At 71.0% G+C, this 57,671-nt stretch carries 51 protein-coding genes and 2 tRNA genes (2 of these 53 cut by a window edge); 26 read left to right on the top strand and 27 right to left on the bottom strand.

Annotated elements, in window-relative coordinates; translation table 11 throughout:
* Positions 1–269, bottom strand: the 5' end (the start) of a protein-coding gene (locus tag ACSMXX_RS16805; protein WP_473179521.1) for a LacI family DNA-binding transcriptional regulator. The gene continues 745 nt to the left of window position 1, outside the view; only the first 269 of its 1,014 coding nucleotides appear in the window; it begins with the start codon at positions 267–269; its stop codon lies off the left edge, out of view.
* Positions 270–633: 364 nt separating this feature from the next.
* Here ACSMXX_RS16805 and ACSMXX_RS16800 point away from each other — a divergent pair, with 364 nt between their 5' ends.
* The 4 genes from ACSMXX_RS16800 (at position 634) to arfA (ending at position 5,451) form a co-directional block, all read left to right on the top strand.
* Complete coding sequence (locus tag ACSMXX_RS16800; RefSeq protein WP_473179520.1) at positions 634–1,980, top strand: ABC transporter substrate-binding protein; 1,347 nt, start codon at positions 634–636, stop codon at positions 1,978–1,980.
* Positions 1,977–2,915, top strand: a complete 939-nt coding sequence (locus tag ACSMXX_RS16795; protein WP_473179519.1) for a carbohydrate ABC transporter permease — start codon at positions 1,977–1,979, stop codon at positions 2,913–2,915. Before ACSMXX_RS16800 ends, ACSMXX_RS16795 begins: the two co-directional genes overlap by 4 nt.
* A gap of 5 nt (positions 2,916–2,920) precedes the next feature.
* Complete coding sequence (locus ACSMXX_RS16790; protein ID WP_473179518.1) at positions 2,921–3,820, top strand: carbohydrate ABC transporter permease; 900 nt, start codon at positions 2,921–2,923, stop codon at positions 3,818–3,820.
* Between the two features lie 98 nt (positions 3,821–3,918).
* Positions 3,919–5,451, top strand: coding sequence for an arabinosylfuranosidase ArfA (arfA, locus tag ACSMXX_RS16785; protein ID WP_473179517.1), 1,533 nt, complete (start codon positions 3,919–3,921; stop codon positions 5,449–5,451).
* Between the two features lie 583 nt (positions 5,452–6,034).
* Here arfA and purL read toward each other — a convergent pair.
* Genes purL through purS form a run of 3 tightly spaced genes read right to left on the bottom strand, consistent with a single transcriptional unit; the run spans position 6,035 to position 9,302 of the window.
* Entirely contained in the window at positions 6,035–8,338 is a 2,304-nt protein-coding gene (purL, locus tag ACSMXX_RS16780) for a phosphoribosylformylglycinamidine synthase subunit PurL (RefSeq protein ID WP_473179516.1), read from the bottom strand.
* Complete coding sequence (gene purQ / locus ACSMXX_RS16775; RefSeq protein ID WP_473179515.1) at positions 8,335–9,021, bottom strand: phosphoribosylformylglycinamidine synthase subunit PurQ; 687 nt, start codon at positions 9,019–9,021, stop codon at positions 8,335–8,337. Before purQ ends, purL begins: the two co-directional genes overlap by 4 nt.
* Positions 9,018–9,302, bottom strand: a complete 285-nt coding sequence (gene purS / locus ACSMXX_RS16770) for a phosphoribosylformylglycinamidine synthase subunit PurS (protein ID WP_473179514.1) — start codon at positions 9,300–9,302, stop codon at positions 9,018–9,020. Before purS ends, purQ begins: the two co-directional genes overlap by 4 nt.
* Before the next feature lie 382 nt (positions 9,303–9,684).
* Here purS and ACSMXX_RS16765 point away from each other — a divergent pair, with 382 nt between their 5' ends.
* The 14 genes from ACSMXX_RS16765 (at position 9,685) to ACSMXX_RS16700 (ending at position 22,763) form a co-directional block, all read left to right on the top strand.
* Positions 9,685–10,002 carry a histone-like nucleoid-structuring protein Lsr2 gene (locus tag ACSMXX_RS16765; protein ID WP_473179513.1) on the top strand — a complete coding sequence of 106 codons (318 nt, stop codon included), beginning with the start codon at positions 9,685–9,687 and terminating at the stop codon, positions 10,000–10,002.
* A gap of 105 nt (positions 10,003–10,107) precedes the next feature.
* Positions 10,108–10,179: transfer RNA gene (locus ACSMXX_RS16760), tRNA-Gly, on the top strand.
* 82 nt (positions 10,180–10,261) lie between these two features.
* Positions 10,262–10,337, top strand: a tRNA-Gly gene (locus tag ACSMXX_RS16755).
* Between the two features lie 204 nt (positions 10,338–10,541).
* Complete coding sequence (locus ACSMXX_RS16750; RefSeq protein WP_473179512.1) at positions 10,542–11,510, top strand: ABC transporter ATP-binding protein; 969 nt, start codon at positions 10,542–10,544, stop codon at positions 11,508–11,510.
* Positions 11,507–12,319, top strand: coding sequence for an ABC transporter permease (locus tag ACSMXX_RS16745; protein ID WP_473179511.1), 813 nt, complete (start codon positions 11,507–11,509; stop codon positions 12,317–12,319). Before ACSMXX_RS16750 ends, ACSMXX_RS16745 begins: the two co-directional genes overlap by 4 nt.
* 21 nt (positions 12,320–12,340) lie before the next feature.
* On the top strand, positions 12,341–13,627 hold the full coding sequence (locus tag ACSMXX_RS16740; RefSeq protein WP_473179510.1) for a sensor histidine kinase: 1,287 nt from the start codon (positions 12,341–12,343) through the stop codon (positions 13,625–13,627).
* A gap of 59 nt (positions 13,628–13,686) precedes the next feature.
* Positions 13,687–14,301: a response regulator transcription factor gene (locus ACSMXX_RS16735; protein ID WP_473184814.1), complete on the top strand. Its 615-nt coding sequence runs from the start codon at positions 13,687–13,689 to the stop codon at positions 14,299–14,301.
* Between the two features lie 511 nt (positions 14,302–14,812).
* The gene (locus ACSMXX_RS16730; RefSeq protein WP_473179509.1) at positions 14,813–14,986 is read left to right on the top strand and encodes a hypothetical protein; all 174 of its coding nucleotides are present in this window, start codon (positions 14,813–14,815) and stop codon (positions 14,984–14,986) included.
* 103 nt (positions 14,987–15,089) lie between these two features.
* On the top strand, positions 15,090–15,269 hold the full coding sequence (locus tag ACSMXX_RS16725) for a hypothetical protein (RefSeq protein WP_473179508.1): 180 nt from the start codon (positions 15,090–15,092) through the stop codon (positions 15,267–15,269).
* Positions 15,270–15,583: 314 nt separating this feature from the next.
* Entirely contained in the window at positions 15,584–17,524 is a 1,941-nt protein-coding gene (locus ACSMXX_RS16720; RefSeq protein WP_473179507.1) for an alpha/beta fold hydrolase, read from the top strand.
* On the top strand, positions 17,521–18,195 hold the full coding sequence (locus tag ACSMXX_RS16715; RefSeq protein ID WP_473179506.1) for a hypothetical protein: 675 nt from the start codon (positions 17,521–17,523) through the stop codon (positions 18,193–18,195). Before ACSMXX_RS16720 ends, ACSMXX_RS16715 begins: the two co-directional genes overlap by 4 nt.
* Before the next feature lie 179 nt (positions 18,196–18,374).
* Positions 18,375–19,133, top strand: a complete 759-nt coding sequence (locus tag ACSMXX_RS16710; RefSeq protein WP_473179505.1) for a class I SAM-dependent methyltransferase — start codon at positions 18,375–18,377, stop codon at positions 19,131–19,133.
* A 7-nt stretch (positions 19,134–19,140) separates the two neighbouring features.
* Positions 19,141–21,300 carry an ABC transporter ATP-binding protein gene (locus ACSMXX_RS16705; RefSeq protein WP_473179504.1) on the top strand — a complete coding sequence of 720 codons (2,160 nt, stop codon included), beginning with the start codon at positions 19,141–19,143 and terminating at the stop codon, positions 21,298–21,300.
* Positions 21,297–22,763 carry a phytoene desaturase family protein gene (locus tag ACSMXX_RS16700; protein WP_473179503.1) on the top strand — a complete coding sequence of 489 codons (1,467 nt, stop codon included), beginning with the start codon at positions 21,297–21,299 and terminating at the stop codon, positions 22,761–22,763. Before ACSMXX_RS16705 ends, ACSMXX_RS16700 begins: the two co-directional genes overlap by 4 nt.
* 94 nt (positions 22,764–22,857) lie before the next feature.
* Here the strand turns inward: ACSMXX_RS16700 and ACSMXX_RS16695 are convergent, their stop codons facing one another.
* The 5 genes from ACSMXX_RS16695 to purD all read right to left on the bottom strand — a co-directional run bounded on the left by ACSMXX_RS16695 (position 22,858) and on the right by purD (position 30,068).
* Positions 22,858–23,853, bottom strand: coding sequence for a helix-turn-helix transcriptional regulator (locus ACSMXX_RS16695; protein WP_473179502.1), 996 nt, complete (start codon positions 23,851–23,853; stop codon positions 22,858–22,860).
* Positions 23,854–24,101: 248 nt separating this feature from the next.
* The gene (locus tag ACSMXX_RS16690; protein ID WP_473179501.1) at positions 24,102–25,055 is read right to left on the bottom strand and encodes a phosphoribosylaminoimidazolesuccinocarboxamide synthase; all 954 of its coding nucleotides are present in this window, start codon (positions 25,053–25,055) and stop codon (positions 24,102–24,104) included.
* 102 nt (positions 25,056–25,157) lie between these two features.
* Positions 25,158–26,639 (bottom strand): N,N-dimethylformamidase beta subunit family domain-containing protein, encoded by a 1,482-nt coding sequence (locus ACSMXX_RS16685; protein WP_473184813.1) that lies wholly within the window; start codon positions 26,637–26,639, stop codon positions 25,158–25,160.
* A gap of 216 nt (positions 26,640–26,855) precedes the next feature.
* Positions 26,856–28,481, bottom strand: coding sequence for a hypothetical protein (locus tag ACSMXX_RS16680; protein WP_473179500.1), 1,626 nt, complete (start codon positions 28,479–28,481; stop codon positions 26,856–26,858).
* A gap of 276 nt (positions 28,482–28,757) precedes the next feature.
* Entirely contained in the window at positions 28,758–30,068 is a 1,311-nt protein-coding gene (purD, locus tag ACSMXX_RS16675; RefSeq protein WP_473179499.1) for a phosphoribosylamine--glycine ligase, read from the bottom strand.
* A 198-nt stretch (positions 30,069–30,266) separates the two neighbouring features.
* On the opposite strand from purD, the gene ACSMXX_RS16670 reads away from it, so the two are divergent.
* Positions 30,267–30,971 carry an SLATT domain-containing protein gene (locus ACSMXX_RS16670; protein ID WP_473179498.1) on the top strand — a complete coding sequence of 235 codons (705 nt, stop codon included), beginning with the start codon at positions 30,267–30,269 and terminating at the stop codon, positions 30,969–30,971.
* Positions 30,972–31,003: 32 nt separating this feature from the next.
* Here ACSMXX_RS16670 and ACSMXX_RS16665 read toward each other — a convergent pair whose 3' ends face one another.
* The 4 genes from ACSMXX_RS16665 to ACSMXX_RS16650 form a co-directional block, all read right to left on the bottom strand.
* Positions 31,004–31,657: a hypothetical protein gene (locus tag ACSMXX_RS16665; protein ID WP_473179497.1), complete on the bottom strand. Its 654-nt coding sequence runs from the start codon at positions 31,655–31,657 to the stop codon at positions 31,004–31,006.
* An 81-nt stretch (positions 31,658–31,738) separates the two neighbouring features.
* Complete coding sequence (locus ACSMXX_RS16660) at positions 31,739–32,395, bottom strand: GntR family transcriptional regulator (RefSeq protein WP_473179496.1); 657 nt, start codon at positions 32,393–32,395, stop codon at positions 31,739–31,741.
* The gene (locus tag ACSMXX_RS16655; RefSeq protein WP_473179495.1) at positions 32,395–33,798 is read right to left on the bottom strand and encodes an aminotransferase class III-fold pyridoxal phosphate-dependent enzyme; all 1,404 of its coding nucleotides are present in this window, start codon (positions 33,796–33,798) and stop codon (positions 32,395–32,397) included. The genes ACSMXX_RS16660 and ACSMXX_RS16655 overlap by 1 nt, the downstream gene beginning before the upstream one ends.
* 157 nt (positions 33,799–33,955) lie before the next feature.
* Positions 33,956–34,651, bottom strand: coding sequence for a DUF4956 domain-containing protein (locus ACSMXX_RS16650; protein WP_473179494.1), 696 nt, complete (start codon positions 34,649–34,651; stop codon positions 33,956–33,958).
* A 223-nt stretch (positions 34,652–34,874) separates the two neighbouring features.
* Here ACSMXX_RS16650 and ACSMXX_RS16645 point away from each other — a divergent pair, with 223 nt between their 5' ends.
* Positions 34,875–36,731 (top strand): protein kinase domain-containing protein, encoded by a 1,857-nt coding sequence (locus ACSMXX_RS16645; protein ID WP_473179493.1) that lies wholly within the window; start codon positions 34,875–34,877, stop codon positions 36,729–36,731.
* A gap of 132 nt (positions 36,732–36,863) precedes the next feature.
* Positions 36,864–38,768 (top strand): serine/threonine-protein kinase, encoded by a 1,905-nt coding sequence (locus ACSMXX_RS16640; RefSeq protein ID WP_473179492.1) that lies wholly within the window; start codon positions 36,864–36,866, stop codon positions 38,766–38,768.
* A 30-nt stretch (positions 38,769–38,798) separates the two neighbouring features.
* On the opposite strand, the gene ACSMXX_RS16635 is transcribed toward ACSMXX_RS16640, so the two are convergent.
* Both ACSMXX_RS16635 and ACSMXX_RS16630 read right to left on the bottom strand, forming a co-directional pair.
* Positions 38,799–40,523, bottom strand: coding sequence for an ABC transporter permease (locus ACSMXX_RS16635; RefSeq protein WP_473179491.1), 1,725 nt, complete (start codon positions 40,521–40,523; stop codon positions 38,799–38,801).
* Entirely contained in the window at positions 40,520–41,449 is a 930-nt protein-coding gene (locus ACSMXX_RS16630) for an ABC transporter ATP-binding protein (protein WP_473179490.1), read from the bottom strand. The genes ACSMXX_RS16635 and ACSMXX_RS16630 overlap by 4 nt, the downstream gene beginning before the upstream one ends.
* 126 nt (positions 41,450–41,575) lie before the next feature.
* On the opposite strand from ACSMXX_RS16630, the gene ACSMXX_RS16625 reads away from it, so the two are divergent.
* The gene (locus tag ACSMXX_RS16625) at positions 41,576–42,229 is read left to right on the top strand and encodes a GbsR/MarR family transcriptional regulator (RefSeq protein ID WP_473179489.1); all 654 of its coding nucleotides are present in this window, start codon (positions 41,576–41,578) and stop codon (positions 42,227–42,229) included.
* Here the strand turns inward: ACSMXX_RS16625 and ACSMXX_RS16620 are convergent.
* Entirely contained in the window at positions 42,213–43,058 is an 846-nt protein-coding gene (locus ACSMXX_RS16620) for a diacylglycerol kinase (RefSeq protein WP_473179488.1), read from the bottom strand. The two genes, ACSMXX_RS16625 and ACSMXX_RS16620, sit on opposite strands and share 17 nt — an antisense overlap.
* 151 nt (positions 43,059–43,209) lie before the next feature.
* Here ACSMXX_RS16620 and ACSMXX_RS16615 point away from each other — a divergent pair, with 151 nt between their 5' ends.
* Both ACSMXX_RS16615 and ACSMXX_RS16610 read left to right on the top strand, forming a co-directional pair.
* Complete coding sequence (locus ACSMXX_RS16615) at positions 43,210–44,493, top strand: adenylosuccinate synthase (RefSeq protein WP_473179487.1); 1,284 nt, start codon at positions 43,210–43,212, stop codon at positions 44,491–44,493.
* Positions 44,494–44,631: 138 nt separating this feature from the next.
* Complete coding sequence (locus tag ACSMXX_RS16610) at positions 44,632–45,135, top strand: cupin domain-containing protein (protein WP_473179486.1); 504 nt, start codon at positions 44,632–44,634, stop codon at positions 45,133–45,135.
* Positions 45,136–45,244: 109 nt separating this feature from the next.
* Here the strand turns inward: ACSMXX_RS16610 and ACSMXX_RS16605 are convergent, their stop codons facing one another.
* From ACSMXX_RS16605 to ACSMXX_RS16555, 11 genes are all read right to left on the bottom strand, one after another.
* The gene (locus tag ACSMXX_RS16605; RefSeq protein ID WP_473184812.1) at positions 45,245–46,009 is read right to left on the bottom strand and encodes an alpha/beta hydrolase family protein; all 765 of its coding nucleotides are present in this window, start codon (positions 46,007–46,009) and stop codon (positions 45,245–45,247) included.
* A gap of 68 nt (positions 46,010–46,077) precedes the next feature.
* Positions 46,078–47,514, bottom strand: a complete 1,437-nt coding sequence (locus tag ACSMXX_RS16600) for a kynureninase (RefSeq protein ID WP_473179485.1) — start codon at positions 47,512–47,514, stop codon at positions 46,078–46,080.
* Positions 47,507–48,373, bottom strand: a complete 867-nt coding sequence (locus ACSMXX_RS16595) for a tryptophan 2,3-dioxygenase family protein (RefSeq protein WP_473179484.1) — start codon at positions 48,371–48,373, stop codon at positions 47,507–47,509. Before ACSMXX_RS16595 ends, ACSMXX_RS16600 begins: the two co-directional genes overlap by 8 nt.
* Positions 48,374–48,581: 208 nt before the next feature.
* Positions 48,582–48,995: a DUF3151 domain-containing protein gene (locus ACSMXX_RS16590; protein WP_473179483.1), complete on the bottom strand. Its 414-nt coding sequence runs from the start codon at positions 48,993–48,995 to the stop codon at positions 48,582–48,584.
* A gap of 176 nt (positions 48,996–49,171) precedes the next feature.
* Entirely contained in the window at positions 49,172–50,194 is a 1,023-nt protein-coding gene (gene fbaA / locus ACSMXX_RS16585) for a class II fructose-bisphosphate aldolase (RefSeq protein ID WP_473179482.1), read from the bottom strand.
* A 226-nt stretch (positions 50,195–50,420) separates the two neighbouring features.
* Positions 50,421–50,957, bottom strand: coding sequence for an orotate phosphoribosyltransferase (pyrE, locus tag ACSMXX_RS16580; RefSeq protein WP_473179481.1), 537 nt, complete (start codon positions 50,955–50,957; stop codon positions 50,421–50,423).
* Between the two features lie 33 nt (positions 50,958–50,990).
* The gene (locus ACSMXX_RS16575; protein WP_473179480.1) at positions 50,991–51,809 is read right to left on the bottom strand and encodes an aldose epimerase family protein; all 819 of its coding nucleotides are present in this window, start codon (positions 51,807–51,809) and stop codon (positions 50,991–50,993) included.
* 109 nt (positions 51,810–51,918) lie between these two features.
* The gene (locus tag ACSMXX_RS16570; protein WP_473179479.1) at positions 51,919–53,172 is read right to left on the bottom strand and encodes an SRPBCC family protein; all 1,254 of its coding nucleotides are present in this window, start codon (positions 53,170–53,172) and stop codon (positions 51,919–51,921) included.
* 121 nt (positions 53,173–53,293) lie between these two features.
* Positions 53,294–54,928, bottom strand: a complete 1,635-nt coding sequence (locus ACSMXX_RS16565; RefSeq protein ID WP_473179478.1) for a polyamine aminopropyltransferase — start codon at positions 54,926–54,928, stop codon at positions 53,294–53,296.
* A gap of 117 nt (positions 54,929–55,045) precedes the next feature.
* Complete coding sequence (locus ACSMXX_RS16560; protein ID WP_473179477.1) at positions 55,046–55,618, bottom strand: DUF2617 family protein; 573 nt, start codon at positions 55,616–55,618, stop codon at positions 55,046–55,048.
* A gap of 345 nt (positions 55,619–55,963) precedes the next feature.
* Positions 55,964–56,206 (bottom strand): hypothetical protein, encoded by a 243-nt coding sequence (locus ACSMXX_RS16555; protein WP_473179476.1) that lies wholly within the window; start codon positions 56,204–56,206, stop codon positions 55,964–55,966.
* 373 nt (positions 56,207–56,579) lie between these two features.
* Here ACSMXX_RS16555 and ACSMXX_RS16550 point away from each other — a divergent pair, with 373 nt between their 5' ends.
* Positions 56,580–57,071, top strand: coding sequence for a CHRD domain-containing protein (locus tag ACSMXX_RS16550; protein WP_473179475.1), 492 nt, complete (start codon positions 56,580–56,582; stop codon positions 57,069–57,071).
* A gap of 87 nt (positions 57,072–57,158) precedes the next feature.
* A protein-coding gene (locus tag ACSMXX_RS16545) for a pyridoxal phosphate-dependent aminotransferase (protein WP_473179474.1) crosses the window boundary here: on the top strand, positions 57,159–57,671 show its 5' portion. It continues 708 nt past the right edge of the window; 513 of the gene's 1,221 nt are visible here — the first part of the coding sequence; the start codon lies at positions 57,159–57,161; the stop codon falls past the right edge of the window.

Raw genomic sequence — 57,671 nt, 5'->3', positions numbered from 1 at the left:
TGCTCACGGGCCGCGTCGATGACGGCGGCGGCCAGCTCCGCGAAGTAGGGCTGGACGAGCTCCGGCACGGCGAGGGCGATGACGCCGCTTCGGCCCGTGCGCAGATGGCGGGCGGAGACGTGCGGCCGGTAGTCCAGCTCGTCGATGGCGCTGAGGACGCGGCGGCGGGTGGGCTCAGCGACGCGGACATTGCCCCGTACGACGTTGGAGACGGTCTTGATGGAGACGCCTGCCCGCTCCGCGACGTCCTTGAGTCTCGCCCCGGCCATTCCGCTCCCCTCGGGCCTGCTGTCCCGCACGCCCTGCTCCGGCCTGCCCCGTACCGCGCGGACGGAAAGTGCCGTCCGATGTGTTGACGTCAGATTACGCCCTGAGTACAACGTTGGAATAGCGATTCCGGCAAGCCTGCCGGGGGCGAAACCCGCTTTTCGTTGATCAAGCGTCCAGCCGACGCACGGCGCCGGGTAGAGCACAAGTGTGGCGTCGTGTTCGCACCGACGTCCTGGTCGTTGCCGTGCCCATGTTGATCCCGTAAGTCGCAGGCATTGCCGTGCCCGAACGGGATCGCTATCTTCCCAATCGAAATCCCGTACGCTGCACGATATTTCGAACAGATCCCGACGCTGAATGGGCGTGGTGCGTGTGCACGGCAACCTGCACGGCAGGAGGAGGTTCCTCGGCGCCGTCGGCTCCCTCGCGGCGGCCGGGGCGCTCAGCGGGTGCGGGAGCCCGGTCGGTCAGGCGTTCACAGGCTCCGCGGGCCCGCCGTCGCTGCTCAACTTCTGGCACCCCTTCACCGGCGGCGACGGCGCACAGCTGGACGCGATGCAGAGTGCGTACCGGAAAGGGAACCCCGGCGTCGACCTGAAGACGACCACGCTGGTGTGGGGCGCCCCGTACTACACCAAGCTCACCCTGGCGACCCTCGGCAACCGGCCGCCGCAGATCGCCATCACGCACGTGTCCAGGCTGCCCACGCTCGCCGCGTCCGGTCTGCTCCGGGAGATATCCGGCTCCGAGCTGGACGAACACGGCCTGACGCCCGACCGGTTCAAGAAGGCCGCGTTCCGCAGCGCCCACCACGAGGGCAGGCTCTACGCGCTGCCGCTCGACACGCACCCGTTCGTGCTCTACTACCGCACCGACGTCGCGAAGAAGGCCGGACTGCTCGACGACAAGGGCCGGCTGGCGGACGTCGACGGGCCGGAGAAGTTCCTCGACGCGCTGCGGGCCGCGAAGGAGGCCACCGGCGTCTGGGGCGGCTCCATCGCCACCGTCAAGGACCCGGCCACCTGCTGGCGGCTCTTCTGGTCCCTGTACCGGCAGTTGGGCGCCGACCTCGTCACCGACGGCGGCCGGAAGGTGGTCATGGACGTGGGCGCCGCCGAGGAGGCGCTCGCCTTCATCCACCGCATGGCCGCGGAGAAGCTCATCCCTCCCGGCGCGGACGGCGACGGCGGCGCGATCACACTGCTGACCTCCGGGAAGGCGGGCTTCCTGATGGACGGCGAGTGGCAACTGCTCGCCGTACAGGGAGCGGTGAAGGACAAGTTCGACATGCGCACCTTCCCGCGGATCTTCGACGACGCCCCGTACGCGTGCGCCGCCGACTCGCACGCCTTCATCCTGCCGAGCGCGCCCTCCGAGAAGGCCCAACGAGCGGACAAGGCACTGGAGTTCGCACGGTCGATGCTGGATGCGAGCCTGCTGTGGGCCAAGGGCGGCCACATCCCCGCCTGGCAGTCCACCGAACGCTCCGACGCCTACCACCGGCTGGAGCCACAGGCGCACTACAGGGACGCCGCCGACAGCGCGGCGTACGACCCGGCCGCCTGGTACTCCGGCGCGGACAGCAACCTCTACCGCCGCTTCAGCGACGTCGTGTCGTCCGTGGTGGGCGGCGACACCCGCCCCGGGCCGGGCGCGGCACGCATGCGCGCGGCGATCAAGGACCTGGCCGGAATGGAGGCACCCGTATGAGCACGGGGACGAGCGTGCACCTGGGGTCCGGGACCGGCGTGCCCACGACCGGCAGCAGGACCGGGACCACCCGCTGGACGGCCTCCGGGATGCTGCTCCCGTTCGGCGTCTTCTACGTGCTCTTTCTGCTCGGCCCCCTCCTCTACACGGCGGTCGCGGGCTTCTTCAACGACAGTCTCGTCAAGAGCGGTCCGGGCGAGTGGGTCGGGACGGCCAACTACGCGGAGGCGCTCGCCTCTTCGGAGTTCTGGTCCAGCCTCGGACACACCCTCTGGTTCACCGTGCTGACGACCGTGCCGCTGATAGTGCTGGCGCTGACGCTGGCCCTGATGACGGACCGCTTCTCGCGCGGGAAGTGGTTCTTCAGGCTGGCGTTCTTCGCCCCCTTCATGCTGCCGTCCTCGGTGATCTCGCTCCTCTTCATGTGGATCTACGCGGACCAGATCGGGCTGGCGCAGGGGGCCGTCAAGTGGTTCGGCGTGGACGCGGCGCCCTCATGGCTCGGCGACCCGGACTGGGCGATGATCTCGATCGCCGCCGCGACGGTCTGGTGGACGGTCGGCTTCAACTTCGTCATCTACCTGGCCGCGCTGCAGGAGATACCGCGCGACGTGCACGAGGCCGCGGCCATCGACGGCGCGGGCCCCTGGCAGCGGCTGCGCCTCGTCGTCATCCCGATGCTGGGGCGAGCGACCACGCTGGTGGCGGTGCTCCAACTCGTCGCGTCGCTCAAGGTCTTCGACCAGATCTACATGATGACCAACGGCGGCCCGGACGACGCCACCCGGCCTTCGCTGCTGTACATCTTCCAGACCGGATTCACGGACGGCCGTGCCGGATACGCCTCGACCGTGGCGCTGCTTCTCTTCGTCATCATCCTGCTGATCTCGCTCGTCTGGTTCGCGCTGATCCGGCGCACCGAGAAGGAGGGCTGAGCACGATGACGACGCTCACCCCGGCGGCACCTGACCGCACCGCTCAGCCGGCACCGTCCCCGTCGCGCCGGAGCACCGACTACACGGACTCCGAGCGGCTGTTCAACCGGGTCGTGCTGGGCGTGCTCGTCGCCCTGGCGCTGCTGTGGCTGGTCCCGATCGCGTGGGCAGTGGCCACGTCCGTACGGCCGCCCAACGACATCGCGACCGATCCGACCTCGTGGCTCTCGGACAATCCGACGCTCTCCTCGTACCAGGAGCTCCTCTCCGAGGGACGGATGCAGTACTGGTACGTGAACAGCCTGATCACCTCGTCGCTGACGACGCTGCTCGCGGTGTGCACCACGTCGCTGGCGGCGTTCGCGCTGTCGCGGCTGAACTTCCGCTACCGGCGGCCGGTCTTCCTCATCGTCCTCGCCGGCGTCATGATCCCGCCGCAGCTGCTGATGATTCCGCAGTTCCTGACGCTGCAGGCCACCGGGATGCTCAACACGTACTGGGCGGTCATCCTGCCCCAAGTGCCCAACGTCGTCTCGGTCTTCGTCTTCAAGCAGTTCTTCGACGGCATTCCCGTCGAACTGACGGACGCGGCGCGCGCGGACGGCGCGAGCTGGCTGCGGATCTACTGGCAGATCGTGATGCCGCTGTCCCGTCCCGCCATCTCCGCCGTGACGATCTTCGTCTTCGTGTGGTCGTGGAACAACTTCCTCTGGCCGCTGCTGGCCGTGACGGACCCGCAGATGATGACACTGCCCGTCGGCCTGAACTCCGTACAGGACGCCTTCGGACTGCCGCAGGCCCAGCTGATGGCGTCGGCGGTGCTGGGGGCGCTGCCGCTGCTCACCGTTTTCCTCTTCTTCCAGCGCCGGATCGTCGAGGGAATCGCCGGCACCGGCCTGAAGTAGCACCCGCCCCCCGGGGGGACGGGACGACCGTCGCGATGAGCACCAAGTCGCGACGAGCACCAATAGGACGAGCACCACGAGAGGGAGGCACCCCGCGTATGACCGGCCAGCCCGTCGGCACCGCCCGCTTCACCATCGACCCCGACTTCGCCCTCGGCACCGTGGACCCCCGCCTGTACGGGACCTTCGTCGAGCACATGGGCCGCTGCGTCTATACGGGCATCTACGAACCGGACCACGAGAGCGCCGACGAGCACGGCTTCCGCGGCGACGTCTCCCGGCTCGTACGCGAACTGGGCACGGGCCTCGTCCGCTATCCCGGGGGCAACTTCGTCTCCGGCTACCACTGGGAGGACGGCGTCGGCCCGGCCGCGGACCGCCCCCGCCGCCTCGACCTGGCCTGGCGCAGCATCGAGACGAACCAGGTCGGCACCGACGAGTTCCTCGGCTGGGCCGGCCGGCAGGGCGTCGAACCGATGATGGCCGTCAACCTCGGCACCCGCGGCATCGACGCCGCACGCGCCCTCGTCGAGTACTGCAACATCCCGGGCGGCACCGCCTGGTCGGACCTGCGCGTGAAACACGGCGTACGCGAGCCGCACGGCGTGCGGCTGTGGTGCCTCGGCAACGAGATGGACGGCCCTTGGCAGACCGGCCACACCACGGCCCGCGAGTACGGGCGCCTGGCGGCGGAGGCGGGCAAGGCCATGCACCAGGTCGACCCCTCCATCGAGCTTGTGGCGTGCGGCAGTTCGAACGCGCGGATGCCGACCTTCGGCGAGTGGGAGCGGCAGGTCCTGCACGAGACGTACGACGAAGCCGACTACCTCTCCCTGCACGCCTACTACGAGGAGACCGGCGGCGACCGCGCCAGCTTCCTCGCCAGCGGCGCCCAGATGGACGCCTACATCTCCGACGTCGTCTCCACCGCCGACCACGTGCGGGCGGTCCGCCGTTCGACGAAGCGGATGAAGCTCTCGTTCGACGAGTGGAACGTCTGGTACCAGTCCCGCTTCCCCGGCGAGCGCGCACTGCCGCTGGAAGAGAGGCCCCGGCTCATCGAGGACACCTACAGCGTCACGGACGCTGCCGTCGTCGGCTCGCTGCTGATGACGCTGCTGCGCCACGCCGACCGGGTAGCCGTCGCCTGCCTCGCACAGCTCGTCAACGTCATCGGCCCCATCCGCAGCGAGCCGGGGGGCCCGAGCTGGCGGCAGACCACCTTCCACCCCTTCGCGCTGACGGCACGGCACGCGCGGGGCACGGTGCTGCGTACGGAGGTGTCCGGGCCGGTGATCGAGACGCAGAAGCACGGGCCCGTACAGGCGCTCGACACGGTCAGCACGCTGGATCCGGAGACCGGGGAGCTGACGGTGCTGGCCGTCAACCGGCACCAGGAGCAGAGCCTCCGGCTCAGCGCCGCACTCCGCGGACTGGCCGCTCCGTACCGGGTGACCGAGCATCTGCTGATCGCCGACCCCGACCCGGACGCGGCCAACACGGAGGCCGAACCGGACCGCGTCACGCCACGGCCCGTACGGGACACGGCGGTCAGCGCGGAGGGCGAACTGGAGGCGGTGCTCCCGCCGGTCTCCTGGAGCGTGATCCGGCTGACGCCGGAGGGCTCATGATCCGGCTGACGCCGGAGGGCTGACCGAGCCCCGGCCGGGCCCGCGTGGACCTGGCAGGACCCTGACCCGGCGCGGGCCGGAACCCGGCACCGGCCCGCGCCGCCCCTTACGGGTCTGCGGGCTTGCGGGCTTGCGGGCCCATCCGCCGAGCCGCGCCCGTCACCGACACCGCCGACCACGCACACCGTGGTCACCCACCACCGCGGCGGGAAGAAGCGCCCGGCACAACAGCCGAGACCACGGCCGACAAACCGCTACCCCGGCCTGCCCCAAGGCAGCCACCGACCCAGCGGAAACCCCGGGCGAGGCCACGCCGGGTCGCCCGAAGGCCGGGTCGCCCGAAGGCCGGCGTGCCCGGAGGAGCTGGCTCCGCACGCCGGAGCCCGAGGGCTCCTGCGGGACCGAACGGCCGCGCCGGATCACCGGAGGCGGCACAGCCGGACGCTCGAGGGCGGAGCCCCGGTCCGAGCCCGGGCGGGAGCACGGCACGGCCCGAGCGGAATCCCGACGTCGCCGGGGCGCGGAGCGCCGTCAGGCGCCCGCGCCGGAGGCGCAACCGGCTCGCGCCGGAGGCGCCCTCCGCTCAGCGGGGCCGGCCGAACAGCCCCGGAAGCGTCCCCTCGTGCGCCTCGCGCAACTCCCGCAGGGAGATGCCGAACTGGCCCTGGATCTCGATCTCGTCGCCGTCGACGACGCCGACACGTGCCGCCGGAAGCCCCCGCGCCCCGCACATGTCGTTGAAACGGACCTCCTCACTCCGCGGGACCGCGACCAACGCGCGCCCCTGCGATTCGGAGAAGAGGAAGACGAACGGCGAGAGTCCGTCCGGAACCACCACGCGCGCCCCGTTGCCGCCCTTGAGACAGGACTCGGCGAGCGCCTGGATCAGGCCGCCGTCGCTCAGGTCGTGCGCCGCATCGATCATCCCGTCCCGGGAGGCGGCGATGAGGATCTCCGCGAGCAGCCGCTCCCGCTCCAGGTCGACGGCCGGGGGCAGCCCGCCCAGGTGCCCGTGGGCGACCTGGGACCAGGCCGAGCCGCCCAGCTCCTCCCGGGTGTCGCCCAGCAGGTAGAGCAGCTGCCCCTGCTCGGCGAACGCGACCGGCGTACGGCGGCTCACGTCGTCGATGACACCGAGGACGCCGACAACAGGAGTCGGATGGATCGCCGCGTCGCCGGTCTGGTTGTAGAGGGAGACGTTGCCGCCCGTCACCGGCGTGCCCAGCTCGCGGCAGGCGTCGGCGAGCCCCCGGCACGCCTCGGCGAACTGCCACATCGCCGAAGGGTCCTCCGGCGAACCGAAGTTGAGGCAGTCGGTGACCGCCAGCGGACGTGCGCCCGTCGCCGCGACGTTGCGGTACGACTCGGCCAGCGCCAGCTGCGCGCCCGTGTACGGGTCGAGCTTGGCGTAGCGGCCGTTGCCGTCGGTGGCGAGCGCGACCCCGAGGCCGGTCTCCTCGTCGACGCGGATCATGCCGCTGTCCTCCGGCTGCGCCAGCACGGTGTTGCCGAGGACGTAGCGGTCGTACTGGTCCGTGATCCAGGACTTGGCGGCCTGGTTGGGCGAGGAGAGCAGCGCGAGCGTGGCGGCGCGGAGCTCCGCACCCGAGCCGGGGCGCGGAAGCGCAGCCGCGTCGTCCGCCTGCAGCGCGTCCTGCCAGGGCGGACGCTCGTACGGACGGCGGTAGACGGGCCCCTCGTGCGCGACGGTGCGCGGCGGTACGTCGACGATCTGTTCGCCGTGCCAGTAGATCTCCAGCCGCTCGCCCTCCGTCACCTCACCGATGACGGTGGCGATGACGTCCCACTTCTCGCAGATCTCCAGGAAGCGGTCCACCTTGTCCGGCTCGACGACGGCGCACATCCGCTCCTGCGACTCGCTCATGAGGATCTCCTCGGGGGAGAGCGAGGAGTCGCGCAGCGGGACGGTGTCCAGCTCGACGCGCATGCCGCCGCTGCCGGCGCTGGCCAGCTCGGACGTGGCGCAGGACAGGCCCGCGCCGCCCAGGTCCTGGATGCCGGCGACCAGCTTCTCCCCGAAGATCTCCAGGGTGCACTCGATGAGCAGCTTCTCCTGGAACGGGTCCCCGACCTGGACCGCCGGACGCTTCGCCGGGCCCTTCTCGGGGTCGGTCTCCTCGAACGTCTCGGATGCCAGCACCGATACGCCGCCGATGCCGTCGCCGCCGGTGCGCGCCCCGTAGAGGACGACCTTGTTGCCGGTGCCGGAGGCCTGGGCGAGATGGATGTCCTCGTGCTTCATCACGCCGACGCACAAGGCGTTGACCAGCGGGTTTCCCTGATAGCAGTCGTCGAACACCGCTTCGCCGCCGATGTTGGGCAGGCCCAGGCAGTTGCCGTACCCGCCGATGCCCGCGACGACGCCGGGCAGCACGCGCCTGGTGTCCGGGTGGTCGGCGGCGCCGAAGCGCAGCGGGTCCATCACGGCGACCGGACGGGCGCCCATCGCGAGGATGTCGCGGACGATGCCGCCGATGCCGGTGGCCGCGCCCTGGTAGGGCTCCACATAGCTGGGGTGGTTGTGCGACTCGACCTTGAAGGTGACGGCGTAGTCCTGGCCGATGTCGACGACCCCGGCGTTCTCCCCGATCCCGACGAGCATCGCCTCGTTCTCGGGTTGTCCGGGGGCCTTCTCGCCGAACTGCTTCAGGTGCACCTTGCTGCTCTTGTACGAGCAGTGCTCGGACCACATGACCGAGTACATGGCCAGCTCGGCGCCGGTAGGGCGGCGGCCGAGGATCTCGCGGATGCGCTCGTACTCGTCCTGCTTGAGGCCGAGTTCGGCCCACGGCTGCTCGGCGGAGGGGGTGTCCGCGGCCAGCTTGACGGTGTCGAGTGCGGTGCCTGCGGAGGACGTACGCGTCATGCGGTGACCAGCCTCTTGAGTACCGAGGTGAAGAAGCCCAGCCCGTCGGTCGTCGGTCCGGTGAGGGTCTCGACGGCGTGCTCGGGGTGCGGCATGAGGCCGACCACGTTCCCGGCCTCGTTGGAGATGCCCGCGATGTCGCGGCGGGAGCCGTTGGGGTTGCCGCCGGCGTAGCGGAAGACGACGCGGCCCTCCGCCTCCAGGGCGTCGAGGGTGCGCTCGTCGGCGACGTAGCCGCCCTCGCCGTTCTTGAGCGGGACGGTGATCTCCTGCCCCTGCCCGTAGTCGGAGGTCCAGGCCGTGTCCGTGCGCTCCACGCGCAGCCGCTGGTCGCGGCAGACGAAGTGCAGGTGGTCGTTGCGGGTCAGCGCTCCGGGCAGCAGATGCGACTCGCACAGCACCTGGAAGCCGTTGCAGATGCCGAGCACCGGCATGCCGGCGCGCGCCTGCTCCAGCAGCGGCTCCATGACGGGCGAGAAGCGGGCGATGGCCCCGCAGCGCAGATAGTCGCCGTAGGAGAAGCCACCGGGCAGCACGACGGCGTCCACCTGGTGCAGATCCGGATCGCGGTGCCAGAGCTCCACGGGCTCGCCGCCGGCGAGCCGGACGGCGCGGCGGGCGTCGCTGTCGTCGAGCGACCCGGGAAAGGTGACGACGCCGATGCGTCCGAGGCCGCCGGTCACGCAGCGGCCCCCTTGGAAGCCTCTTCGGCCCCTTCGGCATCTTCGACGCGCACCGTGTAGTTCTCGATCACGGTGTTCGCGAGGAACTTCTCCGCCAGTTCGCGAATACGGGCCAGCGCCTCGTCGGTGACGGGCTCCGCCACCTCGAGTTCGAAGCGCTTCCCCTGGCGTACGTCCGCGATGCCCTCGAAGCCGAGGCGGGGCAGTGCACGCTGCACCGCCTGGCCCTGCGGATCGAGGATCTCCGGCTTCAGCATGACGTCGACTACGACGCGAGCCACAGGTACTCCCGGTGATGGTGATGTGCTGAGCAATGGTGCGTCTGCGGGCGAAGCAACGCGCTCGCCAGCCTACCGGCCCTGAGAATCTACGCGCGTTGATATCCCGGTCCGCACCCTCCCCGCCCCGGCTTTCCGGCGCGATCCGTCCACCACTGCACCGCCCGGAGCTCTGGGAAAAATGCCGTGAAAAAAGTATGGTCCCGATTGCGGTCTGACACGCGAGTCGAAATACTCGCGCTTCACATTGCAAAGCCCGCGGCTGTACAAAAGAGAAAGTCCCGGCTCCAATCCCGCGGATCACTCGCGCCTCTTGCTGGTCTTCCCATGTCAGCGCGGGAATCGTGTGATCCATTTCGTGATCCTGATGGAAGGTCCGATATCCGTGGCACAACGTGTAGTGGTCACCCTCTCCGACGACCTCGACGGCGGAGAAGCAGCGGAAACGGTCTCCTTCGGGCTCGACGGGAAGTCGTACGAGGTCGACCTCAACATCGAGAACGCGAAGAAGCTGCGCGAGGACCTGGCCCGCTTCGTCGAAGCCGGCCGCAAGCGCGCCAAGTCCGGCAAGGCCTACCACCGCACCTCGGTCGCCCCCGACCCCCGCGCCGTGCGCGCCTGGGCCGAGTCCAACGGCTTCGAGGTGCCCGCCCGCGGCCGCATCCCGAAGAAGGTCTACGACGCCTTCAACGCCGCCCGTTGACCCTGCGCCCGGCCCGTACCGCGGGCCGGGCGGCCCGACTTGCCACGGACCCCGGTTGATCCGCTAGAGTCTGGCCGTCGCCGCGGGGGAAACCTCGCGGAACGCGCGGGTGTAGCTCAGTAGTAGAGCGCCCCCTTTCCAAGGGGGAGGCGCAGTGTGCGATTCCTGTCACCCGCTCTCGTCCTCGCCGGACCGGCATCGGAAACGATCAGGTACAGTGGGGTCGCGCAGCCAGCCGGTGCAAGCCGGATGGAAGCAGGCGGACGTAGCTCAGTTGGTAGAGCGCAACCTTGCCAAGGTTGAGGTCGCGAGTTCGAGCCTCGTCGTCCGCTCCACGTACAACGGAATCCTCATTCAAGAGGTATGTGAGAGCCCCGGTCCCCGGACCGGGGCTCGTTCATTTCCCCGGTCCCGAAGGTGTCCACCACTTCCGCGGCGCCTCCGCGTGCAAGCCTCCTTGCCCGCGCATGAGGTTCGTCATGCGCACTCGTGACACCACGCACCGGGCGACCGCCGGGCCGCGCGGAAGACTGAGGGACATGGATGCGATCGAGGTCGACGGACTCAAACGGCGATATGCGAAGGGCTTCGAAGCCGTGCGCGGCGTCTCGTTCTCCGTACGGGAGGGCGAGATCTTCGCGCTGCTGGGCACGAACGGAGCGGGAAAGACCTCCACGGTCGAGCTGCTGGAGGGCCTCGCCCGGCCCAGCGGCGGCAGTGTGAAGGTGCTCGGTTTCGACCCGTACTCGGAACGCACGGCGGTGCGGCCCCGCACAGGCGTGATGCTTCAGGAGGGCGGCTTCCCGTCCGAGCTGACGGTCACCGAGACGATTCGGATGTGGGCCGGCTGCACGAGCGACGCCCGCCCCATCGGCGAGGTTCTGGCACAGGTGGGGCTCTCCGACCGGCGCGCGAACGTCCGCGTCAAGCAGCTCTCCGGAGGTGAACGGCGGCGCCTGGACCTGGCGATGGCGCTGGTCGGGCACCCGGAGGTGCTCTTCCTGGACGAGCCGACCACCGGCATGGACCCGGAAGGACGCCGGGACACCTGGGAATTGGTACGCGAGTTGCGCAGGGCGGGCACGACCGTGCTGCTGACGACGCACTATCTGGAGGAGGCCGAGGAGCTGGCCGACCGGCTGGCCATCATGCGTGCGGGGCGCATCGTCACCACGGGCACGCCCGAACAGGTCGTCGCGGAGCGCCCGTCCAGCATCCGCTTCGCGCTGCCGGACGGTCTCACCGCTCAGCATCTGCCGCCGACGCTGCCGCCGGCCACGGTGCGCGAGGGACGCTTCGAGATCCGTACGCCGCAGCTGCAGGCGGTGCTGACCGACCTACTGCTGTGGGCGCGGCAGACGGGCGTCGAACTGCCGGGCCTGCATGCCCGCACGGCCACCCTCGAAGAGGTCTTCCTGGAGATCGCGCAGCTCCCGGACGAAACCGACGATGACAGGCGGGCCCCGGGCGCGGCCAAGCACGCCAAGAAGGAGGTGGAGCGGGTATGAGCACCACGGAAGCGGCCACGGTGAAGGCACCGGGCAAGGTGGACACTTCGGCGACGGGGCGCCGGCTGCGCGCACTCGGCCGTGCCGAACTGACGCTGCTGATGCGGAACAAGGCGATGCTCTTCGTCGCGCTCGCCACCCCGGTACTGCTGACGCTCCTGATGCGCCAGACCACCAGCGGCATGAACCTCAAGGGCACCGGCCTGTCGATGGGCACGGTGCTGATTCCCGGCTCGATCGGCTACGTGCTGGTCTTCGCCGTCTACGCGAACCTGACCGGCATCTACGTCACGCGGCGCGAGGAGCTCGTGCTGAAGCGGCTGCGTACCGGTGAGGCGAGCGACGGCGAGATCCTGACGGGCAGCGCGCTGCCTTCGCTGGTGCTGGCGCTCGGGCAGTGCGTGCTGCTGCTCGGCGGCGGCGCGGTGCTGCTCGACCTCGCACCGCCGGAGCGGCCCGAACTCGTCGCGGCGGGGGTGCTGCTGGGGCTGGTGCTGATGGTGCTGCTGGCCGGGGTTTCGGCCGTGTTCACGCGGACCACGGAAGCTTCGCAGATCACCACGTTCCCGTTCATGGCGGTCTCTTTCGTGGGATCCGGGATCGTGATTCCGCTGGATGTCATGCCGGACACCCTCGCAACGGTGTGTTCACTGCTCCCCGTGTCGCCGACGATGGAGCTGGTACGCAACGGCTGGGTGGGCACGCTCAGCGGCGCGGACACGGCGAAGGCCCTGGGCATCCTGGTGGTGTGGATCGTACTCGGCACGCTCGCCGTACGACGCTGGTTCCCCTGGGAGCCGCGGCGGTAGACAGGTGAGGAGCACGGGCACGTGAACGGCTGGTGGGTGGCCCCCAAGTACCGCCGCTGGCAGGAGAGCAGCAGCCACGAGCAGGTCGAGGCCTCGACGCGGTGGATGCTCGTCGCATACGCCTGGCTGACGGTCGTCGGCTTCGTCGTACAGCTGATGCCGAACGCGGGCCCCGGTGCTCTTCCCCTCACGCTCGCCTGGGCGGTCTTCGGGCTGGGCCTGGTGCAGTGCCTGCTGTGTACGGGCGCACTGCACCAGGCCATCGACAGCTATCTGGGCACTCGCAGCGTGCCGGACGCCCGGCTCCCGGCCGCGCTGGTGGGGGCGATGACCGCGCTGACGGTCGCGCTGGTCGCGGTCGACGCGGTCGAGGGCGGGCTGAACGTCGGCCTGGCGCTGCACGGGACGCTGGCGCCGTTCGCCGTGACCTTCGGTGTGACGGTGCCGCGGCGCGTGGCGGCTCTAGCACTGTGCGGCTTCCTCGCCGTCGCGTTCGCCGCGCTCGCCGCGACGGCGATGCCCTGGGCGGGTGTGCTGGCGGCACTGGTCGTGACGGCTCTCGGCGGTCTGCTCTCCGTCTTCACCGGCCGGTCCTCCGCCTGGTACATCGCCGTCATCAGGGAACTTCAGGAGGCGCGCGGCGTGCAGGCGAGGCTGGCCGTCGCCGAGGAGCGGCTGCGTTTCAGCCGGGATCTGCACGATGTGATGGGACGGAATCTGTCGGCGATCGCGCTCAAGAGCGAGCTGGCCGTGCAGCTGGCGCAGCGCGGGGCGTCCGCGGAGGCGTCCGTGGAGCAGATGACGCAGGTGCAGCACATCGCACGGGAGTCACAGTCGGAGGTGCGGGCAGTGGTCCGCGGCTACCGCGACGTCGACCTGCCCACCGAACTCGCCGGCGCCCGGGGCATTCTGCGCGCCGCGGGGGTGGACTGCCGTACCGACAACGGCGGTTCGCGGCTGCCCGCCCCCGTCCAGGCCGCGCTCGGCTGGGTCGTACGGGAGGGGGCCACCAATGTGCTGCGGCACGCGGACGCGACGTGGTGCACAGTATGGGTGGGTACGGACACCGCTGGCGGCAGTGCTCTGCTGGTGATGGAGAACGACGGCGTACGCACCCCGGCGGGCGACGGCGCCGGCGGCGGCCGTACGGGCTCCGGGCTCGCGGGACTGCGGGAACGCCTCGACGGGGTCGACGGCATGCTGCGGGCGGTGCACGACAGCGAGAGAGGTGCGTTCCGGCTGACGGCCGAAGTCCCGCTCACAGCCGAGGGCGAGAGCAGCAGGAACGGGAAGGACACGGCGGAGTGAGCGGCGGGCAGGGCGGGCCACGGCCTGGCGACGACGAACGCGGCGTACCGGGCGGCGGAGTGAACGGCGGCATCCGCGTCCTGCTGGCGGACGACGAGCATCTGATCCGGGGGGCTCTGGCGGCGCTGCTCGCACTGGAGGAGGACCTCACGATCGTCGCCGAGGCGGCGTCCGGTCCGGAGGCGGTGGCGATGGCCCGCGCGCACGCGCCCGATGTGGCCGTGCTGGATCTGCAGATGCCCGGCGCGGACGGCGTACAGGTCGCGACCGAGCTGCGCGACCAACTGCCGGCATGCCGGACCATGATCGTGACGAGTCACGCGAGGCCGGGGCATCTCAAGCGTGCGCTCGCGGCGGGCGTTCGGGGCTTCGTGCCGAAGACCGCCTCGGCGCAGCAGCTCGCGGAGATCATCCGGACAGTGCACGCAGGATCCCGTTACGTGGACCCGGAGTTGGCGGCGGACGCGATCAGTACCGGCGACTCGCCGCTCACCGCCCGCGAGACGGAGTTGCTGGCGCTGGCGGCGAACGGGGCTCCCGTAGCGGAGATCGCGGAGCGCGTCTCGCTCACGCCGGGGACGGTGCGCAACTACCTCTCGGCGGCGACCGCGAAGCTGGGCGCGGAGAACCGGCATGCGGCCGCCCGCATGGCGCGCGAGCGGGGCTGGCTCTGAGCCGCCGCCGGCCCGCGTGGCCGCACCAGGAGCGCAACACCCCACACAGGCGGACGAATTCGGACCATTCAGTGTTCGGGCCTCAAGCCGGGGCAAGCATTCCGGAGTCGGATATCCTTCTCTATCTCTTGCTTACCTCTATGCCAATTCTCAAAGATTGAGGTTTACTTGAGATTGGCGAGCGGAAGACCGTATAGAGCCTCTGACCAGTAACATATTGGTCCAGGCCACAATCACTCGTGGCATAAAGCTGTCGCGCCGCCTTGCAACAAACTGTCACGGATTCCTCTTCTGCCGCGCATCCCGTGCTGGCATCTTCATCCCTGCGGAAGCGAACCTGGGCATTCACGGGGAGGCAAGCGTGCGCTAGACCCGCTTCGCTGCAGTTTACGGTGACGACCGAAAGCTCAACCGACGGGGGACCCGCGCCCGGTGACCACCCTGAGCTTCCTGGCTTCGACCACTTTCGCGAGGAACAGCCAGTCACGTCTGACAAGCTCGGAGGAATCCCATGCTGGAAGAGAAGCTGAACGTTCAAATTCAGGACCAGCTGCACGAGGAGCACGCCGGCGAGATCGCCGAAGAGGCGGCTCCGGTCCTCGCCACCCCCGCCCTCGCGGGTGCCTTCGTCGGCGGTGCGGCCGTCGTGACCGGCGCGTACGCCGCCGGCAAGGCCGTGGGCTGACCACTGGCACATTTCCCGGCCGGCCGACTCGGTCCGGCTGTCTACCCCCTCTTCCGGTGACAAAGGCGCTCCGGGAGATCCTGAACAGAACAGGAGTGCGCACATGATCGATGTGACTTCGCACATCAACGAGTCTGCGGAGCTCGACGCTGTCGAGATCACCGACGCCGAGGGTGTCGTCTTCACCGACTACACCCCGGTGCTGGCCACCCCCGGCGCCTTCCTCGGTGGCGTCGCCATCGCCTCGGCGACGGTTGCGGCCTTCGAGCAGGGCCAGGGCTGATCCCGGCTCCAACCCGTTGATCAATCGGCCACGTGGTACCCCCTTCTGCGCGGCCGGATGAACTCGGGGCTCTGCCCGGTCGGCCGGTCCTGACACCGGCCGACCGGGTAACACCATCATCGATGAAGATTTCTTTCAAGTCGGCCCAGACCAACTGCCGCGCATTTCCTCACTCTTTCCTCATTCTCCGCACTTGTCTTCGGACTTGCCCGCAAACCGGTGTTTGCTACTGACTTCGCACCACGCCCTCCTGCCATTCACCCCGCACCAGACCGCCACCCCCCACCCGGGACCCCGGCACCGAGGAGACCGACGTGAAATCGCTTGCTAAAAAGCTGACCTCGACATTTCTCGGGCCGGTCCCGATCTCCCGCAGTCGGGCGCTTGCCGTTTCCGAGCGGCTGACGGCGGTGACGTCACTCACATCGAGTCTCGAATACATCACCCACCAGCGGCAGATACGCCGCGGCGGGCTCAACGACTGGACCATTGCGCGCGGCATGCACGCGTCGTCCACCCGCCCGACCAGGCGCATTCTGGACGCCGTCGGACACCCGAAGACGACGCGTGCGCTGCACATCGCGCGAATTGCGGCGAGTGCGGCGCTGCTGGCCCCGGGAAACGCCCGCTGGCGCGGCGCCGCCAACATGTTCCTCGGCCTGAGCAACGCGGCCCTCTATCCGCGGCACCGCTACGGCACCGACGGCTCCGACCAGGTCTCCTCGTTCGTGCAGACGGCCGCCGGGCTCGCCCGGCTCTCGCGCCAGCCGGCCGTGCAGGACGCCCTGTTGTGGTACGTGGCGCTGCAGGCCAACCTCTCGTACCTGGTCTCCGGCTGGGTGAAGCTGCTGGGGGAGCCCTGGCGGGACGGTTCCGCGCTCAACGGCATCATGCGGACCCGTACGTACGGCCACGAGGGCATGTGGAACCTCACCAACCGCTATCCCGTGCCCGCCCGTTACCTCGCGCACGGCGTGCTCGCGCTGGAGTGCCTCTTCCCTGTCGCGTACCTCAAGGGCGGCGCACTGGCACGGCCCGTCATGGCGAGCGCCGCGGCGTTCCACGTGGCCAACGGCTACTTCATGGGGCTGGGCCGCTTCATCACCGCGTTCGAGGCGATGCACCCGATGGTCGCCTACACCAGTGCCCCCAAGGACCACCCCGCGGTGGCCGGACGCGACGACCGGATGCTGAAGGCGACGGCCGCCATGGCCGCCACCGGTGTGACCATTGCGGGGTTTCTCGCGGCGATGCGCCGCATGCGGGCCACCGACCCGTGGCCGCACGGCAAGGTGCTCACCACCCGGCACGGCAACGAACTCCACTACAACGAGCGGGTGTCGGAGGACGCGAAGGCGCCCGTGCTGGTCTTCGGCACCGGCATGATCTCCACCACGGAGCACTTCGGCTGGATCACCGACAAGCTCGTCGAGGAGAGCGACTACGGGCTCATCTCCTACAGCCGCGCCGGCTACGGGCCGAGCAAGCGCCGCAGCACAGGCATCTACACCCTCCAGGAGTCCGTCGACGACCTGATCGACCTCGTGCGGAACGGGGTCGCGGCAGACCGCGACGTATACCTCGTCGGACACTCACTCGGCGGTGAGATCGGGCGGCGCGCGGCACTCGAACTCGGCGACCGCGTACGGGGCGTGATCTATCTCGACAGCTCGCACCCGGACGAGCTGACCCGGTCCAAGCAGCAGCAGGAGGCCGCGGACCGGCTCAAGGACGGCCTGAACATGTTCACCCGCAGCCTGCAGACCGGCCTCGGGGCCACCCTCGTACGTCCGAAGTGGGTGCACGACCTGCCGGCCGAGGTGCGCAGCCGCGCCTTCGCGCAGTACGCCGACAGCAGGCTGTGGCGGGCCGGGATGCGTGAATGGAACGCCACGGACGAGGACTTCCGGCGCTTCAGCGGCGATCTGCCCGCGATCGGCACGCACGCGCTGGTGCTGTCGGCGCAGCGGACCGTGGACCGCGACCCCGAACAGCTCCTGATGCACAACGAACTCGGCGCGGCACACCGCGGAGAGGGACGGGTCGTCCGCAACTCCGTGATCGAGGGGGCCGACCACGACACCATGCTCACCGACGCACGCCTCGGCGGGGACGTGGGGCGCCGGATCCTGGGCTTCCTCAAGGAAATTGAGGGCCTCAAGGAAATTGAGGGCCTCAAGGAGATGGAGGGCCGGCACGGCGAAGACGGCCGTCCCGGCGGGAGCAAGGGCAACGAGTCCAAGGAGGCACGATGACCAGCACACCGGGCGGCGTACGGTCCGCTCTCTCCCGCGCCTTCACCGGGCCGGGCGGCCTCACCCGTGCCGCGGGGGCGGCCCTGCTGCTCGGCACGCTCTCGGCCCAGCACCCGAACCCGCTGTTCAACAAGGCGCAGAAGATCGACATCTTCTCGGGGCTCTTCCCCAACTGGCGGTTCTTCGCGCCCACTCCGGCTCAGCACGACTACCACATCCTCTACCGGACGCTGAACCGCGAAGGGGAGACCTCCTCCTGGCGGATGGTGGAGGTCATCGTGGGCCGCAAGCTCCCGCAGATCTTCTGGTTCCCGGGACGGCGCCCCGAGAAGGCGATCTTCGACATCGTCACCGAACTCATCACCCAGCTGGACAAGGGCTTCAGCGGGATGATGAAGCTCCCCTCCTACCGGATGCTGTGCGCGTTCCTGCGCCACCGCATCCGTGAGGACGGAAGGGCTGAGGGCGTGAAGGGCTTCCAGTTCACGCTCGTAAGGGCCACCGGCTTCGAGGAGTCCGACCCGGAGGTCGTCTTCGTCTCCCCGTACACCCCGATGACGGGGCCGGGGGAGACGGTGGGCGGCGACGGCGGCGCCTCGGGCTCGGGGCCGTCCTACGACTCGCACATAAGGGACGACTCGCGCGGGGAAGTACCCGCACAGCCGGCCTGATCAGCACCGTTTCCCGGAAGGGGTCAAGCACATGTCCACTGGCTCGATCATCATCTCCGTCATCGCCATCGTCATCGTCGCGGCCATCGCGCTGAACGTCTCGAAGAACAGCAAGAAGAAGTAGGCACGGGCCCCGGCAAGCGGAAGGCCGCACATCACGAGACCGAGAGGGGGCCCTGATGAGCTCTGTGGACGACATAGGCTACGGGCGGCAGTTCGGAGACTTCTACGACCGGATCTTCCCGAGCGGCGCCTACACCGAGCCGACCGTACGCAAGCTCGCCTCCCTGCACCCCAGCCCCGGTGACCGCGCCCTGGAACTCGGCGTGGGCACCGGCCGGGTGGCGATACCCCTGGCCCAACGGGCCTTCCCCGTCACCGGTGTCGACTCCTCGCCCGAGATGCTGGAGCAGCTGAGAGCGAAGTCGAAGGAGGCGGAGGCGGACGTCGAGGCGGTGCACGGCGACATCCGCAAGTACATGGACGAGGCGGAGTACGGGCTCGTCTACTGCGTCTGCGCGACCCTCTCGATGATCCTGGACGCCGACGACCAGCGGGCCACGGTCCAGGCCGCCGCCGACCGGCTGGCTCCCGGGGGCACCCTCGTCATCGAGACGTCGAACCCCGAAGGCCTGCGCGTACTGCACGAAGGCCGGCAGCGCACCTCGTACTTCATCCCCTACCCGGAGCCGAACACGGGCCTGCTGACGTACTCCACCGTCTTCGAGGACAAGAGCCTTTGGCACGCGTCGCACATCTGGTTCGAGGACGGCAAGTCCTCGATCGGCTCCGAACTCGCCCGGCTCACCACCCCGGAGGAGGTGGACGAGTACGCGGCAGCCGCCGGCCTGAAGCCGGTCGACCGCTGGGCGGACTGGGTGGAGACGCCGTACGCCGACGACTCCCCCATGTTCGTCAGCACCTACACGGCGAGGTGACACCGGCATGAGCAGCACCCTGGAGGCGAAGGAAACGTCGGAATCCACAACTCCCGACGTCGACGGTCCACTTGAGCATCTGGGACCGGCGCACGCGCGCAGACGGCGCGGCGGCGCCGCCCCGGCCGCCGTGTGGTATCTGTCGCGACGCCACCGGGGGCTGCTCGCCGCGGGCGTCGTGATCGGCCTGATCGGGGTGACGGCGCAGCTCGCGCAGCCGTACGCGATCGGTGAACTGATCAAGCAGGCGGGGGCCAAGGAGCCGCTGACCATGGCGGTCCTCGTCCTCGTGGGGCTGTTCTGCGTGGACGGCGGCTTCTCGGCGCTTCAGTCGTATCTGATCGGCAGGGCCGGCGAGAACATCGTCTACGACGTGCGGATGCTCCTCACCAGGCGGCTGCTGCGCGTGGACCTGTCCGCGTACAGCAAGCAGCAGCAGGGCGACGTCCTCACGCGCACGGTCTCGGACACCTCGCTCGCGAAGATCGCGCTGTCGCAGAGCCTGGCGCAGCTGGTGATCAACGGGTTCACGGTGGTCGGCGGCGTCGTCGTGATGTTCCTGATCGACGTGTGGATGATGCTCATCACGCTCGCCTGCCTCGGCATCGCCAGCGGCGTCTCCCTGGTGCTGGCGCGCAGCGTGCGCCGGGCGGCGGTGGTCAACCGCGAGGACACCAGCGCCTACGGCTCGGACGTGCAGCGCGTGCTGTCCGCCCTGCCGACCGTCAAGGCCTCCCGCGCGGAGGACCGCGAGACGCAGCGGATAGGCCTGCTGGCCTGGCGTACCCGGAACTCCGGGGTACGCGTCAACGGCCTCAACGCGCTGTTCATGCCGGCGATGAACGTCGGTACGCAGGCGGCGCTCGCGGTCGTCGTCGGGGTCGGCATGACCCGCGTGACCCGCGGGACGATGTCGATGGCGGATCTCACCGCCTTCGTGATGTATCTCTTCTACATGGTCTCGCCCCTGGTGCTGTTCTTCCTGGCCATCGGCCAGTTCCAGCAGGGGCGTGCGGCGATCCGCAGGGTCGACGAACTCACCACGCTCCCCCAGGAGGGCGGCGTGCTCGACAGGATGCGGCACCGGCCGAAGCCGCCGGTCAAGTCGTCGCTCGCGGAGGACCAGGAGGCAGTCGAATTCCGCTCGGTGCGCTTCACCTACGGCGGTGAGGGCGGCGGAGGCAACGGCGGCAACGGGGCGGGTGGAGACGGCGGAGACGGCGAAGGCGGCGGCGAACAGCCGGCCGAGACGCTCTCCGACATCAGCTTCTCCGTGGCCGCCCGCGGCATGACCGCGGTCGTCGGCCCCTCCGGCGCGGGCAAGACCACCCTCTTCCAGCTGATCGAACGTTTCCATGCGCTGGACTCCGGAAGCATCATGGTCGGCGGCAAGGACATCGAGACGATGCCGCTCGCGACGCTGCGCGGGCTCGTCGGCTACGTGCAGCAGGACACGGCGGCGATGCGCGGCACCGTGCGCGAGAACGTCGTGTACGCGCAGCCCGAAGCGCGCGAGGAAGACATCCGGGAAGTCATCGAACTGGCCGGTCTCACCAGGGTCGTCGGCGATCTGCCCGACGGCCTGGACACCGAACTGGGCGATCAGGGCAGCGGACTCTCCGGCGGCCAGCGGCAACGTCTGTGCATCGCCCGCGCGCTGCTGCAGAAGCCGGCAGTGCTGCTCCTCGACGAGGCCACCTCGCATCTGGACTCCGACTCCGAGCGGGAGTTCCGCGAGACGCTGCGCAAGGTCTCCGCCCGCTGCGCCGTGATCGCGATCGCGCACCGCATCTCCACCGTCATCGACGCCGACAAGATCGTGGTGATGAACGAGGGCCGCGTGCAGGCCACCGGCACGCACGACGACCTGATGCACAGCGACCCGCTCTACCACCGGCTCGCCAACTCCCAGCTGCAGGCGGCCACTTCGGCGGCCTTCTGGCCCACGCCCGGGCAGCACGGTCAGCACGGTCAGCACGAGCAGAACGGGCAGCAGCAGGCGCAGCACTGGCCGAACGCGAACGCGAACCCGAACGCAAGCGGGAACGGGAACCCGCACGGCAACGGAAACGGCAACGCGAACGCAAACGGCAACGCGAACGGGAACGGGAACGGGAACGGGACGCAGGCGGCGCCGAACGGCACGCCCGTCGGCGGTTCACGGTGACGCAGACCGCCGATGCCGCCATCGTCGGCACAGGCCCGAACGGGCTCGCAGCCGCGGTGACTCTGGCGCGGGCAGGTCTGCGCGTCGAACTGCACGAGGCCGCCGGGACCATCGGCGGCGGGCTCCGGGGCGAGGCGTACTTCGACAGCGACGTGCGGCACGACGTGTGCTCCGCCGTCCATCCGATGGCCGCCGCCTCGGCGTTCTTCCGCGAGTTCGACCTCACCGCCCGCGGCGTCGAACTCCTCGGCCCGGACATCGCCTACGCACACCCGCTGGACGACGGACGCGCCGGCCTGGCCCATCCGGACCTGGACGCCACCTGCGACGGGCTCGGCGCCGACGGGCCGCGCTGGCGGCAGCTGATGGAACCGCTGCTCCAGCACAGCACGGGCCTCGTGGACTTCTTCATGAGCGGCCAGCGCTCCGTGCCGCGCGACCTCGCCGCACCCCTGCTGCTGGCGGCGCGGCTGCTGCCCCGCCGGCTGATCGGCGGCTTCCGTGGGGACGTCGCACCCGCACTGCTCACCGGGGTCGCCGCGCACGCCGTGGGCAAGCTGCCGTCCCTCGCTTCCGACGCCGTCGCGATGCTGCTGGGACACCTCGCACACGGCACCGGCTGGCCGCTGCCGCGCGGCGGAAGCGAACGCATCGCCCAGGTCATGGCCGACGACGTCCGCGCGCACGGCGGCACGATCCACACCGGCTCCCGCATCACCGGCCTGAGCCAGCTCGGCCACGCCCGCGCCGTCCTGCTCGACACCACGCCGACCCAGCTGCTCGCCCTGGCCGGGGACCGTCTCCCGGCGAGCTACGCACGGCAGTTGAGGCGCTTCCGGTACGGACCCGGCGCGGCGAAGGCCGACTTCCTCGTCTCGGAGCCCGTCCCGTGGACCAACCCGGACGTCGGCCGCGCCGGCACCGTCCATCTGGGCGGCAGCCACACCGCGATCGCCCGTCAGGAAGGTCTGACCGTACGGGGCGAGGCCACCGACGAGCCCTTCGTGCTGCTCGTCGACCCGGCGGCTACCGACCCCGGCCGGGCGAGCAGGGGCAAGCGGCCCGTGTGGGCGTACGCGCATGTGCCGAACGGCGATCCGCGCGACCCGGTGGCCCTCGTACGCTCACGCATCGAGAAGTACGCGCCCGGCTTCGGCGACACGGTCATCGCGGCACGCGGCGTCCCCGCCAGTGACTACGAGACGTACAACCCGAACTACGTGGGCGGCGACATCGGCGCCGGCGCCATGACGCTGTACCAGTCGCTGGCCCGGCCGGTCCCACGGCTCGACCCCTGGCGTACGCCGCTGCCCGGCGTCTTCCTCTGCTCGGCCTCGGTGGCGCCCGGGCCCGGCGTGCACGGCATGTCCGGCCATCTGGCGGCGCTCTCCGCGCTGCGCCACAGCTTCGGCGTGCGCGAGGCACCGTCGCTGAGACCCACGGCGGCGGCCGGCCCGGGCTGAGGTCCGCCGGACCGAACCGGACCGAACCGGACCGGTGCAGTGCGGGGCGGTCCGGTGCGGTGCGGACCGCCCCGCACCGGCCACTCCCACGCCCTCAGATCCAGCCGCGCTCCCGTGCCAGCAGCGCCGCCTGCGGCCGGTTGCCCGCACCGAGCAACTGCATGAGGTCGGCGATGTAGCGCCTGTACGTGCGTACGGACACGCCCAGATCTCGCGCCCCCGCCTCGTCCTTGCCCCCGGAGCACATCGCGCGCAGCACCATCCGCTCCAGCTCTGAGGGCGCGTCCTCCTCCACGGCTCGCCACTCGCCGAGCAGTGCCCCCAGGTCCTCCGACTCCGCCCAGATCGACTCGAACAGGGCGAGGATGTTGGAGACCAGACCGCTCTCCTGCGCGAACAGCGCGCCCCGCGCGGTGTCTTCGGGATCGACGGGGACGACGGCGGTGCGGCGGTCGTACATCTGGATCTTCGCCGTGGTGTGCGTGACCAGCCGCACGCGCGCCCCGTGCGATTCCAGCTCCCGCAGATGCGCCACCGTGGGCGGGTGGTCGAGTGCCTTGCGGACCAGCACCGTACGTACCGACAGGCCCCGTCGCAGGCAGCGCAGCACACGCGGGCGCGCCTGCTCGATCTCCTCCTGCCGCAGGGCCACGGCCGGTTCGACGAGGGCGACCTCCTCGCGGGCGAAGAACGCCAGGTCGTCGATGCGGTCCCGGATCTTGGGAGGGTCGGTGACCTGCTCGATGCCGACGACAGCCGGCTCGCGCACCTCGCCCCGCTCCGCGCGCAGGGACGCCACCAACGGCTGGAGCTGCGTGACGCGTTGCAGCTTCTCGTGCAGTTCGTGCAGACGCAGATCCAGCAGCCTGGCCACCGCGACGTCCGGGTCGGCCGCTGCCAGCCCTTCGGACTGACGGCGCAGCAGGCCCAGTTCGCGCAGCCTGCGCAGCTCCCTGCGGGCCGCGTTCGGCGGCAGCCGGAGCTGGTCGATGAGGCCGTCGAGCCCTATGCCCGGCTCACGGAGACAGAGTCGGTATATGTGTTCCTGCTCCTCGGTGAGACCGAGATAAGACATCTCGTTCGTGCCCAAGGTGATTCCCCCTGTCCGGTCGCCCGCCAGGACCCGTGCACATGGGCGGTCGTCAAAGCTTGGGAACCCACATGCCTGAACAGGCTTCCGAGCATAGAAAAAACGAAGGCGTCCAACACCCCTGTGAGAAAGACCATTACGAAAGTCCCCTTCGTATGGTGCGCATCTGCCCCCGTATGCACCGTCATGGACGGAGGATTCGACTCCGGTAAATTCTCCGTGCGTTCAGCACGTAGATCGCTGCGGGGTCAGCGCAGCGGCCAGGTCCAGTCGAGCCCGGTGAGCATCCGGTAAGCCTCCGCGTACTTCGTGCGAGTCGCTTCCACGACCTTCTCCGGCAGCGGCGGCGGGGGCTGTTCGCTGCTCCTGTCCCAGCCCGACTCGGGCCCGGAGAGCCAGTCGCGCACGAACTGCTTGTCGTACGACGGCTGTGCCTTCCCCGGCTCCCACTGGTCCGCGGGCCAGAACCGGGACGAGTCGGGGGTGAGCACCTCGTCCCCGAGCACCAGCCCGACGTCCGAGGCGGCGGACACGCCGATCCCGTCCTCGCCGTCGCCCGTTCCGTGACCGAACTCGAACTTCGTGTCGGCGAGGATGATGCCGCGGTCCAGGGCGACGTCACGGGCGCGCTGGTAGATCGCCAGCGTCAACTGGCGGAGCTGGGTGGCGGTTTCCGCACCGACCTCGCGGGCGACATCCTCGTAGCTGACGTTCTCGTCGTGGTCGCCGACCGCGGCCTTCGTGGCGGGCGTGAAAATCGGGCCGGGCAACTCCGAGCCGTCGGTGAGCCCTTCGGGCAGCGCGAGGCCGCAGACCGTACGGGACTGCTCGTACTCCGCGAGGCCCGAACCGGTGAGATAGCCGCGGGCGACACACTCCACCGGGATCATCCGCAGCGAGCGGCACACCATGGTGCGCCCCGCCCAGTCGGCCGGCGCTCCCGCGGGGACTTCGGTGCCGACGACGTGGTTGGGGACGAGGTCGGCGAGCTGCTCGAACCACCACAGGGAGAGCTGAGTGAGGATCCTGCCCTTGTCCGGGATCTCCGTCGGCAGCACCCAGTCGTACGCCGAGATGCGGTCGCTGGCCACCATGACGAGATCGCCCGCCTCGTTGCGGTACAGATCGCGCACCTTGCCGGTGTGCAGATGCAGCAGGCCGGGGACCTGCACGGGGTCGGGCTTCTCCACGAATCCGGACACGGGTCCTCCGCCGTAGGGTGTGCGCTTCAGCTCCCGATTGTCCCGTACGGGGGCTTCGCACACCTCCCGGGGCCCTGCGTAAGGGCCACCGGCGCCCGCCGCTCAGCCGATCTTGCTGACCCTGTCGAGGAGGTTGGCCGTGGCCCGCTGGACGCGGGGATCGACATGGCCCGGCCGGTCGAGCGCGGGCGACCAGGCGAAGGTGCCGGAGCAGAAGACCAGCGCGCCGGACGGGGCGCGGTAGAGAGACGTCTCCTGGTGGCGGCGGGTGCCCCGGGTGTCCTGGTACGGGGAGTGCGCGAGCAGCACACGCTCGGAGTGCGCGGGCAGGCTCGTACGGGGGAAATAGCAGTCGGCCTCCCCCGCGACCAGGCCGGGCAGTTCGTCGCCCTCGGACGCTCCGGTGTACTCCCACAGCCAGTGACCGCTGTTGCGCACCACCAGTGGATACGGGTGGGGCACCTGCCCCGCGTACTGGATGCCCAGCACGCGCTGCTCCGGCTCGCCCTGGGTGCGCCACTGGGCGGCGCGGCCGGGGCCACGGCGCTTGCGGCAGGTCAGCAGCCGGTCGGGGGCGCCGCCGGGCAGCGGGTCCAACTGCACCTGCCAGAACATGGTGTTGGCGGAGAGGAAGACCAGCGATGTGCCGGAGTCACGGGCCCGCTCCACGGAGCGGCGCATGGGCACCGTCCAGTACTCGTCGTGGCCGGGGAAGATCACGCCGCGGCAGCCTGCCGGATCGACGCGGCCCGCGTGCAGATCGCGGGCGTCGGCGTAGGCGAGGTCGTAGCCGTTGCGCTCGGCCCAGCGGATGAAGTCGTAGGCGTGGCCCACGTGCAGGGGCAGGCCCGCTCCGGCGTAGGGGCGGTCGAAGGAGACCGTGACGGCGGCGTCGGCCTCGCCCAGCAGACGGCCCTCCTCGTCCCAGGCGTGGTAGAGGCTGGCGCCGGTGCGGCCGTTCTCCGGGAAGAGGTTGTACGCCTGCCAGGTGATGTCGGGCAGCACGAGGAGAAGGTCCGCGGGGGTGCGGTCGCGGACGGTGAAGGGGATGTGCGACCGGTGCCGTCCGTCGGCGGTGGTCAGGACGGCGACGTAGGCGCCCGTGGACCAGTGTTCGGGGATCTGCAGGCGCCAGGAGAGCCACCAGTGGTGGCAGGAGACGGTCTTGTCAGCGGTGAGCGGGGCGGGCTGGCTGATGCCGGACAGGCGCGGGCTGGTGGAGATCTTGCGGGCGCCGTCGCCGCCGTAGTGGCCGATCCGGTAGATGTCGACGCCGAAGGGCTGGGGCGGGTCGACGGTGATCCGGAAGTCGAGGGACTCGCCGGGGGCCGTGCCGCCGTCGCTCCCGGCGAAGCCCTTGATCTGGCAGTGCAGATCGTCCGCGGTGCGGGGACGGCCGACACCGGGGCTGCGGTGGATCCGCTCGCCCGAGAGCACGTCTTCGAGACCGGTGTGGTCCACATACCAGGGGACCATGCGGCCGTTGTCGAAATACTGCTCGCCGAAGCGGAGCCAGGGGAGCGGCCCCTGCCCGAACGGGTCCGTCACGGCGTGCGCCAGCGCCCCGGACTCCCAGCGCCGGATGTGCTGCTTCTCCGGCTGTCGCCGGCCCGGCTGTTCCTGTCGCGGCTGTTTCTGTCTCGGCTGTTTCTGTCTCGGCTGCTGCCCCGGCTGGTCTTCGCCCGGCTGCTGCTTCCCCGCTTGTTCCTGCCCCACCGGTGACCCCACCCCCACTTCTCGTCGTCACCCCCGACGGCGTCACCCCATCACATTACGCGAGCGCCACGTCACCCCACGGCATCAGACGAGGCGGACGGGCTTGTCCGGCCTGACCCCTGCCGCGGCCATCCACTCCCGCAGCGGCCGGCCGTCGCCGTCCTCGACGAGCTCCAGTACCGGACCCGTCAGGTCCGCCACGCGCGCCCCGTCGGCGAAGAGCGCCGGACCGTCGAGCCAGTCCAGCCCCGGTGCTGCTCCGGCGCTGTCCACGGCCGCGCAGCAGATCACCGCGGTGACGTGCTCCGTCATCAACTCGCGCCCGCTGCGCGGCGCCTGAAGGGGAAGCCCCATGGGCGAGACACCGGCCCCGCCTCCCGTGCCCGGGCCCGCTCCCGCTATGAGCGGCGCCACGAGCGCGTCCTCCCACGACTCGTGAGAGGTCTCGCGTGCGACCGCGGCACCCAGGCGGGCGGCCAGCTCCTCCGTACGAGCCTCCCCGTTTCCCGCGAGCCACTCCATGATCCGGGCCGGGGTGGCCCGGCCGTCCGCGGCGCCGCTGCCGGGCCGGTCGAGGGCGTCGAGGTGTGTGAAGAGGCGGGCCGCCCGGGTGCGCCAGATGCGGTCGACGACCTCCTCCGGATACGCCTGCCAGTCCACCGGCGCCCAGTCCGGACCCGGCTCCGGCGGCCCGCCGTGGAAGAGGCGGGCGGCGAGCAGCGAGACCGCCTCGTCGACGGCGCCGGGCTGGTCCAGCAAGTCGCAGGCGGGCCTCTCACCCAGCCGCGAGGTGAAGCCCTCCGCGAGCCTGTCCCGGTGGGAGAGCTCCGTGAGCGCGGAGACCACCCCGGCGTCGAGCCGGGCGGGCCACCTTCCGATGCGCCAGGCGGGAAGCGCGACCCGCGTGAGCAGCCTGTCCCAGCCCGCGTATGCGAGGCCGACCTGCTCCTGCGCCGCCGTACGCAGCGCGTGATCCACACCCTGTGCACGAGCGGCCGCGGCCGCGGCGACCCCCCGCTCCATCTCGGCCGCGTGCGACGCGCACGCGCGGAGCATCAGCCGGGCGCTGCCGCCCGCGAAGCGGACGCCTGCCCGCTTCGCCCGCCCGGGCCCCCGCCCCGTCTGCGCCTTGTCGGCGACAGCGACCGCGGCGTCCAGCCCTCGCACGAAACGGCGGGCCGCGGCTATGTCCGGGTGCGCGGAGGGCCCCGTGCCCGCGACCACGGGCGCCAGCAGGGCGCGCAGCTCCGCGACCCGCATCCACCACAGGAACGGCGAGCCGATGACCAGCACCGGGGCCGGCCGCCCCCGCGTGCGGTGCGAACGGTCCTCCAGCCAGCTGTCGCAGTCCGGCGTGAGGGCCACCGCCGAGGGCACGGGGACCTCCAGCCGCTCGGCCAGATCCCGCACAAGCTCGTACAGATCCGGGGCGGAGCTCTCCTCGACGGGGACGGTGGGAGAGACGGCCGGCCGGGACCGTGCGATCACGGCCGCGACGCCCGCGGCCGTCGCAAGCACCAGCACCGCGACCCCGCTCAGCGCCAGCCGCACGCCTGCCCAGCCGGCGCCGGCGCGCCCCGTCGCCTCCGCGGCGAGGAGGATCACCGCGGCCGCTGCGGGCAGCAGCGCGAGAGCGAGTGCCGTGCCGCGGATGCGGAGCACGGAGAGAGCATGCGATCGCGCAGAGCGCGTACCTGTCTGGCGGCCCACCACGAACTGCTCACCCCCATCACGACGTGCCCGGATTCCCGGACTTCGGTGGTCCCACTGTGGCACCGCGCGCCGCCACCGCAACGTGCGCGGGGCCAGCCGGGACACAGCCGGGCCCAGAGGGTTTCCCGCCCCAGCCCTTCCGCACGGGCCCCCAGGGAGTAGCCGGGAGAGCTCTCATGCGGCTTGCGCGGAACCCTAGTTGGGCCCCTCACACCCGTCAGCCGCTCCGCTGTCCGGTCACTCGATGGAATGGCTTTGGGCAGAGCTCTTGCGTCAGCGGGGGGTGAGAGGGGTGTCCGCACCCTCCCCATGTGCCCCTTTTACGGCGTTCCCGGCGGCCCTGGCCGCGATGTCCGTACGGTGGTGCGAGCCGTCGAGCCGGATCCGCCCCAGTGCCTTGTACGCCCGTTCGCGCGCACCCGAGAGGCCGGCCCCCGTCGCCGTGACGGACAGCACGCGGCCGCCCGCGCTGACCACCCGGTCCTCCGCGTCCCGCTTGGTGCCCGCGTGCAGCACGTACGCCTCCGGCGCGTCCTGCCGGGCCACCGCGTCGAGCCCTTCGATCACATCGCCCGTACGGGGCGCCGCCGGGTATCCCCGTGCCGCGACGACGACGGTGACGGCCGCCTCGTCGCTCCAGCTCAGCTCCGGGAACCCGGCCAGCCGGCCGGTGGCCGCGGCGTGCAGCAGCCCGGCGAGCGGCGTCCGCAGCCGCGCCAGTACGGCCTGGGTCTCCGGGTCGCCGAAGCGCGCGTTGAACTCGATCACGCGGACACCGCGCGAGGTGATCGCGAGCCCCGCGTACAGCAGCCCGGAGAACGGCGTCCCGCGGCGCCGCAGTTCGTCGACGGTCGGCCTCAGCACCGTCCGCTCGATCTCCCGCACCAGCCCCGGGTCCGCCCACGGAAGCGGTGAATAGGCGCCCATGCCCCCGGTGTTGGGGCCCTCGTCGCCGTCGTAGGCGCGTTTGAAGTCCTGCGCGGGCTGGAGCGGCACCACGGTCTCGCCGTCGGTGACCGCGAAGAGGGAGACCTCCGGGCCGTCCAGGAACTCCTCGATCACGACCCGCTCGCAGGCGTGCGCGTGCGAGCGGGCCTCCTCGATGTCGCCGGTCACGACGACTCCCTTGCCGGCGGCGAGCCCGTCGTCCTTGACGACGTACGGCGGGCCGAAGGCGTCCAGCGCCACGTCCGCCTCCTCGGGGGTCGTGCAGACGTGGCTGCGGGCGGTCGGAACACCGGCCGCCGCCATCACGTCCTTGGCGAACGCCTTGGAACCCTCCAGCCGTGCTGCCTGGGCCGACGGCCCGAACACGGCGATCCCGCGGGCCCGCACGGCGTCCGCGACCCCCGCGACGAGCGGTGCCTCCGGCCCGACGACGACGAGGTCCGCGTTCACCTGGGGGCTCTCCGCGAGCGACGCGACGGCGGCGCCGTCCGTCGCGTCGACGGCGTGCAGCGTGGCCACCTCGGCGATTCCGGCGTTGCCGGGCGCGCAGTGCAGCGCGGTGACCTCGGGGTCGAGCGAAAGAGAGCGGCACAGGGCGTGTTCGCGGGCGCCGCCGCCGATGACCAGAATCCTCACGGGAGCAGCCTAGACGCCGCCTTCCGGCGCCTTCGCGGGGCACTCTTTCGAGTGAGAGCGGAATCCGTCCTATACCTGAACAGTGCACAATTCCGTGGGAATTCGGGCGCGAAGTGGTGTTGCGCCCCCTCTTCCGGCGGTAGGAAGGGCCCTTCGGAGCCCGAAGCTGTCGTGGTGCGTGTGTTGTGGGGTGTGACGGTGAGCAAGCCGGAGATGCGGCCCGGAGCGGGACGGGCGTTCCCGCTCGGTGACTGGGGCGAGCCGGGGGAGCGCCTGGACGAGCTGTACGTATGGGTGGAGCAGCGTGCGCTGTTCATCGCCGACTGGTATCTCTCCGACCGCACCTGGAAGCGGCGCGGAGCGCGCGCCCTGCGCGCAGGAGCCGCCCTGGGGGCCACCGCCGCCGCGGTGCTGCCGCTGCTGGCCCTGACGGGCACGCTGCCCGTGCGGCACGCCGCGTGGGGTTATCTGGCACTGCTCGGCGCCCTGGTGTGCGTGTGCGCGGACCGCTGCTTCGGGCTGACGACGGGCTGGATCCGGGACGTCTCCACGGCACAGGCGATCCAGCGGAGGCTGGAGACCCTGCAGTACGACTGGGCGTCGGAGTCCGTGCGCGAGATGCTCGGCCCCGCGGAAGGCGGTGCGGGCGAGGCAGCCGAGCGCGGTCTGACGCTGCTCCGCCGCTTCACCGAGGACGTCTCGGAGGTCGTACGGGCCGAAACGGCCGACTGGATGCTGGAGTTCAGGCCCGGGTCCTCGGCGTCTGCCACCGGCCAGCCAGCCGTACCCGCCGTACGCCCGGCGGAGGTCTGCGCCGCCGCCCAGAACGTCCTCCGCCTGCCGGCCTCCCCCGGCTTCCGCCCCAGCATGCCCCGCCAGCGCCCGCCCGAAGGGCCCCTCTGAGCACCCCTTCTGAACACCTTCAGCACCGGCCTCTAGCTGAAGACGATCATCGATCCCTGAGCCAAGCTGCGCGTGGCGGCCGCGTGCAGGCCCAGCCACACGTGCCGCTCCCTCGCGAACGGCCCCTCCCCGTAGGCGACCGGCGTCTCCGCCGGCTCCTCCAGGTCCGTGGGGCGCGACGGCGACTGCGGCGCGGGTGGCGGCGCCGCCGGGTCGATGCCCAAGTACGGTGCCACGGCTTCCAGTTCGCGCAGGAGGCCGTGGCTGGAGCCGAGCGGACCGCCGCCGTCCAGCAGTTCGTCGGTGACCAGCGGCTCGGCGAAGTCGACGGGCACGTACGCGCCGGCGTGGTCGAAGTGCCACACCAGATGGGACTGCTGCGCCGCCGCCTCGAACATCTCCAGCAACTGCTCGTAGTCGCCGCCCAGTTCGTCGACGGGCGCGACCTCCAGGCCGCACACGGCCAGCAGGTGCGCGCGGCGCAGGAAGTGCAGCGCGTCGTAGTCGAAACCGGCGACCGGCGCGACGTCCCCCGACAGGCCGGGCATGTAGTTGAAGACCGGGACGGGCGGCAGACCGGCATCCGTCAGCGCCTTGTCGTACGCAGCGATCTCCTCGGCGAAGGGATTGTCGGGACTGTGGCACAGCACGTCGACGAGGGGCACCAACCAGAGATCACATGCCAAGGAATTCTCCATCCTCCCCTTCGCGGCCGGGGGACTCCCGGCCAGGTCGCAACAGCGTAATGCCCTGCCCCCGGGGTGTGTTCACCCCGCGAGCGCCAGCGAATGCCGGTGGTAGCCGTCCACGATCTGGCGGGTCGCCGCCGCGTCCTCGCGCTCCACCGCGTCCACCAGCACCCGGTGCCCCGCCCACAGCCGCTTCGCCATCTCCTGCTCCCTGCGCAGGCAGGGCACGCTGTAGACCCAGCACTGCACGCGGAGCCGGTCGAGGAAGTCGCAGATGTACCGGTTCCCTATGACGTCGCCCAACTCCCGCCAGTAGCGCAGGTCGTAGCCGATGAGCACGTCGAGGTCGCCGGCGCGGGCCGCACGTACGGCGGCCTCCGCCCGGCGGCGCACGGAGGCGAGGACGGCGGCGTCGAGGGCGACCACCGGCACCGGCCCCTCTTCGGAGAAGTAGCCGTGGAAGAGGCCGTCCAGGACCACCATCCGCGCCTTCACCATCGAACGGTAGTCGTCGATGGTGAACTCGTGGACGCGGAAGCCCCGGTGCTGCTCAACGTCCAGCAGACCCTGCGCGGCCAGATCGACCAGCGCCTCGCGTACGGGCGTCGCGGACACCCCGTACTGCTCGGCGATCTCCTTGACCGTGAAGTGGCTCCCGGCCGGGAGCCGCCCGGCCAGGATCTCGTCACGCAGAGCGCTGGCGATCTGCGCGCGCAGGGTACTTCGCTTGATCATCACCCGGCGGTCGTGTGGGCGTCCGCGGCGCCGAGCGCCTCGTCGAGGACGGCCAGTCCCTCCTTGACCTCCGCCTCGCTGATGGTGCACGGCGGTACGACGTGGGTGCGGTTCATGTTCACGAACGGCCACAGTCCGCCGCGCTTGCAGGCGGCGGCGAACTCGGCCATCGGCGCGTTGTCCGCGCCGCTCGCGTTGTACGGAACGAGCGGTTCGCGGGTCTCCTGGTCACGTACCAGGTCCAGCGCCCAGAAGACGCCCATGCCGCGCACCTCGCCGACCGACGGGTGGCGCCCGGCGATCTCCCGCAGGGCCGGGCCGATGACGTTCTCACCGATCTGCGCCGCGTTCTCGACGATGCCCTCCTCCGCCATGGCGTTGATCGTCGCCACCGCGGAGCCGCACGCCAGCGGATGCCCGGAGTAGGTGAGCCCGCCGGGGTACGGACGCCGGTCGAAGGTCGCGGCGATCTCGGCGGAGATGGCGACTCCGCCCAGCGGCACATAGCCGGAGTTGACGCCCTTGGCGAAGGTGATCAGGTCCGGGGTGACGCCGAAGTGGTCGGCGGCGAACCACGCGCCCGTACGCCCGAAACCGGCCATCACCTCGTCGAGGATGAAGACGATGCCGTGCCGGTCGCAGATCTCGCGGACGCCCGCGAGGTAGCCGGGCGGCGGCACGAGGACGCCGGCGGTGCCGGGGACGGTCTCCAGGATGACCGCGGCGATGGTGCCCGGGCCCTCGTAGGCGACGGTCTCCTCGAGGTGTGCCAGGGCCCGGGCGGACTCCTGCTCCTCGGTCTCGGCGTAGAAGTGCGAGCGGTACAGATGCGGACCGAAGAAGTGCACGGCGCCCGCCGCGCCCGTGTCGTTGGCCCAGCGCCGCGGTTCGCCGGTGATGTGGATCGCGGCGGCGGTGTGGCCGTGGTACGAGCGGTAGGTGCTCAGCACCTTGGGGCGGCCGGTGTGCAGCTTCGCCATACGGACGGCGTTCTCGACGGCCTCGGCACCGCCGTTCGTCCAGAAGATCTTGTCGAGGTCTCCGGGGGTGCGCTCCGCGACGAGCCGCGCGGCCTCCGCCCGTACGTCGACGGCGAATCCGGGCGCCATGGTGCACATGCGGGCCGCCTGCTCCTGGATGGCGGCGACGACCTTGGGGTGCTGGTGACCGATGTTGGTGTTGACCAGCTGCGAGGAGAAGTCGAGGTAGCGGTTGCCGTCGTAGTCCCAGAAGTACGAGCCCTCGCCGCCCGCGACGGGCAGCGGTTCGATCAGCCCCTGCGCGGACCAGGAGTGGAAGACGTGCGCGCGGTCGGCCGCCCGTACGGCCTGGCCGGCGGCCGGGTCGGGGACGGTGCCGGCGGGGCCCGCGGCAGGGGTCGACGGGTTCGTACTTGTGCTCACGTGGTGGCTCCTCAGCTCGGGGAAAGGCGCCGGGTGGGACGGCCCACAGCCTAGAGGGTGCCCCAGCAGGGCAATCAACACCGCTGTACCGCTCTGTCCTGGCTTGTTCCGGCCCGGACCGCCAGGCTCCGCTCGCAGGGGCGAGTGCGTGCCGCTCTCACGGCGAGTGCATGGTCTCCCCAGGGGACTCACGGGGAGTGTCACGCGGAGGGTGCGGCGAGTGCGGGCCGTGCCGGGGGCGCCGCTGCCGCACGATCATCCGCACTCCTCCCCGCCGCCGGCTGCGCCCGGCGTTGTCCGTACGCCGGTAGCGCACGTCCACGACGGTGAGATCACGCACGTAATCCACCTCCTGGATCTTCCAGGAGAGCGGCTTCCCCAGCCGTTCCCTCACGAAGCTGTCGATCGCCTCCGGTTCCGTGACCGCCTCGTCGACGGTCACCAGTGCCCGCTGCGTGCGGGCGAACAGCCGCGGGTGCCCCGCGAGATAGACCACCACGACCGGCAGGCCGCACAGCATGCCCGCGAGCACGAGACTCACGTTCGGCAGACCGGAGATGAGGCCGAGGACGAGGTTCGTGAAGTAGTACGCGATCTCCTCGCTCTGCATGGACTCCGACCGCAGCCCGACGATCGACAGCACTCCGATCAGACCGAACCCCAGCGCGATACCGCCCTTGTCGCCGCTGCGGCCGAGAGCGGCGGCGAGTGCGAAGACCGAGACGTTCAGTGCGAGATAGCCGGGGATCAGATCCCGTCGCCGGTGGCGCGGGTAGTAGACGGCGAAAGTCAGCACGGACACTGCGGTGAGGTCGAGGGCGAAATGGGAGAGGATCTGGCTGATCACGTCCATGCCGGGAAAATAGGGGAACCGGCGAACAGAAGGATCTCCACTGTCTTCACCCCACCGATAAGGGCGAATTGAGAGCTTGTCATCTCAATTGATGCCCCTTCGGTACGCCCCCGGGCAGCCGGTAAACGCGTTATCGGATCGGATCCGGGCCTACGCCCAACTCGCACGGCCCGCCACCTTATTCTCGTTGCAGTCGAATCACCCGGGGGGAAGAGGTAGGCGAATGAAGCGGCTCAGCGCCGGTGACCCGCACTGGATCGGCGACTACCGGCTGCTCGGCAGGCTGGGCGAGGGGGGCATGGGCCGGGTGTACCTGGCCCGTTCCAGCCGCGGCCGCACGGTCGCGGTGAAGGCCGTGCAGGACGAACTGGCGCGGCAGCCCGACTTCCGCCGCCGCTTCGCGCTGGAGATCACCGCTGCCCGCAAGGTGGGCGGCGACTGGACGGCGCCCGTGCTGGACGCGGACACCGAGGCGGCCACGCCGTGGGTCGCCACCGGCTACATCGCCGGGCCGTCCCTCTCCGAGGTCGTCGACGAACAGTTCGGGCCACTGCCCGCGCAGTCGGTCACGGCGCTCGCCTCGGGGCTGGTCCGCGCGCTGCACGACATCCACGGGGCCGGGCTGGTCCACCGCGACCTGAAGCCCTCCAACGTCCTCATCACCATCGACGGCCCGCGCGTCATCGACTTCGGCATCGCACGCGCCCTGGACTCCGCGGTCCAGTCGGCGGGCGGGCTGACCCGTACGGGAGCGCTCGTCGGCTCGCCGGGCTTCATGTCGCCCGAGCAGGTCCGGGGGCTGCAGACCACACCGGCCAGCGACATCTTCTGCCTCGGCGCGGTGCTCGCGTACGCAGCGACGGGACGGATGCCGTTCGGCACCGCCGACAGCGGGGTGCACGCGCTGCTCTTCCGTATCGCGGAGGAGGAGCCCGAACTGTCCGGCCTGGACGGCCCGTTGCGTGACATGGTCGCCGCCTGTCTCACCAAGGACCCCGCCCGGCGGCCCACGCTGGAGACGCTTCTGCAGCACACGGAGGGCGAGCTCAAGGGCACCTGGCTGCCGGGCGAGGTGCTCGCGCAGCTCGGACGGCACGCCGTACAGCTCCTGGACAGCGAGGACCCGGAGAGCGCCGAGGTGCCGAGACACACGGCAGCGTCCGCATCCGCGCCCGCATCCACGCCCGCCCCGGCGCCGGCCGGGCCGGCCGCGCCGCCGGTGAACTCCACGCCGCCGCCCGCGAATTCCGCTCCGTCCACGCCCCCGCCGGCCGGCCTGTACGGTCCGCCCGCCAACTCCCCGTACTCGACGCCGCCCCGGCAGCCCCAGCCCTGGCAGCCAGGCTTCCCGCAGCAAGGGCCGCAGCAGGGGCCGCCCGCCGCGGGCGGCCGCCGCCCCGCGCAGCCGCCGCAGCCCGCACGCTCGCCACGCAAGCTCTCGCAGTCCTTCACGGTGCTGATGAGCCTCCATCTGCTGGTCGGCGTCATCGGGTTGACCGTGGACATGTTCGTGATCAGTGCCCTCGACGCGTCAGTGCTCTACACGTCGGTCGAAAACATCGACGGCTACGGCGGGCTGCAGGGCGCCACGATCGCCGTCGAGGTCATCGGCTTCCTGCTGGGTGTCACCGTGATCGTGCTGTGGTGCACGTGGTTCTGGCGGGTGCGGGTCAACGCCGAGACCTTCTCGCCGGGCGGCATCCGCTACTCGTCGGCGATGGCGGTCGGCTCCTGGTTCATCCCGGTGTGCAATCTCTTCATGCCCAAGCAGGTCATGAACGACGTGTGGTCGGCGAGCAATCCGGCCGTGCCGAACTGGTACGGCTACGGGCCGCGTCCGCCGGTCCGGCGCGGCCTCGTCAACACCTGGTGGATCTTCTGGCTCCTCTACCTGTGCTTCTTCTCGTCCAACTGGGAAAGCTGGTACGACCAGAGCAGCATCTCGAACGCGGAAGAATCCGTCGCGATAACCATGTTCATGGATTTCTTCGGCATTCCGGCCTCGATCCTCGCCATGGTCCTCGTCTCGCGGCTCACCTCCATGCAGGACGAACGCCTCTCCGGACGCGGCAGCAGCTGACTTCGCCCGGCAACCGACCGTTGACGCGCGGGAACGGCCGACGGAAGCCGCCGCCGCGACCATCAAACGGGAACGCGTTGGCAGCCCGGCTGTGACCTTCGTGACCGACAGTGAGAGGGTTCCAGCGCACGCATGGCCGAATATCGACTGGGGGATGAGATGGCGGAGCTGGCGGCGGACGACCCGCAATCCATCGGCCGTTACCGGCTGTTGAGCAGGCTCGGCGCCGGCGGCATGGGCCGCGTCTACCTGGCCAGGTCCGAGGGCGGACGTACGGTCGCCGTGAAGCTGATCAAGGCGGAGCTGGCCGCCGAGAAGGAGTTCCGCTCGCGTTTCCGGCTGGAGGTGGAGGCCGCCCGGCGCGTGGGGGAGCGCTGGACCGCACCCGTTCTGGACGCGGACACCGAGGCCGAGAACCCGTGGGTCGCCACCGGCTACATCGCCGGCCCCTCCCTCGAACAGGTCGTCTCCAGCCGGACCTCCGGGGAGGGCCCCCTCCCCGAGAACACCATCCGGACACTCGCGTACGGACTCTCCAGCGCCCTCCTCGACATCCACGGCGCCGGGGTGGTCCACCGCGACCTCAAACCGTCCAACGTCCTCGTCACGATCGACGGCCCGCGCGTCATCGACTTCGGCATCGTGCGCGCCCTGGACGCCCTTCCCGAATCGACGATGACCGGCACCGGAGTCGTCGTCGGCTCCCCCAGCTACATGTCGCCCGAGCAGATCCGCGCCCAGCAGGTCACTCCGGCCAGCGACGTCTTCTGCATGGGCTCGGTACTCGCGTACGCCGCGACCGGCCGCAGGCCCTTCGGAAGTGAGGGCGGCGGCATGCACGCGGTGATGTTCCGCATCGCCGCCGAGGAGCCCGATCTCGAAGGGATCGAGGAGCCGCTGCGCGGGCTCATCGCGTCGTGCCTGGCCAAGGACCCGGCGGACCGGCCCGCGCCTGAGGACGTCATCGCCGGCGTGCAGCCCATCTCCACCGGTACGGCGTCCGCGCCGTGGCTGCCCGCGACCCTGATCGCCGAACTGGGCCGGCACGCCGTGCAGTTGCTGGACACGGACACCCCGCCCTCGGGTTCCGGGCCGCCGGACGCTCTCGGCGACGGGACGGGGACGCCCGTGGGGGTTCCGGAGGAGCACCTGACCTCGGCGCTTCCCCGGCCGTCCGCGGAGCAGTCCGCGGCGCAGCAGCAACCCGCACAGCCCGCGCCTGCTCCGCCCCGGGCACGGGGCCTGGGCAAGCGGACGGCGATCGGCCTCCTGGCGGCGGTCGCCGTGGCGGGTGCCGCCTTCGCCGCATCCGGCGCCGGACTCTCCCTGCTCGGTTCGGATACGGGCGGCAGGAGCAGCGAGTCCTCCGACATCCCGGAGAGTTATGTCGGCACCTGGGGCGGCGAGGTGACGAGGGACGGCGAACCCACGGGCCAGTACCGGCGGTTCGTCGTCTCGCACGGCAAGATCAACGAGGTCGTCGCCAACAGCGTCAGCCTCGGCACGGACTACGAGTGCAAGAGCGACGGAAAGCTCGTCGCGGCGGGCGAGTCGGTCGAGCTGGACACCAAGGTCGTCAAGAGCGTCCCCGCGGGCAGGTGTTCGGCCCTCGGTTCGCACAAGCTCACCAGGGCCTCCGACTCGACACTGAAGTGGGAGGCCGCGGGCCGTTCCGCCACGCTCCGCCGCATCACCGGTCCGGAGAAGCTGCCGGAGGAGTATCTCGGCGTCTGGCAGCGGCAGTTGGCGGGTGGCGGCACGCAGCGGATGACGGTCGAGCAGGTGGCGCCGGGCAGCATGTCCGTCGGCATGGTCTCCGAGGCCCCCGACGAGCACTGCGAGGCGAAGGCCGACGTGGTCTCGGTCGGGGGACGGGACGAACCCGTACGGCTGGGTCCGCCCCGCCTCGACCGGGCCGCCTCCTCCGGCGAGTGCGTCACCGGCCCCTCCGCGACACTGAGCGTGCAGAACGGGGCTCTCGTACGCGGCTTCGCCGGGGGAACCGTCAAGTCGTTCACGTACACGCGCGTGGAATGAACCGCACGGCCTCCGCCGGAGGCGGCACCGCTACTTCGTCTCCAGGTCCCGGCGCCGGAAGCCCGCAAGCCCCGCGGTGAGCAGTGCGGCCGCGACCGCGGTGAGCACCGCGACCGGCGTCCAGTCCATCTCCGCGGCCGGCAGCTGCGGCACGTGGCCGAAGGGGGAGATGTTGTTCATCCAGCCCGGGAACTGCAGGATCTGGCCCAGGTATCCGACGGCGAAGGCGTAGACGGGCACGATCCACGCCGCCACCGCCGCCTTCGGCAGCCAGCCGAAGATCAGTGCGGCCACACCGGCCGTGACCCAGAGCGCGGGTGCGTAGGCCAGCGCCGCCCCGGTCAGCGACAGCACAAGGTCGCGGTCGCCCGTGGAGGCGGCCCCCGCGAGGCCGAAGCCGAGCCCCGCCAGCAGCAGGGTCGTCGTGCCGCCCAGGATCGCCACCGCCAGGTGGCTCCACATCCAGCGCACCCGGGAGAGCCCGGTGGACAGCAGCGCTTCGGCCCGTCCGGCGCTCTCCTCGGCACGGGGACGCAGCGAGGCGATCACGACGTACACGGCTGCGACGACCGCATTGACGATCATCACGACGGAGGCGAAGGACTCCACGAAGTCGCGGCCGCCGGCCTGCGAGAGCGCCTCGTCCACCACGTCGACGTTCTTCAGCATGTCGTCGACGTCGCCCAGGATCGACCCGTACATCGCCCCCAGCAGGAGCACTCCGCAGCAGAACCCGGCGAGCATGCCGCGGTGCAGCCGCAGCGCGAAGCCGAACGGCCGTACGAGCACCCCGGAAGCCGTCCGCCGCCCGGGCCGCGGACGGCGCAGCCCCGCCCCCACGTCGCGGCGTCCGCTGAGCACGTACGCGACCCCGCCCGTCACGACGGTGAATCCGCCCATCAGCAGCAGCGGCCACCACAGGTCGTCCACGAACGGATAGCTGCGCTGCGCCCACCCGATGGGAGACGCCCACGAGAGCGTGCCGTCACCGACGTCGCCGGCCGCGCGCAGCACGTACGCGAGTCCGATCACCCCGATCGCCGTGCCGGAGGCGCCCCGCGCGTGCTCGCTGATCTGCACCGTGACGGCCGCGACCGCGGCGAAGAGCAGGCCGAGGCCGCCGAAGACCGCCCCGTAGAGCAGCGCTCCCTGCCAGGTCATGCCGTCGGCACCGGATCCGCCGAGGCCGGCGGCCAGCAGCGCCGCGAGCACCAGGTTGGCGACGAGGGCGACGGCGAGCGCGGCCGTCAGCGCCGCGTGCCGGCCCACGACCGTCGCGCGCAGCAGCTCGGCCCGGCCGGTCTCCTCCTCGGTACGGGTGTGACGTACGACGATCAGGACGCTCATCAGCGCGACCAGTACGCCGTAGAAACCGAGCACTTGATGGCTGAGCATCGCGCCCGTCTCATAGCCGCCGTCGAGATAGTGGCGGGGTCCGGTCATGGCGAGCCCGGCCGGGCTGTCCATCGTCTTCGCGAGGGAGGCACGGGTGGCCGCGTCGCCGTACAGGCCGGTGAGTTCGCTGAGGGTCGACAGGTGCGCCAGCAGCAGGGCGGCGATCCACACGGGGATGCGGACGCGGTCGCGGCGCAGCGCGAAGCGGAAGAGCGTTCCCGTGCCGGCCAGCAGCCGGCCGCCGCCGTTGCGCTTCGCTGCGGGTGGCCGTGCGGAGGCGGAGCCGGTGGCGGTGGCAGAGGCGGTGCCGGTGCCTGCGCCTGTGCCCGTGCCTGTGCCTGTGCCTGTGCCTGCGCTCATCGTGCTGCTCCCCCGGTCCCGTTGAGGGCGGCCAGCTCGTCGCCGTAGTGACGCAGCATCAGTTCTTCGAGGGTTGGCGGGTGGCTGGTGAGGCTGCGGATGCCGACGCTGCTGAGGTGCCGTACGGCCTCGTCGAGGTGCTCGCCGTCGACGGCGAAGTGCACCCGCCCCTTGTCCGTATGTACGTCGTGGATGCCCGGCAGCGTCTCCAGACCTGTCACGGGCCGCTCGGTCTCGGCCTCGATGGTGGTGCGGGTCAGGTGGCGCATGTCGCTGAGCGTCCCGGACTGGACGATCTTGCCGAGCCGGATGATGCTCACCCGGTCGCACAGCTTCTCCACCTGGGCGAGGATGTGGCTGCTGAGCAGCACCGTCTTCCCTGCGGCCTTGGCCTGGAAGATGACGTCCTGGAAGACGACCTCCATCAACGGATCGAGGCCCGCGGTGGGTTCGTCGAGCAGCAGCAGTTCGGCGTCGGAGGCGAGCGCGGCGACGATGGCGACCTTCTGCCGGTTGCCCTTGGAGTAGGTGCGCCCCTTCTTCGTCGGGTCGAGGTCGAAGCGCTCGATCAGCTCGTCGCGGCGTGCGGCGTCGAGGCCGCCCCTGAGACGGGCGAGCAGGTCGATCGCCTCGCCGCCGGTGAGGCCGGGCCACAGCTCGACGTCGCCGGGTACGTAGGCGAGGCGGCGGTGCAGGGTGACGGCCTCGTCCCACGGGTCGTGGCCGAGCAGCCGTGCGGTGCCGGCGTCGGCGCGCAGCAGGCCTAGGAGTACGCGAACGGCCGTCGACTTCCCGGCTCCGTTGGGTCCGAGGAAGCCGTGCACCTCTCCGGTCCGGACTTCGAGGTCGAGGCCGTCGAGTGCGCGTACGCGGCCGAAGGTCTTCACGAGACCGGATACCGAGATCGCGGTGGCGGGTGTGTCCATGGACTGGAAGCTACGCTTGTTTCATAAATTTGTGAAGTTAAGGAAGCGTTAGGATCTGCTGTACGCAGCTGATCAGGGGCGCAGGCAGACCAGGGACAGGCACACCAGGGAGGGGAAGCCGTACCGGTGGCACAGCAGAGACCAGAGCCAGCAGCAGAACCGGCATCGGAGCCCGCACCGGAATCCGCACCGGAGCCCGGGGCCCGGACCGACGGGTCCGGCACCGACGGGTCCGGCACCGGCGGGTCCGGCACCGACGGGTCCGGCACCGACGGCTATGACGCGGCCGCGTCCGCCTTCGTCGAGCGCTTCGCCGCCGACATGACGGAGGCCGGCATGCAGCGCATGGCCTCGCGCGTCTTCGCCTGCCTGCTCGCCTCCGAGGACGGATCGCTCAGCTCCTCGCAGCTCGCGGAGCGGCTCCGCATCAGCGCGGCGGCGGTCTCCGGCGCGGTCCGCTATCTCGCCCAGGTCCACATGGTCAGCCGCGAGCGCGAACCGGGCTCCCGCCGCGAGCTCTACCGCGTACACGAGAACGTCTGGTACGAGGCCCTCCTGGACCGCGACCAGCTCATCGGCCGCTGGACGACCACGCTCCGGGGCGGCGAACAGGCCCTCGGCCCGGACACGGCCGCGGGCCGCCGCGTACGGGACACGTACGACTTCCTGGAGTTCATGCAGCGGGAACTGGAAGGAATGCTGGAGCGCTGGCGCGCACATCAGCAGGCCCGGCAGCACGACCGGCACGGCGCCGACGTGACCCTCAAGCGGGAAGGGTGAGGCTCCACGCCCCCGCCAGCGCCGTCCATGTCCGTACCCGCACCGGCCCGCCGACCAGGGCGTCCGCCCGGTAGCTGAAGTCCGGCCCCGACACCGTCACCGCCTTCGCCCGCGCCCGCACCAGCCCCGAACGGTCCGCCCCTTCGGGCCGTACGGTCACCTGCGCCAGGCTGTGCACCCGGCCCGTGGAACGAGGGCCGGTGTCCGGTGACGTGACCCACACCTCCGTCACCGGCCGGTCGAGGTCCGCCAGCAGTTCGCCGTCCGCCTCGACCCGCAGCCGCTGCGCCGGGACCCGCGTGCGCCGGGCACGCGACAGCGCCGCCTTCGCCTTCAGCGCCCCGGCACGGCCCTGGGGCTCACTCCTGCCCTGCGGCCCCGGGATGCGGATGCCGCCCAGCACCACTCCACCGCTGTCGTCTATCAGCAGCCCCAGCCGCTGTTCGACACCGTCAAGAACCGTACGGGCAGCCGAAACCGCGTCCGCCGGGACACCCAGACCGCACGTCAGCGCCACGGCCTCCGCCGCGCCGACGGGGACGACCGAGAGCACCGCATCGTCCAACGCCCGCTCGCGATGGAGCAGTCGGACGGCTCTCAGCAGCGCTCTGTCGTCGCCCACCACCACCGGACGGCGACTGCCACGGCGGGCCAGGGCCCGCTCGGCCTCCTCCGGGCTCTCGGGAAGGCACACCTTCACGCCCGCCGCGCCCGCGCACAGCACGTCCCGCGCGATGCGCACGGATTCCCCGTCCCACAGCTTCGCGGCGGGGTCGATGACCAGGAGCAGCGAGGGCTGCGAGGTCCCCGTGGGGTCTGGAGCCGACACCTTGTTCCTCTCTCAGGTAACCTCTCGGTGCAAGAGCCCCTGTCGCTGTTGCGACTAGGGGCTTCCGCTATCTGGGGCACCGGTCCGCGGCTCTTGCGATGGCACTCGCCACGCACGTGGGACATGCCCCGCCCGGAAGGGGTGTACGCCTGTGCCCGCACTCGTGCTGCTCGGTGCTCAGTGGGGTGACGAGGGCAAAGGGAAAGCCACCGACCTCCTCGGCGGTTCGGTGGATTACGTGGTGCGCTACCAGGGCGGCAACAACGCCGGCCACACGGTCGTCGTCGGCGACCAGAAGTACGCGCTGCACCTTCTCCCCTCGGGCATCCTCTCGCCGGGCTGTGTGCCCGTCATCGGCAACGGCGTCGTCGTCGACCCGTCCGTCCTGCTCTCCGAGCTGAGCGGGCTGAACGAGCGCGGCGTCGACACCTCCGGCCTTCTCATCAGCGGTAACGCCCACCTGATCACCCCGTACCACACGGAGGTCGACAAGGTGACGGAACGGTTCCTCGGCACGCGGAAGATCGGGACCACCGGGCGCGGCATCGGCCCCGCCTACGCCGACAAGATCAACCGGGTGGGCATCCGCGTCCAGGACCTCTTCGACGAGTCGATCCTGACGCAGAAGGTCGAAGCCGCCCTCGACTTCAAGAACCAGGTGCTCGCCAAGCTCTACAACCGCCGCGCCGTACGCACCGAGCAGATCGTCGAAGAACTCCTCGGCTACGCGGACGCCCTGCGCGGCTATGTCGCCGACACCACCCTGATCCTCAACAACGCCGTGGACGAAGGGAAAGTCGTCCTCTTCGAGGGCGGGCAGGGCACGCTGCTCGACGTCGACCACGGCACGTATCCCTTCGTCACCTCCTCCAACCCCACCGCGGGCGGCGCCTGTACGGGATCGGGCGTCGGGCCGACGAAGATCAGCCGCGTCATCGGCATCCTCAAGGCGTACACGACCCGCGTCGGCGCCGGCCCCTTCCCCACCGAACTGCTGGACGCCGACGGCGAGGCGCTGCGCGAGATCGGCGGCGAGCGCGGTGTCACGACCGGACGCGACCGCCGCTGCGGCTGGTTCGACGCGGTCATCGCCCGCTACGCGACCCGCGTCAACGGCCTCACCGACTTCTTCCTCACCAAGCTCGACGTCCTCACCGGCTGGGAGCGCATCCCGGTCTGCGTCGGCTACGAGATCGACGGCAAGCGCACCGACGAACTCCCCTTCAGCCAGAGCGACTTCCACCACGCCACACCGGTCTACGAGTACCTGCCGGGCTGGTCGGAGGACATCACCAAGGCCAAGTCCTTCTCCGACCTCCCGCAGAACGCGCAGGGATACGTCAAGGCGGTCGAGGAGATGTCCGGCGCCCCTGTCTCCGCGATCGGAGTCGGCCCGGGCCGCGACGAGACCATCCAGATCAACTCCTTCCTGTAAGGGGGCCGTACCCGGACCTGCGGTTCCACGTGGGTCCATGACCCATGACCGGTACTCGGTCATCCACACGCCGGCCGAGCGACGCCCACGCTTCACCGCCGCCACCTCCGTCGCCGGAAGAAACGAGGAAGCCGACCGATGCCTGATCGCAGCCAGCCATCCCCCTCCCCGGGTGCCGCTCCGTCCACGCCCACATCCACGTCCGCATCCCCGTCCCCTCTGGTCGACGCGCTCGGGCTGCAACCGCACCCGGAGGGCGGCTGGTTCCGGGAGACGTGGCGCAGCGATGTCGCGATGCACCCCGACGGGTACGACGGGGAGCGGGCGAGCGCCACCGCGATCTATTTCCTGCTGGGACCGGGGGACGAGTCGCGCTGGCATGTCGTACGGTCCGCCGAGCTCTGGCTGTGGCACTCCGGCTCACCCCTGCATCTGCAACTCGGCGGCGACGGCGAGGCTCCGGACGGAGAACCGGCGACGCTCACGCTCGGCTCCGATGTCGCAAACGGCCAGCTGCCACAGGCAGTTGTGCCGCCTCAGGTCTGGCAGCGGGCCAGGCCGGTGAATCGGGACGGGGAGACGCTGGTCAGCTGCGTCGTCTCGCCGGGCTTCGACTTCGCCGACTTCCGCATGCTGCCCTGACCGCCCGGGCCCCGGCCCCTGCCCCAAATCCGGCGCTAGCCCGACCCGACCACAACCCCGACCCCGACCCGGCCCGGCCACAAACCCGGCCGTTCCCGGCGGGCGCCGCTCAGCTCAGCGCGTCGACGAGCACGCCGAATGCGGGCGTTCCCGGCGTGAAGGGCGCGTAGTGGCCGGCTCCGGTCAGCAGGTTCAAGCGGGCGCCCCAGTCGCCCGCGTAGCGGCGGGACAGCTCCAGCGGGACCACCTCGTCTGCGGTGCCGTGGAGGATCTCCACCGGCACGCGCGGCGGCACCCGCATCGGGTCGGCCTCCGCCATCCGGTCGGCAAGCTCGCCCGACTGCACGTCGCCGCCCAGGAATTCGCGTACCGCGTCCGCGCTTAGCCTGAGCCGGTACGCCCGTTCGAGATCGGCGACGGGGGCGACGGCCACTACGCGGTCCGCGGCCCGGTCGCGCCCCCGCCCGGAGTCCGGCCCGCCGGCGCCCGCCGCCGCCCACAGTGCGAGCTGGCCGCCCGCAGAGTGACCCAGCAACACGTCAGGAGCCCCGAGCAGGTCGAGTGCGGCGTCGACGTCCTGTGCCGTCATCGGCCATCCGCCACCGCCGCCCACCCGCCGGTACTCGACGAGCTCGACGGTCATGCCCCGTTCCGCCAAGGCGGCGGCGAAGGGGGTGAGGTGTGTGCGGTCGTACGCCTCGCGCCAGTAGCCGCCGTGCAGAACCGTGATGCGCGGACCCGACGCGCCCACTCCGTACAAGTCGACGACCTGGGAGGGGTGTTCACCGTAGGAGACGGTCCTCTCCGGCGGCACGGGCCGCAGGTCCAGCAGCGCGTTCTTCTCCCCCTCATTGCCCGTCCCGTTCTCGGTCACGTTCCCCGTCCCGTTCTCGGTCACGTTCCCCGTCCCGTTCTCGGTCACGTTCCCCGTCCCGTTCTCGGTCACGTTCCCCGTCCGTTGCCCGTCCGGCTCCCGCGTTCGAGGACCACGTCCGCCAGCGCCCTCGCCGCGCGGTCGGCGTCGGTGAACGACGTGTAGAGCGGGGTGAATCCGAAACGCAGCACGCCGGGACGGCGGTAGTCGCCGACGACGCCCCGCGCGTGCAGCCCGGTCATCACGTCCTCCGCGACGTCGCCCCGGCGAGGCCCGGCGGCGCCCTCCCGCGCGTCGTCCGGCCCGTCCTCGCACAGCAGCGAGATCTGGCTGCCGCGCCGCTCGTGCGCCTCGGGCGTGAGCGAGCGAAGCCGCAGTCGTCCGGCCCGCCCCCCGGGTACGTACGTGCGCAGCTGCCGCAGGAAGAAGTCCGTGAGGGCGAGGCTCTTGGCGCGTACCGCCGCGACGTCGACGCCGTCCCAGACCTTGAGCGCCTCCTCCAGCGCGAACATGGAGAGGATGTCCGGGGTGCCCACACGTCCGCGGGCCGCACCTTCGCCCGGCTCGTAGCCGTCCGACATCGCGAAGGGGTCGGCGTGCGAGGTCCATCCGGGCAGCGGCGTGTCGAAGCGGTGCTGCAACTCGCGCCGTACGTAGAGGAACGCGGGCGAGCCCGGGCCGCCGTTGAGGTACTTGTACGTGCAGCCGACTGCGAAGTCCGCCCCCGCGGCGTCGAGTTCGACGGGGAGTGCGCCCGCGCTGTGGCAGACGTCCCACACGACGCGGCCCCCGGCGCGGTGCACCGCGGAGGTGAGGGCCTCCAGGTCGTGCAACTCGCCGGTGCGGTAGTCGACATGGTTGACGAGCACCGCGGCGGTGGACGGGCCCGCCGCCGCTGCCATCCCGGCGACGGGCACGGCGCGCACCGTGGCTCCGGTCATCCGCGCGGCGGAGCGGGCGATGTAGCCGTCGGTGGGGAAGGTGGCGGCGTCCACCAGGATCTCGTCACGACCGGCCCCCGGTCCGGCACATCGGCCCCCCGGTCCGGACGGCGCCTCGCGGGCGAGGCGCACCGCGCCCACCACGGCCTTGAAGACGTTGACGCTGGTCGAGTCCCCGACCACGATCTGGCCCTCGCCGGCACCCACGAGCGGTGCGATGCGGTCACCGATCCGCTCCGGCGCGCTCCACCAGCCGGATTCGCTCCAGGAGCGGATGCGCAGCCGCCCCCACTCGCGCTCCACGACCTCGGCGAGGCGTGCGGGCACGGAACGGGGCAGCGCACCGAGGGAGTTGCCGTCGAGATAGACGGTGCCGCCGGGGCCGTCGACCACGAAGTCCTGGCGGCGGTGGGCGAGTTCGTCACGCGCGTCCAGCCGGGCGGCATCGGGCTCGCCCGCCGGCGAAGCGCCCGCCGTCGAGGCGGCAGCCTCCGGGACGGCGGTCCTCGCGGCGGTACTCGCGCCGGTGCTCGCGTCGGTCCGCGGTCCCGCCGCGTCAGACATGGCTGCGCGCCGTCCACAGCTCCGGGAAGACGTTCTTCGCGGCACGCTTCTCCAGCCATGCCACGCCGGCCGAGCCGCCCGTACCGACCTTCGAGCCCATCGCACGCCGCGTGGCCACGAGATGGTCGTTGCGCCAGCGCCACACCAGCTCGGCGACCTCGGTCAGCGCCTCGCCGAGCCGTACGACGTCGCTCTCCCCCGTGCCGCCGTCCGCTCCCGCCGCCGGCTGGGCGTACGCGCCGGCCCACACCGCCTCCACTTCGGGATGCGGCCGGTACAGCTGGGAGACGTCCCTGGTCAGCACCTCCTGCGGCACCGCCTCTCCGCGCCGCGCGAGGTGCCGCAACACCTCGTCGTAGAGGCTCGGTTCGTGCAGCGCCTTCTCCAACTCGTCGTGCACGCGCGGCGCTCCGCGGTGCGGTACGAGCATCGACGCGGACTTCTCACCGAGGAGGAACTCCATCCGCCGGTACATCGCCGACTGGAAGCCGGAGCCGTCGCCGAGCGCGGAGCGGTAGGAGTTGAACTGCGCCGGCGTCAGATGAGCCAGCGGCTCCCATGACGCGTTCAGGGACTGCAGTTCGTACGTGGAGCGCTTCAGCGCCGCCAGCGCGCCCGGAAGGTCGTCCTGGCGCAGCGACTTCGCGGCCGTCTCCCACTCGTGCACGATGACGGTGAACCACAGCTCCATGACCTGTGTGGTGACGAGGAAGACCATCTCGCCGGGGTCTTCGGAGAGCGGGTGCTGGAGGTGGGTGAGGACGTCGGCCTGCACGTAGTCCTCGTAGGGGGTGGTGCCTTCGAAATCCAGATGGGGGGCCTCGATACCGGCCGCGGGGTCCTCGACGTCGTGCGACATCGCTTCTCCTCAACGTGGTGTCCGGGTAGCGGTCCGCTCCTTCTCTTCATCGGCAAGAGCCCCGGTCCCCTCAGGCCCGCCCCGGACATCCCGGGCGTACGGACCTGTCACTCATCATCGGGGAGGCGGCCCGCCGGGACAAGAGCAGCTGGTCAGCGCCCAGGTCATATGCCCCGGCCGGGCACCCCCTAGTTGACCCGCCGCCCTGCTACGACAGTGTCGCCGCGGCCGTCGGTGAGCTCTCCTTGAGGAAGGTCGAGCAGCGCTCGTACTCCTCGTGCTCCCCGATCGACTCGGCGGCGCGCGCGAGGGCGTGCAGCGCGCGCAGGAAGCCGCGGTTCGGCTCGTGTTCGAACGGCACGGGCCCGTGGCCCTTCCAGCCGCTGCGGCGCAGCGCGTCGAGGCCGCGGTGGTAGCCCGTACGCGCGTACGCGTAGGACTCGACGACCCGCCCTGCCTCGAAGGCGTCGTCCGCGAGCAGTGCCCACGCCAGCGAGGACGCGGGGTACTCCGCGGCCACCTCGGCGGGTGCCGCCCCGGAGGCGAGCAGCTCGCGCGGCCCGGGGTCGTCGGGCAGGTGGGTCGGGGGCGGGCCCCCGAGCAGATTCTCGTGAATGCTCATGCTTTCCAGTCTGCCTTGTCGGTACGGGACACAGTCGCGGGTGCGCGAACCCGCCGTAATCGCGAAGCGGGGAGCGGGGAGCCGCCGGGCGCACACAGCGCGGGAGGACCGGCCGCCGGAACGGCCGGTCCTCCTCGGCGGACGCGACGGGCCCTGCCTGGCAGGGCCGCGGGGCCCTACTTCAGCCGGGTGCCGGTCGAGCGCAGGTTCGCGCACGCCTGCTGCACGCGCTCGGCCATGCCCTTCTCGGCGGCCTTGCCCCAGCTGCGCGGGTCGTAGGTCTTCTTGTTGCCGACCTCGCCGTCGACCTTCAGCACGCCGTCGTAGTTGCGGAACATGTGGTCCGCCACGGGCCGCGAGAAGGCGTACTGCGTGTCGGTGTCCAGGTTCATCTTCACGACGCCGTTCTCCAGCGCCGTGGCGATCTCGGTGTCCGTGGAGCCGGAGCCGCCGTGGAAGACGAAGTCGAACGGGTTCTGCTTGCCGGACTTCGCGGCGACGCCCTCCTGCAGGTCCTTCAGCAGCTCGGGACGGAGCACGACGTTGCCCGGCTTGTAGACGCCGTGCACGTTGCCGAACGAGGCGGCCAGCAGGTAGCGGCCCTTCTCGCCCAGGCCGAGGGCCTCGGCGGTGCGCAGCGCGTCGTCGACCGTCGTGTACAGCTCGTCGTTGATCTCGTGGCTGACGCCGTCCTCCTCGCCGCCGGTGGGGGTGATCTCGACCTCAAGGATGATCTTCGCGGCGGTGGCCAGGGCCAGCAGCTCCTCGCCGATGTCCAGGTTGTCCTTCAGCGTCTCGGCGGACCCGTCCCACATGTGGGACTGGAAGAGCGGATTCTGGCCCGCGTCCACGCGCTCCTTGGAGACCGCGAGCAGCGGACGCACATACCCGTCGAGCTTGTCCTTCGGGCAGTGGTCGGTGTGCAGGGCGATGTTGACCGGGTACTTCTTCGCGACGATGTGCGCGAACTCGGCCAGCGCGACCGCGCCGCTCACCATGTCCTTGCTGTACTGCCCGCCGAGGAACTCCGCACCGCCCGTGGAGATCTGGACGATGCCGTCGCTCTCCGCCTCCGCGAAGCCGCGGAGGGCCGCGTGCAGGGTCTGCGTCGAGGTGACGTTGATGGCTGGGTAGGCGAACTTGCCCGCCTTCGCCCGGTCGAACATCTCGTTGTAGACCTCGGGGGTCGCGATGGGCATCTGTCCGCTCCTTGGGGTGCGTATCGGCTCGCCTGTCGGCTCTGCTGCGGAGTCCGGATCCGGATCACAGTCAGGTCCCGAACCGGATCAACGGAAATCAACGAATTCAACGGAACGACGTCATCGTCTCCCCCATCCTCCCAGACGGACCCGGGTGCCCGGTCACAGCACCAACCACAGGAGGACGCGCTCGGGCCGCCGCCGCGGCAGGCCCGCTCCCGCACCCTCACGCCAGCCCGAGATCCCCCAGGTCGAACGCGTGCAGATACCTCACGCCCGCCTCCCCGACCGCCTGCGCCGCCCCGCGCTCCACGATCGTCGCCACCGCCACGACCTCGGCGCCCGCCTCCCTCGCCGCCTCGACGGCGGTGAGCGGCGAGTTGCCGGTCGTGGAGGTGTCCTCGACGATCAGTACGCGCCGCCCCGCGATGTCCGGCCCTTCGATACGGCGCTGCAGGCCGTGCGCCTTGCCCGCCTTCCGTACGACGAACGCGTCCAGCTTGCGGCCCCTGGCCGCGGCCGCGTGCAGCATCGACGAGGCGACCGGGTCGGCTCCGAGGGTCAGGCCGCCGACGGCGTCGAAGTCGAGACCGTCGGTGAGGTCCAGCATGACCTGGCCCGCGAGCGGCGCGGCCTCGCCGTCGAGGGTGATGCGGCGCAGGTCGATGTAGAAGTCCGCCTCCTGCCCGGAGGACAGGGTGACCTTGCCGTGCACGACGGCCTTTTCCTTGATCTGCCGCAGCAGCGCGTCTGCAGTGCTCATGGCCCGGAGCCTATGCGGGCGTGTGCGGGGGCTCTACGAGAGGGGCCGCCACGTCCAGCTCGTGGAGATCTCCAGCGGCTGGATGGGCGTGACCAGGTGCGGGTGGGAGTTGAGGCCGTTGGGCGGGCCCGTCTGGGGCTCCACGCACACGGCGTCCGGCTGCTCGTCGTAGACGACGACCCACTCGGCGCGGCTGGCGACCTTCATCTCCAGCGCTCCCGGCCAGGTCAGGGTGACTTCGACGCCTTGCGGCATGCCGAAGCAGTCGTCCCAGGGGCCGGGACGGGGCTCGATTCGCTTGCCGGTGGGGAGGTGGTCGACGCCGCGCTCCTCCTGCCACTCCGGGTCGAAGTCGATGCGTACGTCGCCGCTGCGTCCGCCGAGGTTCCGCAGGAACCAGGGGTGCCAGCCGGCCTGCGCGGGGAAGCTGGCGTCGGTCGCCTCGATGCCGAGGGTGAGACCGAGCCCCTCGCCGGCCTCGTCGAGCTCGACGATCTGCGTCACCCGGCCCTCCCACGGCCAGGGGTCGCTCAGCTCGTACGTGAAGACCGCCGAACGTTCGTCGTGCCGCAGGGTGCTCCACGCTCCGTCGCGCACGGTGCCGTGGATCGCGTGCGGGCCGCTGTCCAGGGGGAGTTGGTACAGCTCGCCGCCGCTGCGGAACCGGCCCTGATCCGTACGGCCGCACCAGGGCACCATGACGAACGCGCCGTACCTGTTGCCCTGCCGGAGCAGTTCCGTACCGCTGACCTTCAGCGAGGCGATACGGCAGCCCCGGTGCGGTTCGACGATCAGCTCGGCATTTCCGGCGCGGAGCGTGACGTCGGCGTCAGTGGTGGCGGTGTCAGTCATGACGCGACCCTAAACCTCGGCAACTCCCGGCAGAGCGCGACCCGGCCGTACTCCACGGGCACGGCTCCCGCCACGGGCACGGCGCCCCTGGACAGCGGCACAAGCACAGTCAGCGGCGGCGGCGCAGGGCACGGCCGATGACGACGGCTCCGGCGACCACCGCCGCCGCGGCGGGCGCGACCCAGCGCAGTGCGGCCGAGTTGGCGATGGGCTCCGGCAACGGGACGGGTGCGTACCGGCCGCGCGGCGGTGCGTGGTCGACCTCCTCGGCGCTGCGCCCGATCATCGTGCGGCGCGCGTGTGCCGCTTCGGCTTCGGCGGCCGCCGCGACCTCGGCCTCGTCGAGGGGCTCGTCGTCGTGGAGCGGGTCGAGGGAGGGCGGCGGAACCTCGGTGCCGAAGATCCCCTCACGCTCGGAGGGCTGCTCGTCCGGGGCCTGCCGGTCCGGGGTCTGCTCGTCCTCGGACCCCTGGCCTTTGTCCTGGGCCTTGTCCTGGGCCTGCGCCTTTTCCTCGTCCCGGGCCTTGTCCTGGGCCTTGGCCTGGTCGGTCCCGTCCCCGGTCTTCTTCCCGCCCTTGGTCCGGTCGGCTTCCGCGTCCTCGGGCTTGGCCTTGGGCGCAGGCTTGGCCGCCTTGTCCGCGGGCTTGGCCTTGTCCGCAGGCTTAGCCGTGTCCGCAGGCTTAGCCGTGTCCGCGGGCTTAGCCGTGTCCGCAGGCTTGGCCTTCGCCTTGTCCTGGGCCGTGCCCTCCTGCGGTGCGGACGTCTGCGACTCGCGGTTGTCGGGGCCCGGGATGCCGGGGATCACGCGGTCGTTGTCACCGGGTTCGCCGATGCCGCCGACGGGACCCGAGGTGGCGGGTTCCGCCGCGGGTGCCTCCGGAGCGTCGAGCGTGCCGGGCGGGTCCTCCTTGATGCTCTCTCCGAGCGCCTTGCCGAACCGTTCCAGCAGCCGCTGTCCGGCCGTCGTCGCCGTCTTCTGGTCGACGTCCTTGATCCGCCCGTCGCCCTTGACGGTGCCGGAGCAGACCAGGCGGGTGCCCTCGCCCTCCTTCGACCGCCGCGGTACGACGGTGAGGTTCAGCCGCACGGAGCCGGTGCCCCGTGCCTCCGTACCGGCGCCCTTGACGGTGAACTCCTCACCGCGGGACGTGACGGTCAGGCTGCCCCGGTAGGTGATCGTGGACCCGCCGACACGGACGCGCAGGCGTCCCTCGGTGGTGCTGCCGGTGCCTTTGGCGTTCGTACTCCCGGCGTTCCCGGCGCTCCCGGCGCTGTCGAGTTGCAGACCCGGCACGCAGCGCGCCACGCGTTCGGGCTCAGCGAGCGCCGCCCGTACCGATCCGACGGAAAACGGAACGTTCACCTCGTGCTCCATAGGGCGGAGCCTACCCACCGCACCCCGTACATGTGACCGGTCGGCACTGTTCCGCCGCGCAGCGCACCCGCCTGGGCGCGGGGGCCGGGGAGCCCGGTGCGTGAGTGCCTCAGTGGCGCGGATGCGTGAGCGTGGACGGCGGAAGGCCCGTCAGGCGGTCGCGTTCCGCGTGCAGCCCGGCCGTACGCAACTGATGCGGAGTCAGCGGACGGAGCCCTGACGCGGTGCCGGCACCGCTGCGGAACGCGGCGCCCCCGTCCAGCGCGGCTCCGCCACCGGTGGCGCTGAGGGTGGTGAGCGCGGTCTGCTGCGCGCCGTGCGATGCGAGCACGAATCCCCAGTCGCGGGGATGCCGCACCACGTACGGCGAGGTGCGCAGCCCCGCGGAACGGAGGGTCGCCTCCACCGTCCAGTACGTGCGGGGCTGCCCGGCGGCCGCGCCCGCGTGGACGGCGAAGCGGCCGTCGGACGCCAGCGCGCGGCCCACGAGCCCGTAGAACTCATGCGAGTAGAGCTTCGCGCTGTCCCGCACGGCGGGGTCGGGGAGGTCCGAGATCACGACGTCGTACAGTGCCGCGCCCGGGGTACGCGCGCGCTCCCGCAGCCGGTCGAAGAGGTCGCCGTCCGTTTTGACGTGTACGCGGGGGTCGTCGTACGCGTCCTTGTTGAGCCGCCGCAGACCAGGGTCCGTACGGGCCAACTCCATTGCGGCCCGGTCGCGTTCGAGGACCGTCACCTGCCGCACCCGTGCGTGCCTGAGCACTTCGCGCAGCGCCAGCCCGTCCGCGCCGCCCAGGATCAGCACCCGTTCGTGCGGGCCGCCGGCCATGGCGGGCCGGACGAGCGAGGCGTGGTAGCGGTTTCCGTCGGCGGAGGAGGCCCGCAGCCGCCCGTCGAGGTAGAACCGGAGCGGTTCGGCGCCGTCCCGGTACGCCGTGGGGTCCGGGTCGCCGGTGAGAACCGCCTCCTGCTGGCCGTCGCGGACGGCGACGCGCACGTGCTGCCCGTACACCGCGTGCCGCGCCGCGCGCTCGAAGGAGGCCACGAATGCGGTGCCGGCGACCAGCAGCACCACCACCGCGCCGTTCGCCGCGAGCAGCCACCAGCGCACGCGGACACCCACGTCGTGACGGAAGAGCCACAGCACGACGACCCCGCCCGCGCACACGTTCACCACGCCCGTCAGCAGAGCACCCGTCAACTGGCCGAAGAACGGCAGCAGCAGGAAGGGGAAGGTCAGTCCACCGACCAGCGCACCCACGTAGTCCGCGGCGAAGAGGTCGGCGAGGGCACCGCCGGCGTCCTGCTTGCGGATGCGCTGGATGAGGGTCATCAGCAGCGGCATCTCGGCACCGATCAGTACCCCGATGGCGAGGGAGAAGCCGACGAGGGCGACGCGCGCACCGCCGAACCAGGCGAAGCTCGCGTAGAGCGCGATCGCCGAACCGCCGCCGACGAGGGCGAGCAGCGCCTCCACGGCGGCGAATCCGGTGGCCGCGCGGCAGCGCAGCCGTTTGGCGAGCAGCGACCCGATGCCCATCGCGAAGACCATCACGGACAGCACGACCGACGCCTGCGTGACGGAGTCGCCCGACAAGTACGAGGCGAGCGCGACGAGTTCGAGCTCGTAGACGAGGCCGCACGCGGCACACACGAAGACCGAGGCGAGGACGAGCCCGCGCCCGAGCCCGGCCGGCACGGGCAGCCGCGCGTCCTGGGACTGGGCGAGGGGGCGGTCGATCATGCGGCGAACGCTACGTCACAGCTTTTGCACTCTTCGTCACCCACACGCGTGCCTTCGCGGCAAAACACGCGCAGTGAAGCGGCCGGAAGCACGAGCGGGGCACTCCCCAGTGGCCGACTACCGTGCCACCGCGGGCTGTTCGGCCGCTCCGGCCGGCACCGCGGCGGGAGCCTTACGCGTACCCGCGGCGCAACGGGCCACGCGTGTACGGGTGGAGACCAGCCGGCCCTCCTGCGGATACGAATGCCACGTGCGCCAGCGCACGTGGCCCGCGAAGCGCTGAACGAGCAGCGCCGTGAACGCGTGCGGGGCGCCCGGGAACGTACCGGCGAGACCGCCGGGATGGTCGGAGACGAGGTCGAGCAACTCCTGTGCGCGGCCCGCGAACGAGCCGGGCGAGAGCACCTCGACGCGCGCCGCGAAGTCGTAGTCGAACTCGCCGGTGCGTCTGGATACACCGAGCGGCAGCGGCGTACTGCTGCCGGGCATGCAGGCGACGGTCTCGGAGCAGACGCAGCCGTCCTCTTCGAGCAGCACCTGATGGGATGCGCCGAGCAGCCTCAACTGCACTGTGGCGGCGCCGAGTTCCAGCTCGCGCTGGGCGAGCGCGGGGAGCGGCTCGCGGCCGAGCGCCCATGCGAGGTCGCCCGCGCGGGTGTCGGTGTAGGGGGTGGAGAGAGTGGTGAGCATGGGTCGGCTCCGCAAGCACACAGTGGAGGGGTGAGCCGGGCGCATCTCTCGACGAGTGACCAGGGTCCGGGGTCGTGCGCCCGCCGGCTCGTACCCACGCCAAGTCCGGGGATACAGAATCACCGAATCATGAAATGTGTACTACCACAGCGTTAACGCCCAACTTCTCCGGGTTTCCATCCCCCCGGGGGCCAGGCAGTTCAAATGTTCAACTGCCGGGCCCTCGACGGAGGGAGGGATTCCCTGTAGTGCGGACGGGACAGCCGCACGGCCGGGAGCCTGCTCCTCGAACCGCGCGACTGCTCCCGTAACCGTGAGCTGTGAGCCTGTTGTCGCGACGACCGGTCAGGCGCCGCCACCACCACCGCCGCCACCGCAGCCGCCGCCACCGCCGCCACCACCGCAGGAGTGGCCACCGCCGCCGTCACCGCCGCCGGAGTCACCTCCCCACCAGCCGCCGGCCGCCGCGCCGCCGCCGGAGTAGCCGCCGCCACGCCGCTTGCTGCCGCCCTTGGTGCTCTTCGAAACGGCGGCGACGATCGCGATGACGATCACCGCCAGGACTATGAACACGAAGATCTTGCCCATGTGCGTTTCCCCCTCTTCTCCGCAGTGCCGCCCGGCACTGCTCTGATCTCGCTGCTCGGGCGGGCATCCCGGTGACGCCCGCGAGCCGGCACCTGGCCGGCGTGAACCGGCTTCTGCCCGGAGTCCGCGGCGTCAAAGCAGAGTTGAGCAAGACGAGAGGTTCGCGCGCGCCGGCGGGTGCACCGCACTCCCGGCCGTCCGGTCATCCAGCCATCCAGCCATGCCGCCATCCACTGCGTCCCGGATACACCGAATGCCCGGTACGGATGCGAATGCCCCATGCCGCCCATAGCGTCGTCATCGGCAAACCACTGTGTACGGAACGTGCTCGTCCGCACGCTCTCCGCGTCCGCAATGGAGAAGGAGTATCCGCATGCGCGTATCCACTGCAGCCGTCGCCGCCGCACTCGGTGCCGCGGCCCTGCTGGCCTCGACGGCCGGCACCGCGACCGCCGCCCCGGCCGACCCCGCCGGCGGCCACGGCAAGCACACCGTGAGGCTCGACGGTGAGCAGGAGGTGCCCGGCCCCGGCGACCCCGACGGCACCGGCGTCTTCAAGTACAAGATCAAGCACGAGAAGCTCTGCTACAAGCTCAGCGTCCGCGACATCGCTCCCCCCACCGCCGCCCACATCCACTTCGGCCAGCGAGGCGAGGCGGGGCCCATCGCCGTCACGCTGAACACGCCGCCCGAGGACGGCACGTCCGAGGGCTGCATCCGCGCGCAGCGGACCCAGACCCCGGAGAACGCCGACGAGGTCCTGACCCGCTGGGAGCTGGACGGCATCAAGCGGAACCCGTTCTTCTTCTATGTCAACGTCCACAACGCCGAGTTCCCTCCCGGAGCCGTCCGCGGCCAGCTCTGATCACGCCGTACGGGTAGCCGCGACCGCCCCAGGGCCGAGGGCCCCGGGGCGGTCGGGGAGTTGAGTAACCAGGGAGCTTCCCGCAGGATGACGGCCATGACTGCTGACCAGCGAGCTCCGGGACGTCCCCTGCTCAACCGGCGCCTCGCGGAGTTCGGCACCACGATCTTCGCGGAGATGTCGGCCCTCGCCGTCCGTACCGGCGCGATCAACCTCGGCCAGGGCTTCCCCGACACCGACGGCCCCGAGGCGGTGCGCGAAGCAGCCGTACGGGCCCTGCGTGACGGGCACGGCAACCAGTACCCACCCGGGCCCGGCATCCCCGAGCTGCGCACGGCCGTCGCCGCCCACCAGCGCCGCTGGTACGGGCACTTGGGCCTCGGCCCGGACCCGGACACCGAGGTGCTGGTCACCGCCGGCGCCACCGAGGCCATCACCGCCGCGCTGCTGGCCCTGCTGGAGCCGGGCGACGAAGTGATCGCCCTGGAGCCGTACTACGACTCCTACGCGGCGGCCATCGCCATGGCCGGCGGCACCCGCGTCCCCGTGACGCTGCGGCCGGACGAGGAGACCGGCACCTTCCGTCTCGACCTGGACGAG

Source organism: Streptomyces sp. DSM 116795 (assembly GCF_055792905.1).
The sequence above is the reverse complement of the archived record's forward strand: the minus strand, read 5'-3'. Positions and strand labels throughout refer to the sequence as shown.

Coding starts and splice junctions, on each gene's coding strand:
- ACSMXX_RS16630 (WP_473179490.1), bottom strand. CDS start 41,449: ATGGACACACCCGCCACCGCGATCTCGGTATCCGGTCTCGTGAAGACC.
- ACSMXX_RS16610 (WP_473179486.1), top strand. CDS start 44,632: ATGCCTGATCGCAGCCAGCCATCCCCCTCCCCGGGTGCCGCTCCGTCC.
- ACSMXX_RS16645 (WP_473179493.1), top strand. CDS start 34,875: ATGAAGCGGCTCAGCGCCGGTGACCCGCACTGGATCGGCGACTACCGG.
- ACSMXX_RS16650 (WP_473179494.1), bottom strand. CDS start 34,651: ATGGACGTGATCAGCCAGATCCTCTCCCATTTCGCCCTCGACCTCACC.
- ACSMXX_RS16750 (WP_473179512.1), top strand. CDS start 10,542: ATGGATGCGATCGAGGTCGACGGACTCAAACGGCGATATGCGAAGGGC.
- ACSMXX_RS16635 (WP_473179491.1), bottom strand. CDS start 40,523: ATGAGCGCAGGCACAGGCACAGGCACAGGCACGGGCACAGGCGCAGGC.
- ACSMXX_RS16595 (WP_473179484.1), bottom strand. CDS start 48,373: ATGTCGCACGACGTCGAGGACCCCGCGGCCGGTATCGAGGCCCCCCAT.
- ACSMXX_RS16790 (WP_473179518.1), top strand. CDS start 2,921: ATGACGACGCTCACCCCGGCGGCACCTGACCGCACCGCTCAGCCGGCA.
- ACSMXX_RS16660 (WP_473179496.1), bottom strand. CDS start 32,395: ATGATCAAGCGAAGTACCCTGCGCGCGCAGATCGCCAGCGCTCTGCGT.
- fbaA (WP_473179482.1), bottom strand. CDS start 50,194: ATGCCCATCGCGACCCCCGAGGTCTACAACGAGATGTTCGACCGGGCG.
- ACSMXX_RS16565 (WP_473179478.1), bottom strand. CDS start 54,928: ATGATCGACCGCCCCCTCGCCCAGTCCCAGGACGCGCGGCTGCCCGTG.
- ACSMXX_RS16705 (WP_473179504.1), top strand. CDS start 19,141: ATGAGCAGCACCCTGGAGGCGAAGGAAACGTCGGAATCCACAACTCCC.
- ACSMXX_RS16560 (WP_473179477.1), bottom strand. CDS start 55,618: ATGCTCACCACTCTCTCCACCCCCTACACCGACACCCGCGCGGGCGAC.
- ACSMXX_RS16795 (WP_473179519.1), top strand. CDS start 1,977: ATGAGCACGGGGACGAGCGTGCACCTGGGGTCCGGGACCGGCGTGCCC.
- ACSMXX_RS16710 (WP_473179505.1), top strand. CDS start 18,375: ATGAGCTCTGTGGACGACATAGGCTACGGGCGGCAGTTCGGAGACTTC.
- arfA (WP_473179517.1), top strand. CDS start 3,919: ATGACCGGCCAGCCCGTCGGCACCGCCCGCTTCACCATCGACCCCGAC.
- ACSMXX_RS16550 (WP_473179475.1), top strand. CDS start 56,580: ATGCGCGTATCCACTGCAGCCGTCGCCGCCGCACTCGGTGCCGCGGCC.
- ACSMXX_RS16715 (WP_473179506.1), top strand. CDS start 17,521: ATGACCAGCACACCGGGCGGCGTACGGTCCGCTCTCTCCCGCGCCTTC.
- pyrE (WP_473179481.1), bottom strand. CDS start 50,957: ATGAGCACTGCAGACGCGCTGCTGCGGCAGATCAAGGAAAAGGCCGTC.
- ACSMXX_RS16555 (WP_473179476.1), bottom strand. CDS start 56,206: ATGGGCAAGATCTTCGTGTTCATAGTCCTGGCGGTGATCGTCATCGCG.
- ACSMXX_RS16600 (WP_473179485.1), bottom strand. CDS start 47,514: ATGTCTGACGCGGCGGGACCGCGGACCGACGCGAGCACCGGCGCGAGT.
- purL (WP_473179516.1), bottom strand. CDS start 8,338: ATGACGCGTACGTCCTCCGCAGGCACCGCACTCGACACCGTCAAGCTG.
- ACSMXX_RS16640 (WP_473179492.1), top strand. CDS start 36,864: ATGGCCGAATATCGACTGGGGGATGAGATGGCGGAGCTGGCGGCGGAC.
- ACSMXX_RS16575 (WP_473179480.1), bottom strand. CDS start 51,809: ATGACTGACACCGCCACCACTGACGCCGACGTCACGCTCCGCGCCGGA.
- ACSMXX_RS16725 (WP_473179508.1), top strand. CDS start 15,090: ATGATCGATGTGACTTCGCACATCAACGAGTCTGCGGAGCTCGACGCT.
- ACSMXX_RS16590 (WP_473179483.1), bottom strand. CDS start 48,995: ATGAGCATTCACGAGAATCTGCTCGGGGGCCCGCCCCCGACCCACCTG.
- ACSMXX_RS16730 (WP_473179509.1), top strand. CDS start 14,813: ATGCTGGAAGAGAAGCTGAACGTTCAAATTCAGGACCAGCTGCACGAG.
- ACSMXX_RS16745 (WP_473179511.1), top strand. CDS start 11,507: ATGAGCACCACGGAAGCGGCCACGGTGAAGGCACCGGGCAAGGTGGAC.